Annotated in this window: 47 protein-coding genes (1 of these 47 running past the window's edge); 26 read left to right on the top strand and 21 right to left on the bottom strand. The window is 42.8% G+C overall.

Features of this window, described 5'->3' with window-relative positions:
• Positions 1-389: 389 nt before the first annotated feature.
• The 6 genes from RMY64_RS20795 to RMY64_RS20820 all read right to left on the bottom strand — a co-directional run bounded on the left by RMY64_RS20795 (position 390) and on the right by RMY64_RS20820 (position 8041).
• Positions 390-845: a response regulator gene (locus RMY64_RS20795; protein WP_322683476.1), complete on the bottom strand. Its 456-nt coding sequence runs from the start codon at positions 843-845 to the stop codon at positions 390-392.
• Between the two features lie 640 nt (positions 846-1485).
• Complete coding sequence (locus RMY64_RS20800; protein WP_322675661.1) at positions 1486-2088, bottom strand: hypothetical protein; 603 nt, start codon at positions 2086-2088, stop codon at positions 1486-1488.
• Between the two features lie 45 nt (positions 2089-2133).
• Complete coding sequence (locus RMY64_RS20805) at positions 2134-3159, bottom strand: glucokinase (RefSeq protein WP_322683475.1); 1026 nt, start codon at positions 3157-3159, stop codon at positions 2134-2136.
• Between the two features lie 84 nt (positions 3160-3243).
• Positions 3244-3891 (bottom strand): histidine phosphatase family protein, encoded by a 648-nt coding sequence (locus tag RMY64_RS20810; protein WP_322683474.1) that lies wholly within the window; start codon positions 3889-3891, stop codon positions 3244-3246.
• Between the two features lie 165 nt (positions 3892-4056).
• A complete protein-coding gene (locus tag RMY64_RS20815) occupies positions 4057-4404 on the bottom strand; it encodes a DUF1493 family protein (protein ID WP_322700980.1) in 348 nt (115 codons plus the stop codon).
• A gap of 376 nt (positions 4405-4780) precedes the next feature.
• Positions 4781-8041 carry a WD40 repeat domain-containing protein gene (locus RMY64_RS20820; protein ID WP_322700981.1) on the bottom strand — a complete coding sequence of 1087 codons (3261 nt, stop codon included), beginning with the start codon at positions 8039-8041 and terminating at the stop codon, positions 4781-4783.
• Positions 8042-8459: 418 nt separating this feature from the next.
• Here RMY64_RS20820 and RMY64_RS20825 point away from each other — a divergent pair, with 418 nt between their 5' ends.
• The 3 genes from RMY64_RS20825 (at position 8460) to RMY64_RS20835 (ending at position 11354) form a co-directional block, all read left to right on the top strand.
• A complete protein-coding gene (locus RMY64_RS20825) occupies positions 8460-10331 on the top strand; it encodes an ArsA family ATPase (protein WP_322700982.1) in 1872 nt (623 codons plus the stop codon).
• A gap of 45 nt (positions 10332-10376) precedes the next feature.
• Positions 10377-10661 (top strand): hypothetical protein, encoded by a 285-nt coding sequence (locus RMY64_RS20830; RefSeq protein ID WP_322683470.1) that lies wholly within the window; start codon positions 10377-10379, stop codon positions 10659-10661.
• A gap of 177 nt (positions 10662-10838) precedes the next feature.
• Positions 10839-11354 (top strand): GNAT family N-acetyltransferase, encoded by a 516-nt coding sequence (locus RMY64_RS20835; protein ID WP_322683469.1) that lies wholly within the window; start codon positions 10839-10841, stop codon positions 11352-11354.
• Positions 11355-11580: 226 nt separating this feature from the next.
• On the opposite strand, the gene RMY64_RS20840 is transcribed toward RMY64_RS20835, so the two are convergent.
• From RMY64_RS20840 to RMY64_RS20850, 3 genes are all read right to left on the bottom strand, one after another.
• Positions 11581-11946 (bottom strand): retroviral-like aspartic protease family protein, encoded by a 366-nt coding sequence (locus RMY64_RS20840; RefSeq protein WP_322683468.1) that lies wholly within the window; start codon positions 11944-11946, stop codon positions 11581-11583.
• Positions 11943-12260: a hypothetical protein gene (locus tag RMY64_RS20845; RefSeq protein WP_322700983.1), complete on the bottom strand. Its 318-nt coding sequence runs from the start codon at positions 12258-12260 to the stop codon at positions 11943-11945. The genes RMY64_RS20840 and RMY64_RS20845 overlap by 4 nt, the downstream gene beginning before the upstream one ends.
• A 116-nt stretch (positions 12261-12376) precedes the next feature.
• Positions 12377-12628, bottom strand: coding sequence for a gas vesicle protein GvpG (locus RMY64_RS20850; RefSeq protein ID WP_322700984.1), 252 nt, complete (start codon positions 12626-12628; stop codon positions 12377-12379).
• Positions 12629-12839: 211 nt separating this feature from the next.
• Here RMY64_RS20850 and gvpN point away from each other — a divergent pair, with 211 nt between their 5' ends.
• From gvpN to RMY64_RS20940, 18 genes are all read left to right on the top strand, one after another.
• Positions 12840-14012, top strand: coding sequence for a gas vesicle protein GvpN (gene gvpN / locus RMY64_RS20855; RefSeq protein ID WP_322700985.1), 1173 nt, complete (start codon positions 12840-12842; stop codon positions 14010-14012).
• Positions 14009-14359 (top strand): gas vesicle protein, encoded by a 351-nt coding sequence (locus tag RMY64_RS20860; RefSeq protein WP_322673885.1) that lies wholly within the window; start codon positions 14009-14011, stop codon positions 14357-14359. The genes gvpN and RMY64_RS20860 overlap by 4 nt, the downstream gene beginning before the upstream one ends.
• Positions 14346-14783 (top strand): gas vesicle protein K, encoded by a 438-nt coding sequence (locus tag RMY64_RS20865; protein ID WP_322673884.1) that lies wholly within the window; start codon positions 14346-14348, stop codon positions 14781-14783. The genes RMY64_RS20860 and RMY64_RS20865 overlap by 14 nt, the downstream gene beginning before the upstream one ends.
• A 223-nt stretch (positions 14784-15006) precedes the next feature.
• The gene (locus RMY64_RS20870) at positions 15007-15756 is read left to right on the top strand and encodes a GvpL/GvpF family gas vesicle protein (protein ID WP_322700986.1); all 750 of its coding nucleotides are present in this window, start codon (positions 15007-15009) and stop codon (positions 15754-15756) included.
• 110 nt (positions 15757-15866) lie between these two features.
• Entirely contained in the window at positions 15867-17693 is a 1827-nt protein-coding gene (locus RMY64_RS20875; protein ID WP_322700987.1) for an AAA family ATPase, read from the top strand.
• Positions 17694-17967: 274 nt separating this feature from the next.
• The gene (locus RMY64_RS20880) at positions 17968-18657 is read left to right on the top strand and encodes a GvpL/GvpF family gas vesicle protein (RefSeq protein ID WP_322673881.1); all 690 of its coding nucleotides are present in this window, start codon (positions 17968-17970) and stop codon (positions 18655-18657) included.
• A gap of 239 nt (positions 18658-18896) precedes the next feature.
• Positions 18897-19118 carry a gas vesicle structural protein GvpA gene (gvpA, locus tag RMY64_RS20885; RefSeq protein WP_163931998.1) on the top strand — a complete coding sequence of 74 codons (222 nt, stop codon included), beginning with the start codon at positions 18897-18899 and terminating at the stop codon, positions 19116-19118.
• A 75-nt stretch (positions 19119-19193) separates the two neighbouring features.
• Positions 19194-19889, top strand: coding sequence for a gas vesicle protein GvpC (locus RMY64_RS20890; protein ID WP_322673880.1), 696 nt, complete (start codon positions 19194-19196; stop codon positions 19887-19889).
• 440 nt (positions 19890-20329) lie between these two features.
• The gene (locus RMY64_RS20895) at positions 20330-21739 is read left to right on the top strand and encodes a response regulator (protein WP_322673879.1); all 1410 of its coding nucleotides are present in this window, start codon (positions 20330-20332) and stop codon (positions 21737-21739) included.
• A 119-nt stretch (positions 21740-21858) separates the two neighbouring features.
• Positions 21859-22221, top strand: coding sequence for a response regulator transcription factor (locus tag RMY64_RS20900; RefSeq protein WP_322651336.1), 363 nt, complete (start codon positions 21859-21861; stop codon positions 22219-22221).
• A gap of 14 nt (positions 22222-22235) precedes the next feature.
• Positions 22236-22769 carry a chemotaxis protein CheW gene (locus RMY64_RS20905; protein WP_322673878.1) on the top strand — a complete coding sequence of 178 codons (534 nt, stop codon included), beginning with the start codon at positions 22236-22238 and terminating at the stop codon, positions 22767-22769.
• A gap of 79 nt (positions 22770-22848) precedes the next feature.
• A complete protein-coding gene (locus tag RMY64_RS20910) occupies positions 22849-28086 on the top strand; it encodes a GAF domain-containing protein (RefSeq protein ID WP_322700988.1) in 5238 nt (1745 codons plus the stop codon).
• A 16-nt stretch (positions 28087-28102) separates the two neighbouring features.
• Positions 28103-31264 carry a hybrid sensor histidine kinase/response regulator gene (locus RMY64_RS20915; protein WP_322700989.1) on the top strand — a complete coding sequence of 1054 codons (3162 nt, stop codon included), beginning with the start codon at positions 28103-28105 and terminating at the stop codon, positions 31262-31264.
• A 378-nt stretch (positions 31265-31642) separates the two neighbouring features.
• Positions 31643-32626 carry a chemotaxis protein CheW gene (locus RMY64_RS20920; protein WP_322700990.1) on the top strand — a complete coding sequence of 328 codons (984 nt, stop codon included), beginning with the start codon at positions 31643-31645 and terminating at the stop codon, positions 32624-32626.
• A gap of 29 nt (positions 32627-32655) precedes the next feature.
• The gene (locus RMY64_RS20925; RefSeq protein ID WP_322673874.1) at positions 32656-33885 is read left to right on the top strand and encodes a GAF domain-containing protein; all 1230 of its coding nucleotides are present in this window, start codon (positions 32656-32658) and stop codon (positions 33883-33885) included.
• A 38-nt stretch (positions 33886-33923) separates the two neighbouring features.
• Positions 33924-36152, top strand: a complete 2229-nt coding sequence (locus tag RMY64_RS20930; protein WP_322673873.1) for a chemotaxis protein CheW — start codon at positions 33924-33926, stop codon at positions 36150-36152.
• 197 nt (positions 36153-36349) lie between these two features.
• Positions 36350-37069: a rhomboid family intramembrane serine protease gene (locus RMY64_RS20935; RefSeq protein ID WP_322673872.1), complete on the top strand. Its 720-nt coding sequence runs from the start codon at positions 36350-36352 to the stop codon at positions 37067-37069.
• 126 nt (positions 37070-37195) lie between these two features.
• The gene (locus tag RMY64_RS20940; RefSeq protein ID WP_322690791.1) at positions 37196-37867 is read left to right on the top strand and encodes a rhomboid family intramembrane serine protease; all 672 of its coding nucleotides are present in this window, start codon (positions 37196-37198) and stop codon (positions 37865-37867) included.
• A 138-nt stretch (positions 37868-38005) separates the two neighbouring features.
• On the opposite strand, the gene RMY64_RS20945 is transcribed toward RMY64_RS20940, so the two are convergent.
• The 5 genes from RMY64_RS20945 to RMY64_RS20965 form a co-directional block, all read right to left on the bottom strand.
• Entirely contained in the window at positions 38006-40180 is a 2175-nt protein-coding gene (locus RMY64_RS20945) for a polysaccharide biosynthesis tyrosine autokinase (RefSeq protein ID WP_322700991.1), read from the bottom strand.
• A 219-nt stretch (positions 40181-40399) separates the two neighbouring features.
• Entirely contained in the window at positions 40400-41758 is a 1359-nt protein-coding gene (locus tag RMY64_RS20950) for a polysaccharide biosynthesis/export family protein (RefSeq protein WP_322700992.1), read from the bottom strand.
• A gap of 232 nt (positions 41759-41990) precedes the next feature.
• Positions 41991-42710: a cyanoexosortase B system-associated protein gene (locus RMY64_RS20955; RefSeq protein WP_322700993.1), complete on the bottom strand. Its 720-nt coding sequence runs from the start codon at positions 42708-42710 to the stop codon at positions 41991-41993.
• Between the two features lie 195 nt (positions 42711-42905).
• Positions 42906-43799, bottom strand: a complete 894-nt coding sequence (gene crtB / locus RMY64_RS20960) for a cyanoexosortase B (protein WP_322700994.1) — start codon at positions 43797-43799, stop codon at positions 42906-42908.
• Between the two features lie 127 nt (positions 43800-43926).
• Positions 43927-45120 (bottom strand): DegT/DnrJ/EryC1/StrS aminotransferase family protein, encoded by a 1194-nt coding sequence (locus RMY64_RS20965; protein ID WP_322700995.1) that lies wholly within the window; start codon positions 45118-45120, stop codon positions 43927-43929.
• 717 nt (positions 45121-45837) lie between these two features.
• On the opposite strand from RMY64_RS20965, the gene RMY64_RS20970 reads away from it, so the two are divergent.
• Both RMY64_RS20970 and RMY64_RS20975 read left to right on the top strand, forming a co-directional pair.
• Complete coding sequence (locus tag RMY64_RS20970) at positions 45838-47391, top strand: GAF domain-containing sensor histidine kinase (protein ID WP_322673866.1); 1554 nt, start codon at positions 45838-45840, stop codon at positions 47389-47391.
• A gap of 329 nt (positions 47392-47720) precedes the next feature.
• Positions 47721-49142, top strand: a complete 1422-nt coding sequence (locus RMY64_RS20975; RefSeq protein WP_322673865.1) for an IctB family putative bicarbonate transporter — start codon at positions 47721-47723, stop codon at positions 49140-49142.
• Positions 49143-49197: 55 nt separating this feature from the next.
• Here RMY64_RS20975 and RMY64_RS20980 read toward each other — a convergent pair whose 3' ends face one another.
• The gene (locus RMY64_RS20980) at positions 49198-49488 is read right to left on the bottom strand and encodes a WGxxGxxG family protein (protein ID WP_322673864.1); all 291 of its coding nucleotides are present in this window, start codon (positions 49486-49488) and stop codon (positions 49198-49200) included.
• A 182-nt stretch (positions 49489-49670) separates the two neighbouring features.
• The gene (gene smpB / locus RMY64_RS20985) at positions 49671-50138 is read right to left on the bottom strand and encodes an SsrA-binding protein SmpB (protein WP_094349892.1); all 468 of its coding nucleotides are present in this window, start codon (positions 50136-50138) and stop codon (positions 49671-49673) included.
• A 652-nt stretch (positions 50139-50790) separates the two neighbouring features.
• Here smpB and RMY64_RS20990 point away from each other — a divergent pair.
• Complete coding sequence (locus RMY64_RS20990; protein WP_322673863.1) at positions 50791-51474, top strand: response regulator transcription factor; 684 nt, start codon at positions 50791-50793, stop codon at positions 51472-51474.
• A 61-nt stretch (positions 51475-51535) separates the two neighbouring features.
• On the opposite strand, the gene RMY64_RS20995 is transcribed toward RMY64_RS20990, so the two are convergent.
• The 4 genes from RMY64_RS20995 to murC all read right to left on the bottom strand — a co-directional run bounded on the left by RMY64_RS20995 (position 51536) and on the right by murC (position 55220).
• Positions 51536-52015, bottom strand: a complete 480-nt coding sequence (locus RMY64_RS20995) for a low molecular weight protein-tyrosine-phosphatase (RefSeq protein WP_322683307.1) — start codon at positions 52013-52015, stop codon at positions 51536-51538.
• Between the two features lie 83 nt (positions 52016-52098).
• Complete coding sequence (locus RMY64_RS21000; protein ID WP_322673862.1) at positions 52099-52446, bottom strand: YbaB/EbfC family nucleoid-associated protein; 348 nt, start codon at positions 52444-52446, stop codon at positions 52099-52101.
• 185 nt (positions 52447-52631) lie between these two features.
• Positions 52632-53633 carry a UDP-N-acetylmuramate dehydrogenase gene (gene murB / locus RMY64_RS21005; RefSeq protein WP_322673861.1) on the bottom strand — a complete coding sequence of 334 codons (1002 nt, stop codon included), beginning with the start codon at positions 53631-53633 and terminating at the stop codon, positions 52632-52634.
• Between the two features lie 123 nt (positions 53634-53756).
• Entirely contained in the window at positions 53757-55220 is a 1464-nt protein-coding gene (gene murC, locus RMY64_RS21010) for a UDP-N-acetylmuramate--L-alanine ligase (protein WP_322673860.1), read from the bottom strand.
• A 403-nt stretch (positions 55221-55623) separates the two neighbouring features.
• Here murC and nadD point away from each other — a divergent pair, with 403 nt between their 5' ends.
• A complete protein-coding gene (gene nadD / locus RMY64_RS21015; protein ID WP_322673859.1) occupies positions 55624-56250 on the top strand; it encodes a nicotinate (nicotinamide) nucleotide adenylyltransferase in 627 nt (208 codons plus the stop codon).
• A 117-nt stretch (positions 56251-56367) separates the two neighbouring features.
• A complete protein-coding gene (locus tag RMY64_RS21020; protein WP_322683289.1) occupies positions 56368-57381 on the top strand; it encodes a type I glyceraldehyde-3-phosphate dehydrogenase in 1014 nt (337 codons plus the stop codon).
• Between the two features lie 79 nt (positions 57382-57460).
• Here the strand turns inward: RMY64_RS21020 and thiL are convergent, their stop codons facing one another.
• A protein-coding gene (gene thiL, locus RMY64_RS21025) for a thiamine-phosphate kinase (RefSeq protein WP_322700996.1) crosses the window boundary here: on the bottom strand, positions 57461-57671 show its 3' portion. 812 nt of this gene lie beyond the right edge of the window; only the last 211 of its 1023 coding nucleotides appear in the window; its start codon lies off the right edge, out of view; the stop codon is at positions 57461-57463.

The following is a 57671-nucleotide window of genomic DNA, read 5'->3' on the forward strand; positions in this document are numbered from 1 at the left end:
CTGTTTACGCTGCTTGATTGAATTAAAAATGGATAAAGTCGAGCTTAGAGGATGTTTGAAAAGTTTTCTTCTCGGTAACAAAACGTTCTAGATCCCCCTAAATCCCCCTTAAAAAGGGGGACTTTGATTCCGGTTCCCCCCTTAAAAAGCTACGGTGTACACACAAGTTATCGAATTACTACCAGTTCTCGAATTACCCCACCCTAACCCTCCCCTTGTAAAGGGGAGGGAACCGGATTTTTCTTGTTTCCCCCCTTTACAAGGGGGGACTAAGGGGGGTAATTCGACTTGTGTATACACGGTAGCCTTAAAAAGGGGGGCTAGGGGGGATCGGTTAGTGCCTAAAATCACAGCCAACCACTTTTCAAACAACCTCTTAAACTTACCTACTAGTTTGCAACTAGTAGCTCGGTGCAAAAATTTTCCGTCGCTTTTTCCTGTACTTGATTCACAATCATAGAAACAAACTCGTCAAGGTCGAATGGCTTAAGTAAATATTCTTCAAACTCTACATCTGGAATTTGATCGCAAGTACCTGTGGTAGATGTTGAAGTCACAATGATTGGGATATGCTTACCATTGTCTAGCTCTATAGCATCCAATCTATTTAGCAATGTATAAATACTTTCACCTAAAAACCTAATTTCACTGACAATAATGTTGGGTGTGAACCAACTCAGGGTTTCTAAAGCCTCTTCTATGGAACCAGCGGTAATCACATTTGCGCTGAGGTCTTCGAGTAAAAAAGCATACAAATCCCTACTATCGCGATCGTTGTCTACAACGAGTACTTGTACACCTTTGAGTATCCCAACTGCCAAGCAAAAGTCATTGATTAAATTCATAATAAGACCTGCGATTAGGGCTTTAAGGGCAAAGCTATTTGAAAAAACCGTAGTCTTAAGGGAACGAGACAACCGGATAGGTTAAAGAAAAAGTAGCAGAGAACCATTAAACGGTTAAAATTACTAGGTTCTATTCTTATACTATGAGCAGATATATTTGATTTACTAAATGAATTGATTAACTACGACATAAAACGTAGAAAAACTTTTCAAATAAGGGCACGGTATGTTCCCTCCGAAAATCTGTGGTTCAATTAACTGAAAATAGCCATAAAGGATTAATCAACAAAACTATTCCCATTCGCTATCCTCAACTTCCTTCTAAGTAGGACTTACGCAGAAGAGATCCCCCAACCCCCTTAAAAAGGGGGCTTTTAAGATTCCCTCCTTTTTAAGGGGAGCTAGGGGGGATCAAGCTTTCAAGTTTTCAGTGCGTAAGTCCTGCTAAGGTAATAATAAGGTGGCTTCAATTTCCTGCTTGGTAGCAGCCGTTACTTCACAATTGCTATGCACTCTTTGAGACGCTGCGCGAACGTAGGAGAGGGGCTGAGGGAGAGGTCAAAATAGCACTCGTCGAACTCACGTTATATTAGCCCTGCAATTAATTACAAGGCTAATATAGTAGAAGTTGTTAGTTATTTCACTTTTTTAAAACCACATTGAAAGAATTTAAATAGCCATTAATAGTTTTAGCTAATGTCTTCTGCTGTTTTTTGGTAGTGATTGCCATTACTTGATATAGTCTTCCTTCGGCAACATACATTCTACTTATAGTAATTTTCCCTCCAGAATTGATGTACTGAATTTCTTTGCCGGGATGATTATTGTAACTGCGAATGTTTCGTTGACTAATTAAATTACTTTTCGTAGTCTTTAAAGCCATATCCCGTGCATTATTAAGTACAGCTTGAGGATCGGCCATTTCACCGTAACTATAAGGAAAATCATTGTAAGCAACTATGTATGCTACTTGCTGTTTTGGTGGTTGAGCAATAAATATTTCTAAGGTAATTTCCCCCATGTAAGTTTTTTGGGATTCGGTATTTCTATTGGGGTTTCCCGGCATCAAAATTGTAAAACGTCCATCTGGAGCAGTGTATAACTTCCATTGTGGCTGCACGGGTTGAGAAACCTTTGGTTTGACAACAGCTACCGGAGATTTGGGTTGACGCGCTTCCACAAGAACAGAGCCACCACAAACAATGGTGGCGGCTATTAGTGGCAACAGACTTTTAACTGTCATATTTTTTGCCCTTTGAGATAGCGATCTCACTGATGATGCCAGCTGTTATAACCTAGCAGCACATAAAGCAGCACCAATTAGGCCGACTTGCGAGTTGAGGATAATATACACCGGGATCTCTTCGAGGAGGCGGCGCATCCTGCCTTTTTGGGTGAAATTTAATAAGAAACCGCTGTTTTGAATTAAAGGCAGAATTTTGGGCGCAATTCCACCAGCGATGTATAAGCCACCGTAAGGTAGAAGTTTCAGGGCGAGATTACCGGCTTCTGCACCGTAAGCTTCTACAAATAATTGCAAAGTTTGTTCCGAGAGGCGATCGCGTTTTTCTAGTGCAGCTGTACCAATGACAGCACCAGGATCGACACTTTTCTCTTCTTGTCCGGCTTCTTGTTCCCAAGTTCTAACGATTTGGGCAATATCCGGTGATTCTGTGGCAAATTTGCGATCGCGCAGAAATTGGTAAATTGCCACAATTCCCATTCCAGAAACCACGCGTTCCACAGAAACGCGCTGGATATCATGTTTACCTAGCAGGTATTTCAACAGTTGAAACTCGATCTCGTTCCGAGGAGCAAAGTCAGCGTGTCCACCTTCTGAAGAAAAAACTTGATAGTGGTTCCCCTGCTTAATTAAAAATCCTTGCCCTAAGCCAGTACCAGCACCAATAATTCCAATGGGGGTTTCGGGTTGAGGTTTGCCAACTTGCAATGTCAGCAAGTCTTCTTTTTGTAAACCTGAAATGCCATAGCCAACGGCGGCGAAGTCATTAATCAAAGAAATATGCGGGATACCCAATTCTTCTTGTAGACGTTCGGTATCCAGGAACCAAGCTAAATTGGTCAGTTTAGCAGTATTTTTGACAATGGGGCCGGCGATCGCAAAACAAGCCTTTTCTGGTGTAGGTGTATTAGCTTTGACCAAAAACTCCTGCACTATCGGTACTAAATCAGGAAAATCGGCACTGTGGTAACTTTCCTGATAAATAGTATGTAAAGCTGGTGAGTCTGATTTTTCAACCAATTGCAGAATAGTTTTCGTACCGCCGATGTCTCCTGCTAGTAATAAAGTCATAGAACTTATTCGGGGATTAATTACTTTATTTGTGGGATATACCCAACCTACCAGAAGCTATGAACACAAATATCTATCAGAGGTTTAGGCAAATCGAATCACTTCTTCTATGTGGGTTAAATGGGAAGTATCTCCCTTTAGTTCCAATAACCATTCTGGATCTTCGCGTACCACTTTTACCAACGAACATAAAGAAGCTTTAACTTCTGTTTTGGCAATTTCCCCCACTAGCCCCATTGCTCCCCCCAACACAGATGCCCCATGTGCGACTAGCAAGATATCCTCTGGAAAGAACTCAGTAGCTAAACATCTGGCAGTTTGCCCAGAACGTTCTCGCACTTTTTCGTGAGTTTCAGGATATTTGGCGGCGATGCGCGAAGTATAGCTGGTGTCAATTCTGGGGAATAATTTTGCTAATGCTGGAGTTGAGAGTCTTTCGGGTTCTTCTGTCATCCAAACTGGATTTAGCCATTCACTCAAGCCTGTTTCGAGTTTAATCGGCAAGTCGAGCATTTCTGCAACTGCATTTGCCGTTTGTACGGTTCGCAGAAAAGGAGAAGCGAAAATATGGCCAATATTTTCTTTTTTCAATCGTTTAGCTAACTGCTGTGCCTGCACCATACCATCATTAGACAAGGGTGGATCGTAGCGTCGTTCAGCGGTAAGAAACCAATCGGGGTTTACGAAGTCGAGGCGGTTAGCGTGTCTTGCTATCCAGACTATTTGACTCATGGGTTTAATTATTCCGATGAATAGAATTCGCCGCTAAACAAATATATAGATATCTGCAAGGACGGCTGCAAATATTAATATAGGACAAAAATCGTAATAATATTTAATAATAGTAATGATTAGGAAAACTTATCAGTATCAACTAGTTAAGATTATGTCATGAACTCAAATGTAAATATCAGATTGGGATGGTTCAAACCAAACTCCACATTCAATAACTGATAGTAGATGGCTGACGGTAATTGTATTGAGTGTGCCGTAACGTTTGCGATAGTAACACTCAAAAAGTAAAGAAAATAAATGTGGTTCTTCATGGAAGTATCGGTAAAAAACAAACCCCTGCCAATCTATACCAAACTGTTCAGTGATTTTAGAAAATAGTTCATCAACATCATCACCATCTATTTTGAGGTCTTCCCGAAGCCGTATATTAAGAGTAATATCTTTTGTTTGTACACCTAGTTCATTATAAATAATTGCTGCAAGTTGGTTAAATCTATCTGTAAATAACATAAGCTTTTTAGGTGACAAACTCCAGTAGCAAGAATCCTATCAACAAGGAAATTATTACCAGGTAAATACTGGTCAAGTATCTATGAACTGGTAGCAAGATAGGGTTATTGTAGCCATCCAACTTTTGCAATAATCAGATTTAGTCGCAGATATTTTAACTCGTGAAATTATGCCAGCGCTACTAACTGTTTATTTTCATCCAAGCTTTAGATGACTTAATTCTAGTCCTGCAAATGTTGGGTTTTGTTCCTCAACCCAACCTACTAGTACGGCAAACTTAAATTATTGGATTGAGTAATTCTGTTAATGATTGGACTTTACTTTCCGTAAGTTTTTGAAACCCAATATTTTAAACTTGCGGTGCTAGTAGGACGAGTTATTGGTTCTCTGTGGGTACTGATTGCCAAGCAAGGCGATGTTTCCAATGCGATGTAAAATTAAGTTGAACTGCTTGCTTAAAGTCCTCCAAAGCTGCTGAAAACGCTTTCTCTTTTTGCTCGCCTTGGTTGTTCAACTGTTTAGGGCATTGTGGATTCCATACATATTTTTGACAAGTTTGGTGGGCAATTTCTACATCACTGCCATTTTCAGGATTTTGAAAGACGGGATGATAATGTAACCTGTTGCAGCAAACTTGCAACCACTCTTGCCACCCACAGCGCCACAAGCGCACTGTTCCATCAAGACTACCACTGACAATCAGTTTACCATCAGGGCTAAAAGCTGCGGAATTTACCCAATACTCATGCCCGCGCCAAGGTTGAGCAATAGGATTGCCGTCAATATCCCACAAGCGTACTGTAGAATCATTGCTGGCACTGATAATAAACTTGGCATCTGGGCTAAAGGCAACAGAATTCACTTCTTTTTCATGTCCGCGCCAAGGCTGACCGATAGGATTGCCGTCAATATCCCACAAGCGTACTGTAAAATCATTACTGGCGCTGATAATAAACTTGCCATCAGAGCTAAACGCTACAGAATTCACTTCTTTTTCATGTCCGCGCCAAGGTTGACCGATAGGATTGCCGTTCATATCCCACAAGCGCACTGTAGTATCATTGCTGGCACTGATAATAAACTTGCCATCAGAGCTAAAGGCTACAGAATTCACTTCTTTTTCATGTCCGCGCCAAGGTTGACCGATAGGATTGCCGTTCATATCCCACAAGCGCACTGTAGTATCATTGCTGGCACTGATAATAAACTTGCCATCTGGGCTAAAGGCGACAGAATTGACTTCTTTTTCATGTCCGCGCCAAGGTTTACCAATAGGATTGCCGTTCATATCCCACAAGCGCACTGTAGTATCATTGCTGGCACTGATAATAAACTTGCCATCTGGGCTAAAGGCGACAGAATTCACTTCTTTTTCATGTCCGCGCCAAGGTTCACCAACAGGATTGCCGTCAATATCCCACAACCGCACAGTAGAATCATTGCTGGCGCTGATAATAAACTTGCCATCTGGGCTAAAGGCGACAGAATTGATCCAATTCTCATATTTGCGCTGCGATCGCCCGATAACTCGATCTTGTAATATTTGATCTAGCTCCCACAAACGCACAGTTTTATCGCCACCACTGATAATCAGCTTGCCATCGGGACTAAAGGCTAGGGAATTAACCTGTCCTTCATGTCCGCGCAAAGGTTGAGTCATGGAGTTGCCATTAATATTCCACAAACGTATTGTGCGATCGCAACTACCACTAACAATAAACTTGCCATCAGGGCTAAACGCTACAGAATTTACACTTCCTTCATGTCCGCGCCAAGGTTGACCGATGGGATTACCTTGAATATCCCATAACCGTACTGTAGAATCACTACTGCCACTAATAATAAACTTGCGATCGGGGCTAAAGGCGGCGCAAATAATTTTTGCCTCATGTTTGTGCCAGGGTTGAGTAATGGCGTTACCTTGTAAATCCCACAAACAAACCGTTCCGTCAAAACCAACACCGATCATGCGTACCCCGGAGGGGTTGGCGCAGCCATCGCCATTTGGGTTAAAGGTGACGGAAATAACTCCTTCCTTGTGTCCGCACCAAGGTTGAGTAATGGCATTACCTTGTAAATCCCACAAACACACCGTTCCGTCAAAACCAACACTGACAATAGAATCGCCATTTGGGTTAAAGGTGACGGAAATAACTCCTTCCTCATGTCCCTGCCAGGGTTGAATAATGAGATTACCTTGTAGATCCCATAAACACAAAATTCCGTCAATACTGCCACTAACAATAAATTTGCTATCAGGACTAAAGGCTAGACAATTAACCTCTTGCTCGTGTCCCAACAAAAATTCGGCAGTGGGATTGCTAATGATATTCCATAAGCATACAGTAGAATCACTACTGCCACTGGCAATAAACTTGCCATCAGGACTAAAAGCTACGCAATTCACCTCTTGCTCGTGTCCGCGCAAGTTATTTGCCTCTGTGGGTGTGTTCATTGCTTCCTTTAAGCTTCCCAAAACAGAAGCTAGAAGCTGGTTTGGGTATTTCTCTAGATTCTCACCCATTGTTTGAATTGCCAGCAGCAAACCCTCTAGCGGTTGGACGGGAAGTAAATTCAAAACCCTGGCGGATTGCTCGCGCAGTTTTAATTCAGTCAGTGCAAGGTTTAACTTTTGAATCTCTTCTTCCTTTTCTCTCGAATGGCGATCGTGCCATCCAACATTAGCATTAATAAATCGATTAGCTTGTTGGCTGAAATAACCAAACGTTTGCTCTTTTAATTCTTGATAAGTCTTTATCTTCAGAACCCCGTTTGCAATATCTTCTCTTTCCCACAATACATTCAGGGTGTATGCCAGAAGTGGTAAATAATCATTTTGTTGGTGAAAATCATGAATAATTTGCTCAACTAGTCCTTGTTCAAAGGTAACGCCAATTCTAGCAGCAGGTTCAGCGATCGCTAACTTTAATTCGCGATCGCTCATTCTAGTGAGTATACAACTATAGCGATCGTGAATCTTTGCAAGTTGGGGATACTCACTAAATCTATCCAAAAAATCAGACCGCATTGTTAAAATAATTTTGACAGAGCTATCCTGCTGCTGGAACAATTGAAAGAGACTATCAACAAATTTATCCCGTTCTGGCTTTTGAGTTTTCGTAAAAAGTTCTTCAAATTGGTCAATAAAAATCAGAACGCACTGATAATCTTGTTTGAGTAATGTAACAATTTTAATTAGAGTATTTTCTCTTATTTCTCTAGCAATATCCGCTAGTGGCGATTTTTTTCCATAAGTAAAAGCAAGACACTGATAAAGAGATTTAAAAGGATTCTCATCTGGGTGAAAACTTATATTAATTAATGAATTGTTATTATTTCCTAAATAAGGAATTAAACCTGCCCGAATCAATGATGATTTGCCATTGTCTGATGCTCCTAAAAGCAAGAGAACATTATTTTGGTTTAAGCGATCGCCCAGATTAGCAATCCACTTTTCCCGACCAAAAAATTTATCTTTATCTTTAATTTCAAAAGTTTTTAGTCCTAAGTAGGGAGAGTCTATTTTAAGCGGACGATAATGAATGTCCTCAAAATTACTGTCAGAAAAAAAGTCGTATTCAGAAATACCTTGGACATTACACCCAATATTTATATCGCTTTCAGAACTGTTAACCATTTATATCTCCTTACCTTTGGACACCTCTGGCTAAATCTTTACCTCAGTTATAGTTCCTTTGCTAATCTTTTTAAGTAACTCAACAAAATTAATTACACATTCTCTTGTAAAGCTTTCCCTGTCACCGCCCTATAGAATCAAAAGTCGAATTACCCCCCTTAATCCCCCCTTGTAAAGGGGGGAAAAAAGAAATATAGTTCCCTCCCCAATACATACGGGGAGGGTTAGGGTGGGGTAAAACCCGGATTTGTCAATTATTTCCAACTTGTGTGTACACGGTAGCCTATAGGATAGAAGTTTTGTAAATCCTATCCGTGAAAAATTAAGGTTTTAAATAGATTTATTCAGCAAAATTACTTAAGTAATTTTCAAAAATATGTAGTAACTTTATCCTAAAACGCCGGAAATGACAAACGGGATGGAACTTTTTGATAACCTACACCTTGCTATGTTTAGCGGCAAAGGTGGAGTCGGAAAAACGACAATCTCCTGCACCTTTGCATATCGTTGGGCGCAGAAATTTAGCAATGAGCAAATTCTTTTAATCTCAACCGATCCAGCTCACTCTCTTGGAGATGTCTTACAAGTTAGCGTTGATGACATTCCTCGTCCCATAGCAGAACTACCCAATCTACTAGTAAGGGCGTTGGATGCAAAGCTTCTGCTACAAAAGTTTAAAGAACGTTATGGTCAGGTATTAGAACTGCTAGTGGAACGGGGTAGTTTTGTTGAAGGAGAAGACTTGTCTCCAGTTTGGGATTTAAATTGGCCTGGACTGGACGAATTGATGGGTTTGTTAGAGATCCAACGCCTTTTCAACGAACAGCAGGTAGATCGAGTAGTAGTAGATATGGCTCCTAGCGGTCACACTCTCAACTTGTTTGGATTGATGGATTTTTTAGACACTTTCCTCCACTCTCTGGAACTGTTTCAAGAAAAGCATCGGTATATTAGCAAGACCTTTGCTGGAAGTTACACACCCGATCGCGCTGACGACTTTTTGCACACCCTGAAAGCTGAACTTTCCCAAGGTCGCCGTCTGCTTCAAGATCCTAAGCATACAGCTTGTTTGTTGGTTGCGATCGCCGAACCAATGAGTTGGTTGGAGTCAAAACGATTCCTAGAAGCCTTACAAACCATGCAGGTTCCTTGCGGAGGGTTGTTTGTTAACCAAGTTCTTGCCAGTGCAACTGACCCAGATCGTTACCAAGAACAACAACCCCTAATCGGCCAGTATACGGATCTTGCTAACGGAAAGCCGATTTTTATTGTGCCACAGCAAGATAAAGAGCCTTTAGGGATTCTAGCCCTCAGCCATCTGATCAACCAAATCCATGTTCCTCAGCTTGAACCGCTATCTCCTATCGATCTACTCCCAGTTCAATGGCCGGAAACAATTCCTCCTAGCTTTGGAGATTTTCTCACCAAAGGTCGTCGCCTGTTACTAATTGGCGGTAAGGGTGGAGTAGGCAAAACCACAGTAGCAGCTGCCATTGGTTGGGCTATGGCTCAACAACATCCCGATCGCAAAATCCGCATGGTTTCCATCGATCCTGCTCACTCCTTGGGTGATGCCTTTGGTTTGAGTTTAGGACACGAACCATATCAAATAACTGCCAATCTTCGAGGTCAGGAAGTGGATAGCGATCGCATTCTCGATCGATTCAGAGCCGACTACCTGTGGGAACTGGCCGAAATGATGAGTGGCGAAACCCAAACAAGCGAAACTATTGAAATGGCTTATGCTCCTGTTGCTTGGCGCAAAATTGTCGGTCAAGCTTTACCAGGGATTGATGAAATGCTTTCCCTGTTAACAGTAATGGAATTGCTAGAGCAACAAGAAGAAGACTTGATTATTTTAGACACTGCTCCTACAGGTCATCTTCTGCGTTTTCTAGAAATGCCAAATGCACTAGCAGACTGGCTAGCTTGGATTTTCAAACTCTGGATCAAGTATCAGAATGTCCTTGGTCGTACAGAATTTATGGGGCGTTTACGAACTTTGCGACAGCGCGTAGTCAAAGCCCAAAAAGTGCTAAAAGACCCACAACAAGCAGAGTTCATTGGGATTACACTTAACCAGACTAGTGTACTTGCCGAACAACAACGCCTATTCAAATCTATGCAAGAAATAGGTGTGAGCCAGAATTACCTTGTTCTCAACCGCTTTACTTCTACAGCAACCATTAATTGCGATTTTCCAGGTTTGACAATGGTTCGCTTACCAATGCTTCCTCGCTCAGTTCAACCTTTAGAACGCATCCAAGCAGCAGCCGGCTGTTTATTTTAACAGCTAATTAGACTAAATACTTTCATACCCAAAGAGAAATTTATTATGCACCGCACTCCAAAACGTGGACAAATTCAAGCCAAACTTAGCTCAATGCCACCTCAACGTTCTCAAGCAACAGTTTACTTAAATGCTTACAAAATAATGCTTGAAAAAGAGCGTTTAGAGCAGGAACTAAAGAAACTCGAAGCACGCCAATCTCAGATTCAGCAGCGTCTTGCTATTTTAAATGGTCAAATAATTGCTGAAGAGGACATTACCCATCAGCAAGTAAATACTGATTTGGAGGACAATACACCAAAATTCAACACCCTAACATTGGAATATTAATACAAGAATCACAGAAACTGATCTCTTGCACCTAACACTCACCAAATAAACAGTTGAACTAGGGAAGGCCGTAATATAATTTTCTAAAACTCGTTAGCAGATGTGTTAATGTGGGCATTCTCAAATTATAAGTCAGCGTTAGGCTACTGACTTATTACACACAAATTATCTATTGTTATGAATTACAAAATCCAAGACAACTGTATTATTAGCACAATAAACCAAATCTTTGACAAAGAAGGCCTAGAATACTATTTAAAAGTGTATCATTTTTACGACGAACAGCAGGAATATCAATCAATCCAACTTCACTTAAGCAGATGCAAACGGAAAATTAGAATAGGTCATGCCTACTGCACTTTCAATTCTCAAGAAGATATGGTTTTGTCAGACATCATTATTAGTAATGAATCAAAGTTTTTAAGTTTAAGTGATAAGTTATTCCAGCTAACACATTGGAATGAGCCAACTGACTATCGTAGGAAAGGTTTAGGAACTTATCTATTAAAGTATATTGTTGATTTAGCAAAAAGCAAAAAGGTTAAAAAAATTCATGGTTGTCTAACTTTTAAGGATATTGATGCTAATCCTAATTTAATTCATTGGTATCAAAAACATGGTTTTAAACTAGAATCCCCAATTCCTGAAGAAATTGAACATTATAAATATCAAGTTCGTCTCAATCTGGAATAATTCATCAATGAACAAACCTGGTTGATGTGCATATAGTAAGCCTGATCTACCGTTTGTGGCAACAACCCCTAGTGAGAAAATGGTTTTTCTTTGGGAATATTGATATATTCCTTATTTCCAAATATTAAATGTAAAAATATTTTGGAATGCACCAGAATGTGGAACACTGTCGGTTTTAAATTTTGAAAACTCCCTCAATTTTTGTCTAATTTATTATTGTCTTTAGTTATCCCAACGTTAATTCACCCGAATGTATATCAACGACTAACCGACGATTTGTTAACCATTGACGACCGAGCAAAACTTCTGTTAAATCTTTGCCAACATGTACAGGTATGTCAACCCCTTGGCCATCAAATAATACTTGACCAAGATAGATTTCAAATTTTACATCTCCCCGTGCAGTTCGCATTGTTTGCTCTCGTAAACGCTCCCAACCAAGTGCATCTATATCTTGCTCATTAATCGCTAACCAATACGAAAAACCTGTATCAAACATCGCCTCAACAGGTAATTCTAATCCATCTGATGTTACTAAATTAATTTCAAAAAGTAGTGCATCCTCATCACCAAAAAAACCGGAAATCGTCATATCGTGCCGCAAGCCCCAGACTCATTAATCCGAAAAGCATAGTGTATTTTGCCTGGATGCTGTTTGCGACACCGTAATGAAACTACTTCTAAATCTTTATCAACAAAATATTCTCCACTATCCGGTTCAACTGCAACAAACCAGTTGTAGTGAGTTTCAATTAATTCTGATTTGACTCGCTCAAAAATAGGTTTACAACGTTGGTAAAAAGCCTCGCGTTTGGCTTCATGTAGTGCTTTTTGTTCTTCATTCCACTGAATTTCAGGGAATATTCGTCCCCTGCGTGCGGTACGGGTGGGTTTGGTTTCAGTCATGGCTGATTATATTCGGAATCGCAATACTTATATTTTCTCTCATCCACACATCACAGATTAAATTCGATGAAAAAAGCCTCGCGTTCGGGGGTGTAGTTCCTCCTCTGCCTCCTGTCTTACTCCTGTGTCTCATCGCGTTCCTGCTTTTCTGCTTCCAGAATCGCTAATAAAAGAGCTTCCTCCTGAATTTCAAACTCTTCTTCAGAAAGTTCTCCCATATCAAAAGCAAGTTGCAGTGCAAGAAGCTGCTTGCTGAGATTTTCTTTATCATCAATTTCAGTACTCGCCTGTTCTAAAATTTTTTCCCCAAGCCACGTTACCCCCATTAATGGGCCAGTAATCGGTAATAGTAAGAAGCGCAGAACCATATTAATTTACACTTGTGTAGATTTGTTACAGCTGTCTCACAAGACCGTAATCTTGCTGATGACATTATATAAAACATTACTTAGTCTTATGTTGATGCCAAAATGTGTTGGATTTGAGTTCAGTTAAGGCTTATTGACATCTGTATTTTATATTCCCGATGTGCAAAAAATTACTTTTACATAAAATTATTACTTACGAGGTACTTAGAGCTTGACAACAGTATTAAATGCATCTCCCCAACGATTTGTCAATACCCCTGCTGTTCAACGTATCGCTCAACGTGCTTTGCGCTATCTACAGTCGGGTTTTTCAGTACATTTACGTGGTGCGGCCGGAGTCGGAAAAACTACTCTGGCAATGCATCTAGCTGATTTGCTCAACCAGCCTATCATCCTCTTATTTGGAGATGATGAGTTTAAAACCTCAGACTTGATTGGTAATCAATTAGGTTATACCCGCAAAAAGGTTGTTGATAATTTCATCCACAGCGTTGTGAAAGTTGAGGATGAACTTAGACAACATTGGGTTGATGCACGATTAACCCTAGCTTGTAAAGAAGGATTTACGCTGGTTTACGACGAATTCAATCGATCGCACCCGGAGGTAAATAACGTTTTACTCTCCGTACTTGAAGAGAGGTTGTTGGTATTGCCAACAAATCAACAGCGAGCCGAGTATATCCGGGTTCATCCTCAGTTTCGGGCAATCTTAACATCAAATCCTCAAGAGTATTGTGGAGTTCATGCAACTCAGGATGCTTTGATGGATCGTGTTATTACCATCGATATGCCTCCACCTGATGAACTAACTCAGCAGGAAATTGTAGTTCATAAAACAGGCATAGATTCTGAGAAAGCAGACAAAATCGTGCGCTTAGTGCGGATGTTTTGGAGTCGATCTGGCTCTGGGCTGGGCGGTGGATTACGTTCTTGTCTGATGATTGCTAGAATCTGCCACGAACACGAAATTTCCATCAATTTCGGAGATTCTTACTTCCAAGATATTTGTGCCGATATCCTGCTTTCTCGCACGAATCAACCTCTGATAGAAGCAACTCGGCTACTGGAAGAGGTTTTGAGTGAATTGCATCATAGTACAAATACTCAATCTCAGCCGACTGAGATCATACCAGACAGCCAAAATCAGATTGTATTGGAACAACGAGTACCTTACGAGCATGAAGTCTACAACTACCTGTGCAATTCTCCAGGAAGGCGTTTCTCTGAATTGGCAGTAGAGTTAGGGATCGATCGCAGTCAAATTGTAGCTGCACTCAAGTCTCTCAGAGAGCAGGGAGTATTAGTACAAATGCAGGGCAATGCCGAGCCGCAGAACATCTCACAAACAGTTGCTTTTGATTCTGGCCATTTAATAAACAAATGAGTACTAATACTAATCGGGGAGCTATCACCACATCAACTCAAGGTTCTACCTTGGCAGATATTCTAGAACGGGTTCTAGATAAAGGCATTGTGATAGCAGGAGATATTTCTGTTTCTGTCGGCTCCACAGAACTGCTCAACATCCGAATTCGTTTGTTGATTTCTTCTGTTGATAAAGCCAAAGAGATTGGAATTAACTGGTGGGAGAGCGACCCCTATCTTAATAGTCAAGCTCGTTCCTTATTAACAACTAATCAACAACTTCAAGAGCGTGTTGCCAGCCTAGAAACAGAACTGCGATCGCTCAAAGCACTCAATCCTATTAATCATCAGAATGCAGGCGATTAGCAAATCAAAAGGTTCCGATTCAGGTTTAGCACCGTTGTTACTGACGGTTGTTGAACTGATACGCCAACTCATGGAAGCTCAGGTGATTCGGCGAATGGATGCTGGCAACCTCAGCGATTCTGAACTAGATCGAGCTGCCGAAAGCCTGCAAAAGCTTGAACAGCAAGTTGTTCAGCTTTGCGAGATATTTGATATTGACCCAGCCGATCTAAATATTAACTTGGGTGAAATGGGAAATTTACTTCCCCAATCTGGAGGATACTACCCCGGTGAAACCTCTAGTCAACCCTCTATTCTAGAACTCCTCGATCGCCTATTAAATACGGGTGTTGTGGTTGAGGGTGACTTGGACTTAGGACTGGCTCAATTAAGCTTAGTTCATGCCAAGTTAAGATTAGTACTCACTTCTAAACCCCTTTCATAGGGTGTAGGGGGTAGGGTGTAGGGTGTAGGGAACCCAGGGTTAAAAGCGTGGGATTGAAAACTTGGACACCTTATACCTCGTGCCACTTTCATTCGGTATAATTCTTCTTTTTTGGTAAGCTCTAAACCCACTCATACAAGGATTTTCTAATCCCTGCACCCAACACCCCACACCCTGTTTTTGGTAACTTTTTTATCTATATTCTTCTTGGTAAGACATTCTTATGAGTTATGGCTTTTACATTTACGGAATTTTGACCTTGCCTGCTCCACAAAATTTAAATTTACAGGGCATAGATCGGCAACCTGTACAAATTAAAATTTTGGATGGTTTTGCAGTTATCTACTCCGAAGCACAGCAAGAGCGTTATTTGGCAAGCCGCCGTAACCTGCTAAGTCATGAGAAAGTCCTTGAGGACATCATGGAAGCAGGCGATCGCAATTTATTACCCATGCAATTTGGACTTTTGATTTCAAGCTGGGAAACGGTTTCAGAGCAATTAATTCGTCCTCATCAAGAAGAATTGACGCAATTGCTTGCGAAGTTATCGGGTTGTCGAGAAGTTAGTGTCAAAGTTTTTTGGGATACTGAGGCAGAAATTCAGGGATTGTTAGCAGAAAATCCAAATCTCAAAACTGAAAGGGATAAGCTAGTGGGTCAACCCTTGAGTATGGAGCAAGCGATCCAAATAGGGCAAGCCATCGAACGGGGAATGAGTGATCGCAAGCAAGGCATCATAGATGTATTTCAAGGCACGCTCAACTCCATTGCGATCGATATGGTGGAAAATACTCCCCAAATGGACACAATGATCTACAATGCAGCCTACCTAATTCCTTGGGAAGCAGAATCACAATTTAGCGAACACGTTGAAGCACTCGATCGTCAATTTGAAGACCGTTTGCGAATTCGCTACAACAATTTCACTGCCCCCTTTAACTTTGCTCGTCTTCGATTATTGGTTTCCAACTGAATTAATTTTTTTCACTGTTGAACAGCAATAAAAATTGAAAATCAAAAATTATTGAAAATTTTAATTTTTTTGGGAATTAATTTTTTCTGCCTTTTATTTAAGTAAAATCAATGGACGACATATTTAAAGGATTTGAACAGCTATTAGAAATTGCCAAAGCTTTAGAAGAAAAAGTAGAGAAAGGAGAGTTAAAAACTTCTATTGAAATTCGCTCTCATAATCTCAGCAGTATTCCCCGGCAAGGCAATATTCCGAGAAAAACTAGTTCCAGCCGAGTTCGAGCCAATTCTACTGATGCAGCTGCACCAATGGATAATGCTGATGATGTCACCACCCCATCAGCTAACAAGAACTCAAAAGCTTCTTGGCAAGGTGTCGGCGGCTTGGGTGATGTTCTCAAGGAAATCAGAGAGTTAGTCGAAATTCCCCTTAAACGTCCAGATTTATTGGTTAAATTAGGGTTAGAGCCTCCGCGTGGGGTTTTGCTAGTTGGCCCGCCCGGTACGGGAAAAACTTTAACAGCCCGTGTTTTGGCAGAAGAATTAGAGTTAAACTACATTGCCATCAATGGCCCAGAGGTAATGAGCAAGTATTACGGGGAAGCAGAAGCTCGTTTACGAAATATTTTTGAGAAAGCAACTCGTTCTGCTCCCTGCTTGATATTTATTGACGAAATTGATAGCCTTGCCCCAGATCGCAGCCAAGTGGAAGGCGAAGTTGAAAAAAGATTAGTAGCGCAGTTGCTTGGGTTAATGGATGGGTTTGCCAAAACCGAGGGCGTACTTGTATTAGCGGCAACAAATCGTCCCGATTATCTCGATCCGGCGCTGCGTCGTCCGGGACGCTTCGATCGCGAAGTTCAGTTTCGGGTTCCCGATCGCAATGGACGATTAGAAATACTGACGATTTTGACAAGTGCCATGCCCTTGGAGACTGCGGTTAATTTAGGAGCGATCGCTGATTTGGCCGTTGGTTTTGTCGGTGCCGATATTAAAGCTCTTTGTCAAAAAGCAGCCTATATTGCCCTTCGTCGTCAAGTCCCCTCGCTCAACAGTCCCGTTCCTGAGAACATGGCTGTTATGCAGCAGGATTTTCTAGAAGCAATTAAGGAGATAAAACCCTCAGTTCTCAGGGATGTAGCAGTTGAAGCACCAAGTGTCAGTTGGGATGACATTGGTGGTTTGGATGATGTGAAACAAAAACTTCAAGAATCTGTAGAGGGCGCACTCCTTTATCCCGAACTATACGAGCAAACCAAAGCCAAGCCTCCCCGTGGGATTCTGTTGTGGGGGCCGCCGGGAACGGGAAAAACATTACTGGCAAAAGCGATCGCTTCGCAAGCTAGAGCCAACTTTATTGCTGTGAATGGCCCGGAATTACTCAGCCGATGGGTAGGAGCCGCAGAACAAGCAGTTAGAGAACTCTTTCGCAAAGCTCGACAAGCAGCGCCTTGCGTTGTGTTTGTAGATGAAATTGATACCTTAGCACCAGCACGGGGAAGATTCACTGGTGATTCTGGAGTTAGCGATCGCGTTGTCGGTCAACTACTCACCGAACTGGATGGGTTGCATGAATGCCCTAAAGTATTGTTAGTAGGAGCAACCAATCGTCCAGAAACCCTCGATCCTGCTTTACTCAGAGCAGGAAGATTGGACTTACAAATCAAAATCGATCTCCCAGATAGAGCCAGCCGATTAGCGATTTTACGAGTTCACAATCTAGATCGTCCCTTGCTTGATGTCGATTTAGAAACCTGGGCGACAGTTACCGAGGGTTGGAATGGCGCAGACTTGGCTTTGTTGAGCAATCAAGCTGCTTTAAGCGCAATTCGTCGATACCGCGCCCAAGGATTGACTGACTCCAGCCTGATTCAGATTACAAATGATGATTTCCAAGTTACATACCAAATGCTTGATAATCAGCACCAATCTGAATAGTCTCTGACTTGAAACAACGCAGAAGTTAACAACAGAAGCTACTTAACGCGATGTACAACTTATCCTTAGAACCCCTCTCCAAACCTCTCCGCCACAGGGAGAGAAACTTTGATTCTTGCTCCCCAACGCTAGTAGGGAAGGGGCTGGGGGTTAGGTTTGAGAGAACGTTGCACACAGCGATACTTACTCTTTGGAAACACCTTTGATGTAAAAAGAAGTGTCCCAGAGAACTTCATGTGTACAAACTTAATTACTTAATAAGTATCCCAAGTTTATGTCAGTATACGCCTATGCTCTTCTAGTACCCACCGCATCAGAGCTTGTTCTACCTTTAGGGATGGAAAGGAATACCGAACTCGTTTACTGTTCTGGTTTAGGTGCGATCGTAGAACCGGAAATCTCAGTAGAGGGAATACAAGCCACAGATGAGCGTTTACTTCAAGCTGTATTAATCCACGATCGCGTGATTCGAGAACTCTTTCAACAAACTCCCCTTCTTCCCTTACGCTTTGGCAGCGGTTTTACCTCGCAAGAAAAACTGCTGAATCATCTAGAACAGCACCAAGAGCAATATCTAGAAACCCTTACTCAGCTAGCAGACAAAGTTGAGTACACTTTAAAATTGACACCCAGTTCTTTGCTTGATGAGTCTGACACTATTGATGCTAGAGGAAAAGCCTATTTATTAGCGAAAAAACAACGCTACCAAACACAGCAAGCATTTCAAGCACAACAATCCGAACAGTGGGAACTCTTGAACCAGTCAATTCTCAAAACATATACAGATGTTATCTGTGAAACTCGACAGGCAGATGTGCGGCAAATCCACTTTTTGGCACAGCGGAACGATTCAACGCTCAGTACGCAGCAGCTTTCCCTCTGGCAGGTACAATGCTCGCACTGGCAATTGGCACTAAGTGAACCTCTGCCACCCTATCATTTTCTAAAAAATACTCTCAGATAAATTCATAAAAAATAATAATTATAACTTTCCCAGAAAAAATGAAGATGGGCTAATTATTTCTTTAATTTTTTGCTAAAAAAATATTGTTAACTTTTTAATATTTTTTTATTTTATTATATTTATCTCATATTTTTGGGAACACTAAACTCAGGAAGAATAAAACACATTGTGTAATTTTTACCTACTGCTCAATCAGAGCAAGATGAAACCAATAATCAGAGTTGTGAGAGTAAAAGAAAATGGCTGTTGAAAAAGTTAACTCATCTTCTAGTCTAGCTGAAGTTATTGACCGGATTTTGGACAAAGGAATTGTAGTTGATGCTTGGGTACGTGTTTCTTTAGTTGGTATTGAACTGCTATCAATCGAAGCTCGGATTGTAATTGCTTCAGTTGAAACTTACTTAAGATATGCCGAGGCAGTTGGTTTAACATCTCAGGCTGCTGTTCCATCTGCTGCTTAATAGCACATTATAAAAAGGGAGTCTTCATGGCTCCCATTTAATGTTTCTAGTTAACAAAATAGGAGAATTCAGCTGATGGCTCTCAAAAATTTGTGGGAACAAGAGCGATCGCAGCGATTGCAAATAACTGCTGAACGCCGTCAACAAGTTAACCAGTGGAAACAGCTAACTCAACAAGAATTGCAGTTGGAAGCAGATTTACTTCATCAAGAATTGAGCAGTTCTGTTACTAGTCTTCACCACAACAGAAAGTTACAACAGCAGCAATTTCAGCAAGAGATTGTAGAACGGCAATTAGAAATATTGCAAATAAAAACAGATGTCTGCCAACGCCAGCAAGAATACCGCCAACAGCGGACAGCAAAGGCTCAGACATTATTTCAAGATTTGCAAAATTTCCGAGCAATTTTACATAAAAGTGTTTGGGGCGACCGCACTCATGAACAAGTAGTTGCCCCGCCTTCTGCTAAAACAGAAAAATTAGTGGCAACGGTTCCAAAATGGTCAATCTCTCGTTCTGGAATTAAAGCCACTGGTTTTCGTCCTTCCGTCAATACCATGACTAGAAAAGTGCCTGAATCGAATGCAGATACTAAATCTAAAGTGCAGCAATATATTCAGCAAGCCCAAGGAGCTACTTTAATAGAAATTGAAGAAGTGATTGGCTTAACCAGGGTGCAAACGATAGATATCCTGCGCTCCTTGATCAAGCAAGGAGTACTAGAACAACGCGATCGCCAATACTTTATTCGGCAACAAGCAATTTCTTAACAAATTTGATTCCAGCTCATTTTTTGTAATTGCAGACTAGCGGCTCTTGCGATCGCTTGTGTCTTTTGCCTTCAGGAGGCATAGCACGCAATCGATAAACATTAAAGCTGGTATATGCTTTGTAGTATTCAAAATTTACATCTTTTTTTAAGGTCTGTATTGACAAGCAATTGTCTCAGTATATGTAACGTTGCAAAACTAATATAGATAACTTATTTCTAATTAAAAAAAGAGCTTAAATCTTTGTTCGAGCTTCCAGCTTTGAACTTTCAAAATGTGCGGATTGGAAAGGGATATAACAAGCTGGGGTAGCTCGATCGAGGTTTTGAACTGTGGAACTGTGCTATTGGCGATCGCACGATGAGGTTAGTAAGCTGGATTGTTTGAGGAATTCTAATGTAAATGCAAAATTCAAGATATACAAGGAGGTGCGATCCATTGTGAATCAATTGATCGAGCAACTTCAAACTAAATTATTCACAGGCAGGCTGAATCTTGAAGCCAGGGACGGGCCGACTTGGACGCTATATTTTCGTTTAGGACGATTAATTTGGCAGGCTGGCGGTTCTAATGCCGATGAGCGATGGCGACGGCACTTGTCGCAATACTGTCCTAATCTAGATGTGGCAAAGTTGGAGGGGCTTGTCTCTCCCCAGGAAAGTTATCGCGAGTATTGCATTCTTAGTAAATTGCGAGAACAAAAATTAATCGAACAACAACAACTTGTTAGCCTGATTACAAGCTTAATAGCTGAAGTCCTGTTTGATATAATCCAGTACGTTGAAGCCAAAAGAAATGGCAACAATCCAGCAGGGCAGTTGTCACCTACTACCGTTGTTGGTGCAGTTCCTGGGTTTCTCCTAGCTGTACTACCAACTGAGGAAGTATTAAAACAGGCTACACAAGTCTGGCAAGAATGGCGAGATGCAGGATTGGCAAGTTACTCGCCTAATTTATATCCTGTTATTCAACAACTTGAACTACTCCAAGGACAAGCATCCTCTAAACAGATTATTTCTCTAGTTGATGGCACAAAAACTTTACGAGGTTTAGGGCAAAAAAGCGGTCGGGATGCCTTAGTTTTGTCTCGGTTCTTGATGCCATTGGTAAAAACAGGGGCGATCGCTTTTTCACCCACCCCAAGCCCCAGGAAGGTTGGGATTAGTCAAGAAACTGGCAAGCCCTCCAGTGCAGTTAATAATCCTAATTCTTCATTGAAGACAGAAGAGAACACTGTTATACAAGTTGCTCCCCCAGCGACTAGCAAACAAATTGTCACGCCGTCGAGTGCAGTTAATAATCCCAATTCTTCACTGAAGACAGAAGAGAACACTGTTATACAAGTTGCACCCCCCGCGACTAGCAAACAAATTGTCACTCCATCGAGTGCAGTTAATCATTCCAATTCTTCACTGAAGACAGAAGAGAATACTGTTATACAAGTTGCTCCCCCAGCAGCTAGCAAAGCAATTATTGATGTCTCCAGACCTTTAGTAGCCTGTGTGGATGATAGTCCGACAATCTGTCGCAGTTTGGAGGAAATTCTTACCCATCAAAATTATCGCTTTATTGGCATTCAAGACTCCTTGACAGCAGTTTTAAAGCTAATTAAAAGCAAGCCCGACTTCATTTTTTTGGATCTTTTGATGCCAAAAGTGAATGGTTATGAAATTTGTTCTCAAATCCGTAAAACTCCAAGTCTTAAAGATGTGCCGGTTGTCATCTTAACGGGGAAAGATGGAATAGTAGATCGGATGCGAGCAAAATTAGTAGGGGCAACTGACTTTTTGGGTAAACCCGTAGAAGCAGACAAAGTACTCAATGTGCTTCACAAGTATTTAAACGTTTAGATTGAAGCGACAATCATGCCAGTAGCTCCTCTACACCCATTTTCAAAACAGATTTTGGATGTTAATTCATTTGTCGCAATCATTTTTCAAAATCTGAATTAAATAGCTAGGAAATAAAAATGAAAAAAGTTCTTTTAGTTGAAGATAGCCTCACAGAATCCGAAAAGATGACACGTTACCTGGAGCAAGGAGGATATTCAGTTTATGAAGTTCGCAGTGGTGAAGAGGCTCAACTGCGCTTGAAACAACAAAAACCTGACTTGATTCTACTGGATTTGATTTTGCCAGGCCAAAGTGGATTTGAGTTCTGCCGCAAGTTGAAAGCCGATCCGACAACAAAAGCAATCCCGGTAGTGATTTGCTCAACTAAAAACACAGATGTTGATAGAACTTGGGGCAATATGAGTGGTGCTGATGGCTATTTAGTCAAACCTGTAGATGAAAATACCTTGCTCCAGACTGTTAATAAATTTATTCGCTAAAGGAAACTGGGGCAATGGTACAGGGCAATGATAGCTTTAGAGCGCTACCTATTAATAGCCAATTTCGACTTGAAAACTCTCCCCAAGGAAACAACCAGAGGTTTTTAAGATTTCCGTTGAATGGAAAGGTGAATGGTTTACTCCCACTAGCTGATTTGCGGGGAGTAATTCAGGTTGCACTCACCGAGATTTTGCCAGTACCCCAGGTAGCAGAATTCTTGTTAGGCATCATGAATTGGCGGGGAGAAGCTATCTGGATTCTTGATTTAGCAAGTTTGTTGGGAGCAACACACTGGTGTCGGCGAGAAAGTGTGCGTAGCTCTGGCATGGCGATGCTCGTTCAAGTCCAGAATCAAACCGTCGGGCTGTTGGTGGAGCAAGTCAATAGCATTGAAGTTTATGACCCCCAAGAGCGGTTAGCGGTTTCGGCATCGATGTTACCTGCCCGACTAGGCTCGTTCTTGCAGGGTTACTTTGTGGATTCTCAAGGTAGCCCTTTGATGTTAATTGACACCCATGTTGTGATTCAAGCCCTTCAGTCTCTTTAAAGTTCAGAGCTTCCTGCCTTCTGTCTCCTACCCTCTGCCTGATTAACTTACTTTAACAACCTTCATAGCAAGAAAGATTATGGTAATGCATACACCTAGCCAACCACACTCAAATTCCGGCAACGGTTATAAGGACACCGATAACGGGCATACCGTCGATCTAAGAGCAAAACAGCAAATCTCTTCTACTCTAGAAGAATTGCGAACTGAACTGGATCAAGCTGATTGGGTGGAAACAGGGCCATTGCGAGACAGAATCCGCAAATTAAAAGAATTGGTAAGTGTTTTGCCATATCAAGACGGAGGAGATGGATTCGAGGTAGAGCAATTACAGGCGATCGCCAGCAGAATCCGTCAATTTTCCGATCTAGATACCTTGCTTGCTACTGCTGTCATGGAGGTACAAAGCGCACTGCAAGCCGATCGCGTGGTGGTGTATGAGTTTACGAATCCGACGCTGGGGATAGTTGCTGCGGAGGCGATGAGGGATGGCTTTACCCCAATGCTGAAGGAAAAACTGCCCGCCGTCACTTTTGGGTTAGGTTCTGGCAAGGTTTATCAACAAGAAAAATTAGTCGCGATCGCCGATACCTACACTGCAAGCTTGTCCCCTTACCAAAAGCAGCTTATGGAGCGGTTTCAGGTCAGAGCTTGTTTGAGCTTGCCAATCTTAACAAAAGATGGGGTTTGGGGCTTGTTGGTAGTGCAGCAATGCACTGCTCCTCGCCAGTGGCAGAATGCTGAAATTAGGTCGCTAAAATTGCTCGCGCAGGAATTAGAAGCGCAACTGCAAGTTGCCGTGATTCAGGCTACGTTGCAACAAGAAGTGGAAAAAGACCAAATCCTGACTGGTGTAGCGAATAAAATTCTCCAGTCAAAAGATGTGGATACCATCTTTCGCGTTGCCACCCAAGAAGTACGACAGTCACTAAAATGCGATCGCGTAGCAATATATCGTTTCAATCCTGACTGGACTGGGGAATTTATTGCTGAATCTGTGGGATCTGAGTGGGTTTCTCTGTTAGAAGAACAGCGAAATAATCCAGCAATTGCCAAGAACGTTAACTATTGTAGTGTTAGGAACCTTGCAGAGGAAGGGGGATTAGCTGGGACAACAGGGCGATCGCACAGTGCAGATAGCTACATTCAGCACACCCAAGGCAAAAATTTCCATCGCGGACAGATATATCGAGTCACTAATGATATCTACAGCGGTGGTTTTTCTGACTGCTATATCAAAATTTTAGAAACCTATCAAGCCAAAGCATACATTATTGTTGCTATCTTCCAGGGAGAAAAGTTGTGGGGCTTACTGGCTGCCTATCAAAATTCTCAGCCTCGTCAGTGGAAAGATAGTGAAGTTCGACTAATGGTGCAGGTTGCATCTCTATCTAGTATTGCGATTCAACAGGTGCAATATCAGCAACAACTTTATCACCGCTCTGAGGAGTCAGCCAAACTTGTTGAACGAGAACGTACTGTTTTCGGCATCATTGAAAAGATTGGACAAGCAACGGATCTTCGCACCCTTTTCCGCACTACAACCCAAGAGTTGCGGCGATTTTTAAAATGCGATCGCGTTGTCGTTTATCAATTTCATCCAGACTGGAGTGGAGAAGTTATCGCTGAATCTGTGGCTGCTGGTTGGTCGTCCCTGTTGGATATTCAGGAACAAGAAAGCATTTTAAAAACAGGTATGGTATCTTCAGAGCGTTGCCATGTTAAGGATTATGGCTCCCCTGTTAAACCTGATGCCGATACCTATCTTAAGGAAACGCAGGGTGGAACTTACGCCAAAGAAAAGCGCTTCCGCAAAGTCAACGATATTTATGCTGCTGGTTTTTCACCTTGCTACTTAGAAGCATTAGAGAAGTTCCAAGCCAAAGCGTATATCATTGTTCCCATTTTCCGCGCTGGTAATCTCTGGGGTTTGTTAGCAGCCTATCAAAATTCTGATGTCCGCAAATGGACTGATGAAGAGACCGGTGCTTTGTTGCAGATCGGCGAATCGTTGAGCATTGCTCTCCAGCAAGCTGAATATATCGAACAGCTACGGTTAAAAAATCTAGAAATGACCCAAGTAGCTGAAGTAGAAAATGCGATCGCCCGAATGACGGATAGAATGCTTCATTCCCACCACCCAGAAACAATTTACCGCACTACCTTGGCAGAATTGCGGCAGTTGTTCAAATGCGATCGCCTAGCAATATATCGCTTCAACTCTGACTGGAGTGGTGAATTTATTGCTGAATCTGTAGGAACTGACTGGGTGCCTCTGGTTGGCCCCGATATCAAAACCGTATGTGAAGACGAACACCTACAGCAAACCCAAGGCGGGCGCTATCGCAACAATGAAACTTTTGCCGTCAATGACATCTATACTGTTGGTCATGCCCAGTGCCACATCGATCTGTTAGAGCAGTTCCAGGCTAAAGCCTACACCATTGCCCCCATTTTTGCTGGAAACAAACTTTGGGGTTTGTTAGGAGCATATCAAAATAGCGGCCCGCGCCAGTGGAATTCCGAAGAGGTGCGATTGCTGACCAAATTGGGCATTCAGTTGGGGTTAAGCGTGCAGCAAGCCGAGTACATCGGAGAACTGAAAACGAAGAATGCAGAGTTGGCACGGGCAGCAGAAGAGGAACAGGTGCTGACAGGGATGGTGGAAAAAATTCGCCAAGCTCAAGAAGCAGATACAATTTTCCTGAATGTGCTACCAAGTTTACGCAAACAACTACAGTGCGATCGCCTAGCAGTATTCCGCTTTCATCCCGACTGGAGTGTGGAATTTATTGCCGAATCCGTAAAAGATCAATGGCTGTCTTTGGCTAGTTCCGACATCAAAACGATGTGGATGGACGAGCACTTACAAGAAACTCAGGGCGGACGCTATCGCAATCATGAAACCTTTGTTGTCAATGATATCTACGCTGTCGGTCACGTTCAGTGCTACCTAGAGATATTAGAAAAAATCCAGGCTAAGGCTTACACAATCGCTCCGATCTTTATTGAAAACAAACTCTGGGGCTTTTTAGGAGCATACCAAAATACTGGCCCTCGGCAGTGGAAATCCAAGGATGTGCAACTGTTGCGAAAAGTAGCTGTGCAAATGGGTATAGGCTTGCAACAGGTTAAGTATATCGAACAGCTCAAGAAGAAGAATGCAGAGTTAGCCAGAACCGCAGAAGGGGAACGAGCGCTAACACGGCTGTCAGAAAAAATCCGCCAAGTTCAAGAGCTAGATACGATTTTCCGCAACGCCTTACCAGAATTGCGATCGCATTTGGAATGCGATCGTCTTGCAGTGTATCGCTTCAATCCAGATTGGGGTGGAGAATTTATTGCCGAATCTGTAAGTCGGGAATGGGTGGCTTTGGTTGGCCCCGATATCAGGACTGTCTGGGAAGACGAACACCTCCAACAAACCCAAGGTGGACGCTATCGCCACAACGAGACCTTTGTTATCAATGACATTTACACTTCTGGCCATGCCCAGTGCCACATAAAAATTCTCGAGCAATTCCAGATGAGAGCTTATATCATCACCCCGATTATTGCCGGCAACAAGCTCTGGGGTTTGTTAGGAGCATATCAGAATGACGGGCCGCGGCAATGGCAAGATAATGAAATCAACTTGGTAGCGAAAATCGGCACGCAGTTTGGGGTAGCCGTCCAGCAATCGCAATACTTACAGCAAACCTTAAACAAGAACGAGGAACTGATCAAACTGGCAGAACGGGAAGTAGCAAACGCCCGATTTTCCTATCGCTTGCCTAGTCGGTTAACAGAGATGGCTCAAAGTCATAGTGATGTTCTGGAATTTGTCCAGTTTGCCACCCACGAACTTCGTCAGCTACTAAAAGTAGATCGAGTTGGAGTTTACCGTTTTGAGCCTGATTGGTCTGGAGAATTTGTAGTTGAGTCTGTGACTGGGGATTGGCCTAAGTTGGTGGGAACTAGCCTTGCCAGAGTTAGAGATACCTATCTCCAGTACAACAAAGGCGGGCGTTATGCCCGTAAAGAAAGTTTGCGGGTTGACAATATATATACTGTCGGTCATGACGAATGCCACATCCAATTATTAGAAATGTGGGGAACTAAAGCCTACATGATTGCTCCGATTTTTCAAGAAGATCGGCTATGGGGGCTGATGGGAGTTTATCAAAATAGCGCCCCGCGCCAGTGGGAGCAATCAGAGGAGGATGTTCTCAACCAAGCCAGCGTCCAGATTGGTATTGCCCTCAATCTTGCAGAGTACCTCAAACAGGTGCGTACTCAAGAGCAGCAACTAGCAGAAGCAGCAGAGCGCGATCGCACCGCACGGGAAAAACTGCAACAAGGAGCAATACGCGTTCTCATGGCTTTGGAACCATCCTTCAGAGGCGATCTCACCGTTCGCGCTCCCCTATCTGAAGATGAAATTGGAACGATCGCCGATGGTTACAACACGACGATCCAAAGTTTGCGAGATTTAGTCCGACAAGTGCAGATTGCTGCTGGCAGAGTGAGTGAAACTTCCAGCAATAACACTATCTCAGTAGTTAAACTATCTGACCAAGCTCAACAGCAAGCAGAACGCCTCGAAAATGCTCTAGAACAATTACAAATGATGGTAACTTCCACCCAGGTAGTTGCTACTGATGCCCAAAGAGTAGGACAGGCTGTTCAAAGAGCTAATAACACCGTCCAAGCTGGCGATTCCCTGATGGAAAGAACCGTAGATGGCATTTTGGAGATTCGGGAAACCGTCTCCGAAACAGCGAAGAAGATTAAACGCCTTGGTGAAGCTTCTCAGAAAATCTCGAAAGTAGTGAGTTTGATTGAAAATTTTGCCACTCAAACTAATTTGCTGGCACTCAATGCGGCGATCGAGGCTACCCGTGCCGGAGAGTATGGGAAAGGCTTTGCGGTGGTTGCAGATGAAGTTCGTTCCCTGGCTTATCAGTCAGCTAGTGCCACCACAGAAATTGAGCGACTCGTCCAAGAAATTCAAAGTGGAACCAACGAAGTCACCCAAGCAATGGAAGTAGGGATTACCCAAGTTGTCCAAGGCTCGAAATTGATCGATGAGACTCGTCATTCCCTGAGTGCGATCGTCGCAGCTACCAACGAAATTGGTGGACTAGTACAAGGAATTAACCAAGCAGTTTCCACTCAAAGTCAGCAATCTCAGATATTGACAGAAGCGATGATGGATGTTTCGGCGATCGCCCGCAAGACTTCACAAAGTGCAATGCACATTTCTGAGTCTTTTGAGGAACTACGGATGACTTCACAACAACTGGAAACCAGCGTTAGCCAGTTCAAAGTTGATTAATCTCGCAAAATGTGTTATGAACCCCGATCCCAGTAATCAAGAGCAGGCTTTTCTTGCGGAAGCGGCAGAGTTATTGCAAACCATTGAGCAGAATCTGATCGGTCTACTTGATGAAAAAACAATAGAAAAAGTTCATGCCTTGATGCGAAGCGCCCATACTATCAAAGGGAGTGCTGCCAGTGTTGGGCAAGAAACTATTCAGACAATTGCCCATCATTTGGAAGATGTATTCCAAGCGTTATATGCTCCAGAACTGGAAATCGATCCAGAATTGGGTGCTTTGCTTCTAGATGCTTATGAGTGCCTGCGAACTCCATTAAGTGCAGCCTTGATGGGCTTATCCTGCAATGAGACAGAAATACTCGATCGAACTGCTTCCATCTTCGCCCAACTCCAACATAAACTAGGCGACTTTTTTGGTCGTGAGGCTCCGCTTCCCAGTTCGGAAGAACTTGGCTTTGATGTGGTAGAGTCAATCTTTTCCGGGAGCGTACTCCAGGATTTGCAACAGCTGGAAACTGACATCCAAAGCCAAGATCCGCAACAAATTCAAACAACACTCAACTCCCAAGCAGAATTTTTTGTCGAATTAGCAGCATCTTATGGCTTATCTGGATTGGAAGAAATTGCCCAGGCGACCCTAAACGCGCTCAAAGCGTATCCAGACAAAGTACTGCAAATTGCTCAGGTGGCTTTAGAAAATTTTAAAGCAGCTCAAGCAGCAGTACTCGCAGGCGATCGCACTCAAGGGGGAGAAATATCTCCACAATTGCGAGAATGGGCAGGGTTAACTATTCCTGTCCCAGAACCGCAAGGGCAGCCAGTTTTCATCGCTGCTCAACCAACACAAACGACTACAACTGAGAATCAGCCATCTCCTCTCCTCAGTGCGAACGAAGCGGAATCAATTTGGTCGTTTTTCCCGAAGCGGACTGATAACTCCGTACCGAAAGCGCCAGAGGTACTAGAACCAATTTCTCAGGATTCGGTAGTAGTCCCCTCTGCCATAGATCGGATTTTACAGTCAATCTGGATCGGAGATCCACAGACATCCTGCCGATATTCAGACTCAGATCGGCCAGCCTCTCCACCACCAGCACCAAGCCTCCAAGCTCAGTCATCGGCATCACTTCCCAGTATCCGAGTCGCAATAGAACAGCTCGATCGCCTCAGCCACACGATTGGGGAATTACTAATCAACGAAAACCAACAAAACCTACAATCTAACCACATCCACAAAGCAGCTCAAGATACTCTAGTACAGTTTTTGTACTGCCAACAACAACTTAGTAAAGTTTCTACTTGGTCGGATCGACATCTGCTGCTTCCCGAACGCAAGCAGCGACATATACATGCATCTCTAGGCTCAGTTCTCCCTGCTTCTCCAACTGCCGAAGCACAATCTAAATTTGATACCTTAGAAATGGATACCTATAGCGAGTTGCACATTCTCCTGCAAAATCTGACAGAAGATATGGTGCAATTAGGAGAACGGATTGAGGCTTTTAATACCTTAGTTCAGCAATCTCGCTTCAGTCTTGGAAAGCGCAAGCAACTGCTTTCAGGAGCGCAGGAAGATTTGCTGCAAGCCAGAATGGTTCCACTGGGAACAGTGTTGAATCGATTACCCCGCCTCCTGCAACAGATGGTAGCAACTTATCATAAGCCTGTTGAACTCAAGCTTGGCGGTACGAAGGTACTGGTGGATAAAGCCATTTCTGAGCAGTTGTACGATCCTTTGCTGCACATGATTCGTAATGCCTTCGATCACGGCATTGAACCGATAGAAACCCGCCGTCAGCAGGGTAAACCAGAAACCGGAACAATTACAATTCAAGCTTATCATCAAGGCAACCGCACTACTATTGAGGTACGGGATGATGGTCGAGGCTTAAACTGGGAATCCATTCGTCAGCGAGGTATAGAAAAACACCTGCTGACTCCCGAACAAGCCGCCTACGCCTCCGAAGACCAACTAGCAGAGTTATTATTTGAACCAGGCTTTTCTACCGCTAACCAGATTGGTGAGTTATCTGGGCGTGGTATCGGCTTAGATGTCGTTCGCACTCAATTGCAAGCTTTACAAGGTTCGATTGTAGTGCGATCGCTTTCAGGGCAGGGAACCACCTTTATCCTGCAATTGCCTCTGAGCTTGACAACGGCACGCTTGCTCGTGTGTCAATCTCAAGGTATTACTTATGCCTTGCTGTCTGAAGGAATTAGCCAGGTTTTATTACCGCAGCCAGACCAGATTCAAGTGCAGCAATCTTTACACGGGCAAGGCAGCCAAAAATTCTGGCAGTGGGGAGAAGGGCAAAATCAGCAACTAGTTCCCATCCGCCCGCTTGCCAATTTGCTGGATTACAAATATCCTTTATCCACCCAAGACCACAATTTAACCCTCAGTCCTTTTCCAGTCAAACAACGCAACACCGTAGAACCTCTGCTACTGTTGCAAACAGAGCAGCAATATCTGTGTTTGCAAGTCGATCAGATTTTAGTCGAGCAGGAATTAGTAATTAAATCCCTCGGCAGAGTCCTGACTTTACCTAGTTACATCCAAGGCTACAGCGTGTTGGGAAATGGTAGCCTCACCTTAACCGTTGACCCGTTGGAGTTAGTTCGTCAAACCTGGGAGACAGATATAATGCCGACTTCCCCGACATCAATTGCAACTAAACTATTACCCGCGCCTGAACCTGTTCTGGCTCTAGAGGGTCAACAATCCCAGCTAACGATAACGCAACCGCAGCAACAGCCTATTGAAGTCAATACAGCCGTTGCTCAACCTAACCAACTGACGGTGTTAGTAGTGGAAGATTCAGTTGTACAAAGGCAAAGTTTGGTGCAGACGCTCCAGAAAGCCGATTATCAAGTGTTGCAAGCAGGTGATGGTCGAGAGGCGATCGCGCAAGTGCTGCAACACGGTGATGTCGATCTAGTGATTTGTGACATTGAAATGCCGCGGATGAATGGATTTGAGTTTTTAGAACACCATCGCCAAGACGAGCGTTTATCAGGGATTCCTGTAGTGATGCTGACTACCCGTAGCGGACAAAAGCACCGCCAATTAGCTTTAGCTCTAGGGGCGAAAGCTTACTTGACCAAACCCTATTCCGAACAGAACTTCTTGGCCGCGATCGCCGAACTGGTTCATATCCGAATGGCACGCTTGTAAAGCTGAAAGCTCGTCTGGGCAGGGTGTTGGGGGTAGGGTGTTGGGTGTAGGGAAAAATCAAGAAAAGTAAATATGAGTGGGGATACAAATAAATTTCTGACTTACTACACCCACTCAGCCACACCCCACACCCAAAAGCCTTATATATAATGGGTTTGCCGTTATCAAGCGTGCCATTCGGTTCATATCCCTTAGCAAGAAAGGCAGAAGACAGAGAGCAGTATTCCTCCTACCCCCTGCCCCCTGCCTCCTTCACCCCCTGCAAGCAGCTATCGCCATCTACCGAGTTAACCCCTGCCCCCTGCCCCCTGCCTCCTTCACCCCCAACCACTTGCTATGCTTAACACTCCCTTTCCGTTTAAGCGATTATCAGGCGCTGTGACCGAAAACGACTCATTACGAGTCGTTGTTTTTACGATCGCAGACTATTTATTTGCCCTGCCAGTTGGTGCAGTTCTCAAGGTGATTGCTTGTCCTCCTATTAGCAGTACGGTTGAAAGTGGGATCGGGATGGTCGATTTGGGAGCGCAAACTATTACGATTGTGGACTTGCGCCAGAAGTTAATTCCGCAAGTACAAGACCAACAGGCGCATCAAGTTCTCTCTGCGGTTGACACTTCAGGGCGCTTTTTACTTCTGACTCAAACGCGGACTGGGGAAATTTGTGGCATTCCTGTGGACAAGCCCCCTGCCTTAATCGATATTCCTTTGGAAGTTGTGCGTCCTGTGCCTTGGTCTTATCGGCAAGTGGCAGAGTTAAGCTGTGTGAGCCACATGGCTGTTTTATCTGTAACACCAAACGAGGAACCACTTAAAGTACTTCTTCTAGGCATGAACCAGATATTGGCTGATAAGTTGGGGTTGCCGGGAACAACCCAGCTATTGGCTCCTGGGCTGACATCAGGCGAACAACGGCAAAGATTTCTGCGTTTTTCCTTGGGAAATCAAGGCAGTGGATTGCTACCATTCCACTCATTACAGGACATTATTCATCTCGCTAGCCAAGAAATTTCCCCAGCTCCGGCCTTACCAAGTTGGATTTTAGGTTTCTATAATTGGCAAGGACAGATGCTGCGGCTGGTTGACTTGGAACATTTGCTTGGTTATGCGCCGCTTTTAAAGCGGCACTCACGACCAGAAAAGCCAATGGTTCTGGTTATCGAGCTGCAAAATCAGGTAATCGGATTTTTGGTGGCTCATGTCTACGATGTAGAGTGGCAGGATTTACAGCAAGCACAATCAGCACCAACCGACTTTTCCCCAAACAAACTACTAAATTTTGTTCGAGGTATTCTACCAGGCGATCGCTGGATTTTAGACACCAGAGCGATCGCCCAGACATTGCAATGGCAAACCCACTGATTTAACTTGATGCTGCCAAGGAGTTTTTCGTGACGATCGCAACCTTAGACCCTAATTTTGAAACCCAGCCTGTTGAAAATCAAATCCCGATAGAAGAAATTTTGGCTAATGTGGCTCTAATCAAAGCAGTCTTTCAATCTGCTAAGGGGCCAAAGGTCGCTCAATTGCAGCAGAAGGTAAGTCAAATCGAAGCTTTTATCCAAGCTTTGGCTAAGGATTCGCCCAGTGACAATGATGACAATGTGCAAAGGGCTTTTCAACTCCAGCGAGAACAACTTGTGATCATCGAGCGGCAAATGCAGCAGGCAAAAGGCCAAACTGCACTTTTGGAGGTTACAGTCAGGGCCCTTCAAGATGTTCTCAACGCCGATCGCGTCTTGATTTATCGTTTTGAAGAAGATAATCGCTCTCGAGCGATCGCTGAAGCTACACAAGCGGGTTGGACATCCCTGCTCAACCAATCCCTACCGATAAATTTGTTTGTTACTAAACCCGATGTTAGTGACGCAACTGAATTATTAGAACTAACTGGGCGCCAACAGCAATTTTGGCAACGCTTTCAGGTGCAAGCTAGCCTGTGCTTGCCCTTGATTGTCAAACAACAGCCTTGGGGTTTTTTAGTTATTCATCATTGCCTTGCACCCCGACAATGGCAGGAATCAGAGCGCAGTTTGCTGCAACAAGTAGGAATGATGTTGACAATTAACTTGCACTCGGCTGAAATAGTAGCTCCACCTGCTCAACAGCTTGAATCCCTCGATCTGTCTGAGTTACTAGTGCCATTCCAGCAGGTGAGCCAAACCGTACAAGAAGGAGCAAGAATTGCCGAACTGACCAGTGAGCATTTAATGTCTATTCAAGATACTGTTGCTTTTACAAATAAACAGCTGCAATACCTCGGTGAATTCTGTCAGCAAACTTCTGGCTTTGTTCGCCTTGTGGAAAGCTTAAGTACCAAGATTCAGATTTTGTCTTTGAATACAGCCATCGAAGCAACAAAAGCTAGCGAGCAAGAACGAGGTTTGCTAACTGCTGCCGAACAGGTGGAAATTCTCGCCCATCAAGCCCGCGAAAGCACCCTAAATGTAGAGGAATGGTTCCAGGAACTACAGGTGACAGCAGTAGATGTTGCTTCTGCTATTGAACCGTGCAATGGACAAATCAGTGCGGGGCTGGAATCAATCGCGCAAATCCAGGAGCAATTTAGAGCGATCGCTGACATCGCTGCTTGTACCCTCAAATCAATGCCGAAACCATAGAATTGTCACAAACCCCATAGAAACTGAGAGTTACGTTCATGAGTACCGATTTTGTCCCCCAACCGCAGAACGACGATCGCTTTCTAGAAGAAGCGATCGATTTGTTACTGTTCTTGGAGCAGGAGTTGCCTAACTATACAAAAGACAGTAACCCCGGTACAGCTTTGGCTCTCATGGAAGCTGCTGGCTCTCTGCATTCGATTGCTATAGCAGCCGAACTAGATACCATTGCGATAGTTGCGGCTGCACTAGAAGAGATTTTTCAGCTTTTGCATCAGTATCGGGCAACTATTGACGCTCCAATCGCCTCCCTGTTATCGGAAGGATTAGATTGCCTACAGATGCTGCTGATGGCATTTTTAACAGCCTCAAAAATTGAGGAAGTAGAAATTCTGGAGCGGATGTCTGCCATTGTTGCGCGTCTGCAAGCAGAATTTGGCGATTCCCAGGATACACACCTTGAGACATCGCTAGAGCAACCGCAGGAACATCAACCAGTTATTCAGTTTAACGATTCCTTGCCCGAGCTAGAAGCTTCTATATCTCTACCAGAGCAAGTTATAGTTAAAGACAAGGAAAGTCTTGACAGGAAACTAGTAAGTGAAACTAACCTCCAGGTTAGTAGCTTTAGTCACCTAGATGCTGAACGGCTTTCTGCCAATGTAGAGGAACTAGTAAACCTGGAGGAAGGAGATTTTCATGCTTGGTTGGGGGATTTTTCCCTGCCTACTGAAACTTCTGTTGCATCCCTAGTTAAATCTTTGAGCGATCGCCATCCACTCTCTTTACAAGAATCGATTTCTACCATTCTTGCAACAAGTATTCCAGCCGCTATACCCATCAATATTAAGCATCTCGAACAACTAAACGCGCTAGTTGCAACATTATTAACTACATATAATCAGCAAGCCTGTCAAGAAGAACAACAGCAACATACGATCGGGCGGTTGCTCCGACAAGTTAAACGATTACAACACCTGCTCGATAACCTACAGGAATGGTCAGGACGTTTAGCAGCAATTTCAGATACCCTTTCTCCCCTAGCTGCTTCTCGCTCTCAGCAATTATACAGTACTCTTCAATCTGTCTTGGCCCAAGCGTCTCAGGTGGCATCAACTGTTGATTCGCTCAATAACAATCATCATCAACTCAAACAAGAACTCATACAACAGGAAAAGTTACTTAAGCATTCTTCCAATTTAGTCAAAACAGTTACAACTATTCCTTTAAAAGTAGCCTTAGAACCGTTGCATCGGCTTTGGTCTCAGTTACAAGCTTTACAAGATAAGTCTGCTAGACTACATTTACAAATTAGCGATATCCAAGTCGATCGCGCGTTTAGCGATCGCCTCCGTGTCCTTCTGTTGCATATAAGTTGCTATTTACTAGAGCAAAGCATTGAGTCTGGTCAAACGCGCCAACACCTTGGTAAAAATAGCAACGGTATCATCGAAATTCAAGTTTATCAGCAAGGAAATCAACTGATTATTGATGGGTGTGATGATGGCGCAGGACTTAACTTATCTCAAATTTATCAACCGGCTTTAGCCCAGGGGTTCGCCCTGACAAAACCAGGGGATATGTTACAAGTGACTGAACTGGTACTTGAGCCAGAGGTTTCATCTGTTTTGTGCGATCGTGCTGCCTTAGAGTTAGGAGTAGAATTAACTGAAGTTTGCAAGCAATTAACAGCTATTCAGGGAAGAATAGTATTGAAGTCTAAAGCTGGACATGGTACAGCCTTCTCGCTCCAAATTCCCCTCGATCGCAAAATTGCTCAACTTATCGTCTGTCAAGCTAACTCCAGAGTCTATGCATTTATTGCCGATTCTGTAGAGCAGATTTGTCTATCCCAGTCCGAACAAATTATCCAAACTCAAGCGGGACGGATGTTATTATTGCAGTCTTCTGGCACCAGTGGCTTGCTTGGTTGCGATCGTGAGGATCTAACAACAGAAATGCTCGTCCCTATCTACTTATTGACTGATGTGCTGACTTGTCCTAACCACCTTCCCACCTCAGTTACTACTTACAGTACAGATACACTAAATGCTTTCAAACAGGATAAGCCGTTATTAGTATTTCGTTACTTAGACAAACGATGTGCTTTAGAAGTAGATTGCATCATCGGCAAGCAATCCTCTGCAATCCATCCTCTGGGGGAAGCAACCCCGGTTGCTGCTTATATCCAAGGAACTAGCATTCTTGCCAATGGGCAACTTAGCCTGGTTTTGGATGGTCAGCTTCTCACAAAATCTCTAGCTTGAACTCAATACCTGCCGGAAAAACTAAGTTACGACGATACTATTCTCAAATACTTTTGCAGTCTGGAAGACCCTAGAATTGAGGTAAGTCCTACAGTAAATCTCAAATATTAAACTGATATCTATCCACGAGGCAGAAGAAACTACTTACAAAATTCCGTATTGTAGAATTGCTGTCTTAAAATCAGGAAAAAACGCTCGTGGTTCCCATTAGAGATAATAATCCGACAAAAATCACCCCTTATGTAACTTATGGGTTGATTGCTGTCAATGTCCTCGCTTTTCTTTATGAAGCAAATCTTCCCCCACAAGCATTAAATGGATTTTTACGCCTTGCGGCTGTAGTTCCACGAGAACTGACTTTAAGTTTTGCGGGTATCTCTGTACATCAACCAGTACCAGAGTGGGCAACTTTAATTACCTCACAATTTTTGCACGGTGGTTTCTTACACTTAGCTGGCAATATGTTGTTTCTCTGGATTTTTGGCAACAACGTTGAAGATAAGTTAGGTCATGCCAAATATTTACTGTTTTATTTATCTTGCGGTGTTTTGGCATCTTTGACCCAGTGGTTCTTCGCTCAAGATTCTAGCATTCCTTCTTTGGGTGCAAGTGGTGCGATCGCAGGTGTCATGGGTGCATACATTCTCCGCTTTCCCAACGCCGAAGTCCTTGGGGTTGTACCTTTAGGGTTTTTCTTCCCAACTTTCCGTGTCCCCGCATATTTCTTTTTAGGATTCTGGTTTCTCGAACAAGCCTTTTACGGACTTACTAGCCTTGAAGCACGTACTAACATCGGTATGGAAAGTGGCGGTATTGCCTACTGGGCCCATGCAGGCGGGTTTATCTTCGGGGCAATTCTTGGCCCACTGTTGGGTTTATTTAGTGATAAATCCCAGGAAGAATCTTGGTACAAGTAATTTTTAATAGTATCGTTTTTACCCTCAATTATGCTGATTGATTGAATAGGTGAAATTGTTTAACCTTCGCAACTGCTAGCCTTACAAGCTATATTGCAGTTAGTCAATAATTTAGGAAAAACACCTGTGTTTCCCCTTTACGATGAAAATCCGACACGAATTACCCCGTATTTCACCTATGGGTTAATTGGCATGAATGTTTTAGTTTTTATTCACGAGGTGAGCCTGTCACATGGACAATTGAGTCGGTTTTTAAGTGAGTATGCAGTAGTACCTCAAGAGTTAACCACCAATTTGAATGGAGAGTGGATAACGTTATTTACGTCGCAATTTTTACATGGTGGTTGGTGGCACTTAATCTCAAATATGGTGTTTCTCTGGGTTTTTGGCAACAATATTGAAGATCGATTGGGTCATGCCAAATATCTGATTTTTTATTTGGCGTGTGGTGCTTTAGCTGCCTTGTGCCAATGGTTTATTGGGATGAATTCTGAGATTCCTTCTTTGGGGGCAAGTGGTGCAATTTCTGGGATTCTAGGTGCGTACATTATCCGCTTTCCCCACGCTCAAGTCATGACTTTAATATTTTTGGGGTTTTTCATCACCACAATCAGAGTCCCAGCACTAGTAATAATTGGACTTTTTATTGTGCAAAATGTAATTTCCGGTCTTGCTACCCTGCAAACAGCCGCTAACATGAGCGTGGAAACTGGTGGAGTTGCCTATTGGGCGCACATCGGTGGTTTTGTATTTGGGGTAATTCTTGCTCCCTTATTTGGCTTGTTTCGACGCGACTAAATACAGCATTTGCTGAAACTCGTAGCACAAAAATTGTTACCTTTCAATTCTCTGCGAGACGATTCTCTTTCAGAGACGCTAAAGCGAACGCCAACGCCAATGCGATAGTCTGCGTTAAAATTTACACATTTGAAACTATTAGTTTTTGTTGGCACTCGCGGAAACTTCTTCTGACTGTTCTACCTCAGATGTAAATGTTGGTGATTTTGCAACTTCTTCAGGTACAGAAACGATGATATCAGCACCATTGATAATTGCTCCCAATAACCCTAGTTCAGATTCAACCAATTGATCGATAGCTTCACCGAGCATATTCTCTTGCGTATAGTTTGGTCGCGCCACCAGTACGATCCCATCGCTGTAGGGTTGAATTAACAATGGGTCATTGGATATGCTGAGGGGACTAGTATCTAAAATGACTAAATCAAACCGTTCGCGGACATCTTCTATCAGCCGCCGCATTTCGCTGGATTCAAGAATAGCAGCGGATTGCCGTACTGGGCCTGGGCTGGGAAGAATGTATAAATTTTCTACATCAGGAACTAAACGAATACATTCACTCAAATTAGCGTAATAACGTAGAGGTTCAATAGTGGCTTCAGGGTCAGGGATTACTTTTAAAGATGTACAACGGGAAGGCGATCGCAAATCTGTTTCGATAATTAAGGTTCTTTTACCAGCACGGGCGGAAGCAACACCCAAATTATAAGCACTTGCCGTTTTCCCCTCTAGGCTACTGGTGCTAGTAATCAATACTACCTTTAAGTTTTTACCACCAATCCGGCGCATATTACTACGGAATTTCTCATAAAATTCTAAATAAGGAGAATCTTGGGAAAATACTACCGGTACTGCATCTGGCTCCAAATCATCAACTGGCATTAAAGGCAATTCTCCCAACAGTGCCACTTCTCGTTGCTTGAGGCTCTCGCGAATATCCTCCCTGGTTTTGAAAGTCCCTTCCAGCGCTCCCAACAAAAATATCACTCCGCCACCAATCAATACACCTAAGAAACCACCCACAGCCAGGGTAATAGGCACACTCTTCGGAGGTTTGGGATCGACAGTGACTGCGGGGCGTCTGGCAATACTGAGGCTGCTAGTAGTTTCTGCCTCTGCGGTTTTCGCATCGGTTAGCTTCACCTGCATTTGGTCATAGATGGCTTTTTTGAGTCCAACCTCCTGTTCTAAACGCGATCGCTCTAATTGCTTATTGGGTATCAGAGCATACTCTCGCCGGAGTCGCGCTTCTAGTTGGATTTCTTGAGCTAGTTGTTGTTGCAGTGTCTCCCTTTGGGTTTGTAAAGCCACCATTTGGTTTGCCAATTGCTGGCGTGTTGGATCTAAGCTGCTTTGAGTGCGAATACCTGCAACGCTACCCTGAAGCGGAGCCGCCGTTCCACCACCACCTAAAACTTCAGCAGCACGTTGTTGGAGTAATTCCTCAGCAGCTTGTTTCTGACGAATTAACTGCACCATTGTTGGATGTTCCGGCCGCAAATCTTTTCTGAGTACAGCGATTTGCGATTCACTTTGATAAATTTGCGCTCGTAAGTTCCCAATAATTGGATCGGCACTCAAAGCTGAAGAAACATAAGCTTGTCCGACTGTTAAGCCTAACTTATTTTGTAAACTGCGAACTTGACCATCAACCCCAGAAATAGTTAATTGAATTTGCCGTTGGAGATTTTGGCTGGCAGTAATGGCGCTTAACAAGCTGCCATTCTCTGCGGCTAAGATTGCTGTTCGCTCGACGCGATCGTACTGTTCCAGCTTCTTTTCAGCAATTTGCAATTCCCGTTTAGCTTGTGGTGTGCGATCGTTAATCTTTTGAATAATTGCTTGTAAGCGCCCAGTATTGATGTCACTGCTCAACTTGATCATTGCTTGCATCAATTCTGTCAATACTTGTATGCCTCGTTTGGCGTCACTATCTACATATTTAAGTTCAAAGGTAGAAGATTCTAATTCTCCACTCTTAGCATTTTTTTTAGGTAGAGCAAGAGCAAGACTTGCACCGAGTTGTTTCGGTTTGACACCGACTTTCTCAGCCACACCTGCAATTATCTGGTTTGATAGTAAAACTTCCTCATTTAGTTCCTTCCCTTGCTGTTGGATTTCATTACCAGTTGCAGAGAAAGAAACTGGTGGCCCACTATAAGTAAGTGCCCCAGATGCTATATAGCTAGTAGGTGGCTCTGGTTGCATAGCTACCACAGTTGAGCCAGCAACAACTAAACCAAAACTAGCTAGTCCAATCCATTTATATTTATCAAAAGCAATCAGATAGCGTTTAACAATTGGTGGGGTCATGGTCGCTTCGCTCCAATTCAAAATTTAAAATACAAAATTCAAAATTTAGGAAGCACCAAACAAAGATAGTGGCTTTGATACAAGTATGCTATCAACTTCCTACTGTATATATCGGTTGATATCTTTAAGACTTTTCCATTAATAAATTCAAATATTCAGTTAGAGATGTAATTTTTTACACTCCAAACTATTTCTAGGTTGTATCCTTCTTTAATGTTACTAATTCGATCCACCACCGATGTTGTCAAAAAACCGGAGAAAAGATTGAACATTGAAGAAAGGTTGGGTAATGGTGGTCAAGAAATTAGTAATTCTACCAATGAGGTTCCGACCAACAACAATAACATCGTTATCTTGAAGTGCTACATTTTGCGACGCATCACCGCCTAGAGCTTTTTTAGCATCAAGTTTTTGGGTAACAGCTTTGCCTCGTTCCGAATCAAAGCGAACCAGAGCGATATCTCTCAGATTAGCAGTGTCTAGATTTACACCTCCCAAAGCATCTACAAATGTACTGCCGTTAGGCAGTGCTTGAATGGAAAGACCACCCGCAGCGTAATTTAAAACTCGGACTCTAATCTGTGGTGTAGCCAAGGATGAACGTGCTACTAAATTGCGGTCATAACCATCCTCACTACCAACTTCACGACGGGGCACGAGTATCGCATCTCCGTCTTGTAAGCGTAGATTTGGGATTGAACCGCCATTTTGCAGTGCTGCGTATAAGTCAATAGTTTGTGAAATTACAGAACCATCGATTAACTTTCGGCGTACTTGCACCTGTCGCAGGTCTGCATTCAAAGTTGAACCACCAGATGTTAGCAAAGCATCAGCAACGCGGGGTGTTGGTGAATTAATTGGATAAATTCCTGGTCGAAATATTTCCCCGCTAATGGTAACTTGAACTGGTCGCGTTCCTGCCAAGGATACTACCACGATTGGATCTGGGAAAAAGCGACTCAAGCCCAGGCGAATTTTTTCTTGAGCTTCTTCCAAGGTCAAACCTTTTAATGACACCGTTCCCACTTGCGGCACGATGATGTTGCCTTCTGGACTAATTACAGCTTGAAAACTGAGGTCTGGACGCTGCGCTGCTAATGCTAAAACTATTATTGGATCGACTACATAACGATTTAAACCCAAGCGAATTTTTTCTTGAGCTTCTTCCAAAGTTAAACCTTGTAAAGAAACTGTTCCCAATAACGGCACCGCAATATTACCTTCTGGGTTGATTAAAGCTTGAAAGCTCAAATCTGGAAAGCGCTGAACCGAAACGCTAATTCCGTCTCCGATGCCTAAACGGTATGGGCCAGGAGGACGCTGAAGCACAACACCAATTGCATCTCCTGGTCCCAAGAGGTAGCGGCTGAGTTGCGGAGAAATTTCTTCATTTACACCACTAGGTGCAACTTCATTAACTGGCACAGGTGAGGGGAATTGCCCTGGTGATTGTCCTTGAGATGGAAAAGGCTGGGCAACAACAAGTTGGATAGGTGTTGTTAAGAAAACTCCTACTTGAAGACTGACAAAACACAGGGCGCTGAATCCACGCATATAATAACTGGGATCTATGAACATCGGTGTAGAAAATATTGATATAGAAATTAGTCGCGCCGAGTGGTTATTTTACTCTAAAAATGCCTTCAATGTCTCTTTTATCTAGAAGTATTTACCAAGAGAAAGAGACTAATTTTGCTAAATTTAATTTCTAACTTCATGTTGTTAACATCATTTTAAGTGAGTTTCAGCCTGAACACAATTTATAGACATACTCTGATAAATCTCTGCACAAGGGCATCTATAACAGACTCTACAAAGGGCCCGCCATTAATGCAGCTTGTACTGTTTCCCCAATAGACTCGGCTAAAGGCCAAGATGTTTCTACCTGCCCCAAAGGTTCCATTGGAATCAGAATGCTCACGCCAACCCAAGGAGTGCGTTGCTTGCGCCACTGTGCCAGTTGATCCGCCAAGAACCAGTGAAAAGGTGATGGATTTCCGCCGTCTGGCATCGCATACCATTGCAAAACTGCGAAGGTTTGCTGTGGTGTGGAGGCGCGAAAAAACCTAGCTTCTACTTTATCGACATTAGAAGCCAACTTTGCAGATGGTTTGACATTAAATTCCGCAGAACGAGATTGAGCTATATCCCACTTTCCCCAGCGTGACCTTCCCCAGCCGTTAACGTCTGTCCACTCTACCTCTGGTTGATCCATAGGCCCATTTTGCGGCAACAAAAGCAGGATTGCTTGGGATTCGGAACCTTCTTTTTTAATTACCTGCAAAGACCAATTATGTTCGCCAATTTGCTGTTCTGCTTGTTCAATGGTTTGCCAACCAGGAAGGGTTAACCCAGTCTTGCGAATCTGTTTTAATTCGTGGAGGGTAGGAACAGCAGGCGGCTGTTTCCATTGCCAGTGTCCTGTCAGATATCCGGGAACCCCCGCCATTGCTAGCAGCAGTAGCAATAATAAAAGTGCTGCTACCTGAGTCAATTGGTTTTCCTTGAAAAATTTAGAGAAGGAAATCATCAGTAAAATTTGCAATACTTAGGCAAAATCTTACTTTATAAAATCACATTGTGAGTTCAGTAATATTTATGACTTACGTAGAAGTGATGAAAAATTAAAGGAGTTGGGAGGGGAGAGTGAAGAACAGGGAAAAAGTTGCAGAAAATTTTCCCCTCTGCTCCTCTGCCAATGCCCAATGCTCAATGCCCAATAGTTCTAAGTTTCTGCCTCTTGCTCAGTTTCTAGAGATGCTGAAAAATAGGTATTAATCCAATTCAGTAAGGGTACTAGTGATACTAGCATACAAGCAGAGTAGAGATCGCCACCCCAACCCTCATGCAGCCATTTAAAAGCCGCTTCTTGACCCGTGCCGTGAAAGAAAGTCAGTAAAGTATTACGAATGATGTTGGCAGTAATACTAACGATCGCAGCAAGAGATAAAAACGATATAGTTGTCCGCCGTGAAGACAAAGCATCTGTCCAATAAAGCAGCATCAAGCCTACGTAGAGAGTCGTAAACAACATTTTCAGCCCTGCACAATAGGGAGCAACTTCTACAATCCGTCCTCCCACGTAAAGATTGATCTCATCTACGGTTACTTCCATCCCAAATTGATTTAGTATGAAGCCTGCTGTGCCAGCGATGAAGCTTTGGAGAGGCATGGTATAGGGAGCAATGAGATAAGGTAATGCTGTTGGGGTTGCTAAAAATACTAGTAGTAGAGGGAATCCTTGTAATCGCAAACCTGCTATTCCCTTAAACCACAGGCATAATCCGATTAATATCACGGGCAAAGAAAGGTTAACCCACTCTGTAACACCGCTAAGATAAAAAATTGCCCCTAATAACAATAAAACAGCGCCCAAAGGATTGATCGTATCTGGCAAACGTTTCCACTTTTTCCGGTTCATCCAGCCCAGATAAGCCGCAAATGGTAGACCAATAATTCCGTGGCTGAAATATTCGTGTTCTGTACTGATATTTTTGTGCAGCCAACCATCCAACCAGTGTAGCAATATTGGAGCATAAAGCAGCAGCAAAACGCCTAAAATAGCTATATTTAACAAGCCTGATGCGTTTATATTTTTAACCTGTTGCTGGAGTGCCATGATTTTCAGTATTAGTCATTGGTCATTGGTCATTAGTCATTGGTCATTAGTCATTGGTCATTTGCAAAGGATAAATGAGAAAAGACAAATGACAAAGGACAAAGGACAAATTAAGTATGAATTAACTTCAGGCTACCACGCTGCCCAGGTCAGCAGTAGATAGATTATCTCCCTGATAACTTGTTGAGACTGCATTGGCGATCGCTGCTACAACTTCTTTGACTTGGCTACTACTTAAACCAGGATACATCGGTAATGATAATATTTGCTTTGACAACTTTTCTGCTTGGGGAAAATCTCCCAGTTGATAGCCTAAGTTGGTGAATGCTGGCTGAAGATGACAAGGAATTGGGTAGTGAATACCAGTTTGAATCCCCGCTGCTGTGAGTTTTTCCTGGAGTTGCTGGCGTTCTATTGGGCAAGAATCATCTACTTTAATCACATAAAGATGATAAACGTGTCCTGTATCACTTTGATTTTCTATAGGAATAATTCCAGCAGTTGCCAAGGGTGCTAGTTCATTATCATACTGCTGGGCAATAGTCAGGCGATCGCGATTCCACTGCGGCAAATATGGGAGTTTTTTGTGCAAAATTGCTGCTTGCAAAGTATCCAAGCGGCTATTTGTACCTGGTTCAGTATGAAAATACTTTTGCGATGCACCATAATTTCGCAAGCGCACCATCTTCTGGGCTACATCTGCATCTCGTGTCAGCAGCATTCCCCCATCCCCAAATGCTCCCAAATTTTTGCTGGGATAGAAACTAAAAGCTGCTGCTATTCCTACTGAACCAGCGTAATATCCGTCTCTTTGGGCGAGATGTGCTTGGGCGGCATCTTCAAAAATTAGGAGTTTGTAAGTATCGGCAAAGTTCACTAAATCGCGTGGTGATACCATCTGACCATAGAGATGCACGGGGATAATTGCTTTAGTCTGAGGCGTAATTGCCTTTGCTGCTTCTCTTAAATCAATCAAAGCAGTTTGGCGATCGCAATCTACCAAAATTGGTTTAGCTCCAGCACGTAGCACCCCAATTAAGGTGGCGATAAAAGTATTTGCGGGTAAAATTACTTCATCGCCAGCACCAATATTACACGCTTGTAATCCCAGAGCGATCGCATCTGTTCCTGATGCTACACCAACTCCATAAGCCGTACCAGATACTGCCGCAAATGCTGCTTCAAAATCTGAAAGTGCTTGTCCTAAAATAAAATCTCCCCGTTCCAATACAGATTGGATTGCATCTTGCAATTGCGTTTGAATTGGTTCATGTTGTAACTTTAGGTCTACAAAAGGAACTCTAATAGTCATTTTATTCATTATCAGTCGTCCTCAAAAAATGTTTCCTCACATGGAAAAAATAGAAAACCTTGTACAATTTTCGGCATGAAATTGTCGTAGATTTAATCTATTTGGATAAAGGCTTAGATCGATTATTTAGTCGGTTATGGTTTTCAAAATCACGCCCTCTTAATTTGAGTGCCCGAAGTTGCCATCGGACTTCTCTCAAAATTCAAAAAGTTCAGAAACTGGGCTTTTCAATAATTTGGTAGTTTGCTAATCCGTAGGGATATGGTTAGCCTATTTAGGTCATCTTGCACTAGGATTATCATCTCTGGGTGCTAGTTGTTATCAGTAAAATGTCTATATTTTATTACATCAACATCTATTTTTTTAAGTAAATTTACCTTGAATGTTCCAGTCAAAATTTTCCCTTATATAGATAAAGAATCATAGCTCCTTTGTATTGTATCCTTAGCATTAGCTTACCCTGGCTGAATTCAAATCTAACGCAGTCTGATTGGAAAATCTCAAGCGATAAAGACTACATCAGTGCTAAATAAAGAACATTCAGCACCAGTAACTAGTAACTAGCAGACACCACATCTTGGCTTAATGCAAGGGAGAAAAAATTTTTGCCCTAAATTTGTTTGTCAGAGGCAAAATTAGGGAATGCTTAAAAATAGCAATTGATAACCTAGAAATAGGACTTGGATCAATTAACACGATAGAGAAATTATTAAGGTAGCAGTGGCAATGATAGAGCCTGAAAACAAATTATTTGCCCTAAAGGATGGTTGGGATTCTCATGAATCAAGAGAACAGCAACGCCTCAAAGCTTTGTCCGATTTAGGTTTGCGGCAACCAGAAACGATTCCGGTTTTTGAAGAAGCCACACAGACTGCTGCCCACTTTTTGGAAGCACCAATTTCGATATTGGGATTTGTGGATCAAGAACGCCATTGGTTCAAATCGGCGATAGGCTTATCTAGACTAGGACTAATGAATCATTTGGCACAAAGCCGCCAACTACTACGCCGGGAATCATTTTGCACTCAGGTAGTAGACAGCTTTCAAGTATTTGTAATTAATGATACGCATAAACTTACCGATCCAGTACTTGCTGGCAGCAAGTTAGTGCAAGATTATGGTATTCGTGCTTACTTAGGAGCGCCATTAATTGATGCTGAGGGACATTGTTTAGGTGCATTAGCGGTGATGGATTTAGTCCCGCGCAATTTTACAACCCGAGATATTGAGTTTTTACAAATCATTGCTCGTTGGAGTATGAGTGAATTTGAACGTAATAGACTCCTGCAAGGGAAACTCGAATCAAGCGCTGCCAAGAACGTTCCGATATTTTCACTGAATGAGGAACGTAACACTGATATTAAAATCACTGCATCCGCTCAAGATAACGACTCTGTTTCTACTAAGCAACTGAAGCTAGAACTTTTGAGTCAGCTAACTCAGGAATTACGCACGCCCCTAACGTCTGTACTCGGTATGGCTAGTGTTTTAGGACGTGAGATTTATGGGCCTTTGACGACTAAGCAGAGAGAATATTTGGAAATTATCCAACACAGTGGTCGGTACTTACTTTCCCTAGTAAACGAAATTACCGAACTAGGAGCGATGGACGAAAACTCAACTGTACTAAATTTAGCTCCCGTGGATATTGAAATGCTATGCCAACAAGCTATCAATACCCTAGAAGAAGTAGCTAATCGCCGCGAGCAAGATATTCGCCTGTCTATAGAACCAGGCCGCAATCGCATTTGGCCTTTAGATAAAGACAAGGTGCGGCAAATGCTTTATCATCTGGTTTTCAGTGTGATTCAACTTTCGGCTACAGGTAGCATTGTTCGCATTCATGTTTCTTATAAAGAAGATACGCTCAACATTACTATTTGGGTTTCTCATCCCTGGTTAGGGGATGGCATAACAGAGGTCGATCCTTACTTCCGTCTCAATTCTTTGTCGCTGCTGGAGCTTACAGGTGAGATTGCAACTTACAATACTCATACAGAAAGACAAGAACAACTAGATACTTCATCAGTAGCAGTGGAAAATTCCAAAAACTTGAGTGATTCCCACTCAAATTTCTTTGCTAATAGTTCAGGTATAAATTTAGCTAAATCACATGGAAGTCTTTCTCGTGAAAGTTTAGGCCTATTACTAAGTTGTCAACTGGCAGAATTGCACGGTGGACATATTTTGATTCAAGGTTCACCAGAATCAGGATATCGTTATGTGCTTTCTTTGCCACTGCAACTAGCGACTTCCTCACAAGCAATTAGCGATGTCTAATTGTGGGGATTGAAGAAGGTGGGGCCCCCTCTGGGGATAAGGGGTAATGGAGATTGGGAAAGACGTATTTTCTATTTAGATTTGATTAATTCTCTGTGTGCTTCTGCGCTTACCTATGCCTTTAAATTTCAACCCTCAATTCGCCACTATTTTACATCAAGCTGTACTCAGTATATGAAGAACTATTCTTAACTTTCTATTGGCTGATGGCTAGGAATAAGAGCGCCATCGCGTGATGTGCAATTTCTGTTATTACCTTTTTATAGCTATAGGCATTATGATCGATTCCAAGTTCTGCGTCGGCAGGCTAATCGATCGCAATGTTTTTTATGAATTTAGTCTGGCAACGATTTACTCTATCAACTTTACCGCTCAAAGAATATCTTGCTACCAGTTATGTACACCGCTCTCTGGTGGGATTGCTAAGTTCTTGGCGGCAAACTAGCGTCTTGCTTCAATGGGGAGATGCGATCGCAGCGGTTTTACTCAGCTTAATATATGCTCTAGCACCTTTTGCTTCGAGTACATTGGTGGGTTTTTTGCTGGTGGCTTGTGTCGGATTTTGGCTATTGTTGACTATATCTGATGAAGTAACACCAGCAAATGTCTCGTCGTCAGTCACTCCCATTCACTTACTGGTATTGCTCTACTGGGGAGTTGCCGCAGTTGCAACAGCATTATCACCAGTGAAAAAGGCGGCACTTAACGATTTGGGAACCTTGACCTTGTATTTGCTACTATTTACCCTTTGTGCCAGGGTATTAAGGTCGCCTCGCCTCCGTTCTTGGATTATCATCCTTTATCTGCACGTATCGTTAATTGTTAGTGTATACGGGTTGCGGCAATGGTTTTTTGGAGCCACAGCATTGGCAACTTGGGTCGATCCAGAATCTCCTATGTCTAAGACTACAAGAGTCTACAGTTATTTAGGCAATCCCAACTTATTGGCTGGATATCTATTACCAGCAGTAATTTTTAGCTTAGTGGCAATTTTTGCATGGCAAAGCTGGCCTAAAAAAGCCCTCGCATTAACGATGCTAATTGTCAATAGTTCTTGCCTAATTCTGACTTTTAGTCGTGGTGGTTGGATTGGACTAGTGGTAGCAGTTTTAGCTGTGATGGCATTGCTAGTTTATTGGAAAAGCGTGGAAATGCCTCGTTTTTGGCGTACTTGGTCAATACCGATTGTTTTAGGAGGTTTGATCGGCGTATTGGTGCTAGCAGTGATATTTGTAGAGCCAGTGCGGCTGCGAGTATTCAGTATTTTTGCCGACCGTAAGGATAGCAGTAATAATTTTCGCCGAAATGTGTGGGATGCTGTATTTGAAATGATTCGCGATCGCCCGATTTTCGGCATTGGGCCTGGTCACAACTCTTTTAATAAAGTTTATCCCCTCTACCAACGCCCTCGTTACACTGCTTTGAGCGCCTATTCGATATTGTTTGAAGTGACTGTAGAAACTGGCTTTGTTGGTTTAGCCTGCTTTCTCTGGCTATTGATTGTCACATTTAATACAGCAATTTTGCAAGTGCGGCGATTGCGACAAATCAGAAGTGTAGAGGGATTTTGGTTAATTGGGGCGATCGCTATTTTGTTGGGTATGCTAGCTCACGGCACCGTAGATACTGTCTGGTATCGTCCTGAAGTAAATACCCTCTGGTGGCTGATCGTTGCCTTAATTGCCAGCTACTGGACACCTTTAGCTCAAAACCAGACAAATACAACTAACTCAGATCCAGCAATAAATTAACATAAATAAATTGTCAGTTGTTTTCTTACCGGACAACTGACAACTTTTGAATTGTTTAATCTCTGTAAGTAGTAGCACTTGGAGCATTAGGGTCGCGATAAGCTACAGATTCGCGATCGTTCTTTTTGCCAGCCAACCCGCCTAGACCGAGTAAACCAAGCAATCCTAGCCAACCCCAATCAAAATCGTTGCGATTGTCAGTAGTCGTTGTTGGAGCAGTAGTAGTAGTAGTACTAGCTCCAGTGTCATTAGTTGTCTGAGCTTGTGCAGATAAAGTTAAAGGTAAAATTCCCATACTCAAGGTGAGAACGCCAGCGCCAACAGCGGTAATGAAATTACTTTTCATAGTTGTGAAAGTTCCTGATGCTATTTAAAGTCACTCACCACTGTATCGAGTCTTAACTTTAACAAAATCAATCTGCGGCTATAAACTCGGCATTTTCATAACTCACGCTGTAGACATACAGCATGGTTTTCACAGCAGTCTGTTTCTCATTCTTGCTGTGGTAGTTTAGCAACATTGAATCCTCAATAACTTTTCATGGCCCGTTGAATGTCACGCTGGTCTTGGCGTCGTTTCAGGTCTTCTCGTTTATCGTGGAGCTTTTTACCTTTGCCAAGAGCTATACTGACTTTTAGCCAGCCTCGTTTGAGATACATTTTCAAAGGGATTAAAGTTAAACCCTGCTGTTCAACTTTGCCAATTAGCTTACGGAGTTCTTGACGATGCAATAGAAGCTTGCGTGTACGCCGTGGTTCATGATTAAAATATTGTCCACTAGCGTTGTAAGGCGAGATATGCACATTGATCAACCATGCTTCACCATTGCGAAGCAAAGCATAGCCATCTTGGAGATTGACTTTACCCGCACGAATCGACTTTACCTCTGTTCCTGTCAACTCAATTCCAGCTTCGTAAGTTTCTAGAATTTCATACAAATAACGGGCTTGACGGTTGTCGCAAATAACTTTGTAACCTTCGTTCTTGTCGCTCATTGATAATTTTGTGTGCTTTAAATGTACCTAAAAAATTATTTGGATTGGCTTGTGAATTATACGGTGTATCTTAGAACCGCTATAAATGGTGAACTGTATATCACTAATTTAGCTTTTCTAAGTTCACAATTAAGGTTTTCTGGCAATTTTAAGTTAGCTGATACCGATTACCTCTAAGATTTCATAGAACAAGTTGCTTGAGCAACTTGTCTCACTAAGCCTGATTTTGTGCAGTTTCACAAATAGGACTTACACATCAAGTAAAGGCAATACCTTGTGGTAAGCCGATTCTCTAAGAAAAACTCCGTGTAACTTGCTTCTTGGCGTTTACATGAATTGTCTCTACAGAAAATCAAGATTTTCACTTCTCTTTTGCATAAGTCCTGACAAAGAATTGGTATGACGCTAATGATGAGTTGTTACAAATTACAAAGCTCTCTATGCCTCCTAAGCACAGGGAGTCTAAGGTGGTTACATTTCGTTAACCTTCCTAATGATTTAAGATTTCCTTTATAAATAAACCCTGAGAGCAGTCATTAGCTGGTAATCCTGTCATAGTATGAAACATAAGAACACTATTATTGTCTGTGTTCATTAACGGAGTACATAAAAGCAAATTTCTGAGTAAAAAAATGCTAGGGGTGTATTATCCATGCCCTTGACGATCCTTGTAGTGGATGATGATTTGGGCACTCGTCTGTCTGTTAGCGACTATCTTGAACTGTCTGGCTACTCAGTGATCGTGGCTAATGACGGTCAAGAGGCTTTGTTTATGGTGGATGAGTATCATCCTGATTTGATTGTCACGGATATTGTTATGCCACGGATGAATGGCTATGAACTGGTGCGCCGGGTGCGTCAACAACCAGTGTTTCGTTTATTGCCTGTAATTTTATTAACGGCACGCATTAAGACCCAAGAAAGAATTCTCGGCTACCAGTCAGGGTGCGATTTATATTTACCCAAACCTTTTGAACTGGAAGAGTTAGCAGCAGCAATCCGCAATCTTTTGGAGCGATCGCAAATTATCCAATCAGAGTATCGTTTTTCTCATAAAGATAGTTTGGGCATTTCCGGCTCGATAAAAGCGACGGATGCCCATAATTCTCTGTCCACTCAAATTCAGAAATCCCATCTGCACTCATCCCTAACTCACAGAGAACAGGAAGTCTTAGAGTTATTAACTCATGGTCTTTCTAATGCCGATATGGGTCTTCAGTTACACCTGAGTCCTCGAACTGTGGAAAAGTACGTTAGCAGTTTATTGAGAAAAACCTCAACCAGCAACCGCGCGGAATTAGTCCGTTATGCGATGAAGCATGGTTTGGTGGAATAAAAAAGTTAGGAGTTAAAAGTGAGGAGTGAGGAATTAAAACTCCTAACTCCTAACTCCTAACTCATAACTCTTCACTTTTAACTTTTGTCAGCAGACCTTCACAAGCATCGATCAGTAAATCAATAACCTGATTAAATCCCTCTTGACCGCCGTAATAGGGATCTGGAACTTCCTTTAGAGTATGCCGAGAGCAAAACTCGCACATCAAACGTACTTTATGCTGATATTGCTTAGTTCGATCGAGAGTGAGGATGTTGTCATAATTTTCTCGATCCATAGCCAAAATCAAATCAAAGTCTTGAAAGTCTGACTTTTCAAACTGGCGTGCTCGACCACGCAGTTTAATTCCCAACTTAGTAGCAGCCGCAGCACTCATACGTCTGTCAGGTGGACTACCAACGTGATAGCTAGATGTACCAGCAGAGTCACAGAGGATATGTTCGCTCAAGCCAGCCTGCTCAATTAGATGATTCATGATATTTTCTGCCGATGGCGATCGGCAGATATTACCTAAGCAGACAAACAGCAACTTGTAAGGCATAGATATACTTTGTCCTTTGTCAATAGTCATTTGTCCTTTGTCCAATGACTAATGACTAATGACTAATGACCAATGACCAATGATTAAAATCCAGGTAACTCCAACCCACTGGTTAATTCTTCCATGCGTTCCCGCATTGTTGCTGTGGACTTGTTGTAGGCTTCTTTCATTGCCACTGTTACAAGATCGGAAAGTACTTCTGCACCTTCTGCTAAAGCATCTGGAGAAATTTCTACCCGCTTGGGTTCTTGGTTTCCACTGACAATCACCCTTACAAGACCACCGCCAGATTCTCCTTGAATCTCCATTTGCTCCAATTCTTCTTGGAGTCGCTTTGCGCCTTCTTGAACTTGCTGCGCTTTCTTAAAAGCTTCGGCTAATTCTTTCATTTTTCCTAAACCAAAGCCGAATCCCTGTCCTTTTCCTGTCATAATTATTTGTACGCGTATGCGTTGAATAACAAATCAAATTCAATTATAGATGCGGTAAGTAATTTGACTCTTTTTTTACCAATAATTAATGCGTCATAGAGTGGGGAGTATGGAATAGAGAGTAGGGAGTAGGACATTGGTTATTAATTCTTCTCCCTCATCTCCCAATTCCCCATTCCCCATTTTTATCCACAAGCACCTTGAAACTCTCCGAGCATTTTGACTTCTGGCTCTAAATTAATAGACCAACGTTCTTGTACTTGATGTTGGATGTGGCGAATGAGACAGAAGATATCACTAGCTTTTGCTCCACCACGATTAACGATAAAATTAGCATGTAGTAATGCTACTTGTGCTCCACCAATTTGGTAGCCTTTGAGACCAGTTTGTTCAATTAACCAGCCAGCACTGTAAGGTTTGGGATTGCGAAACACACTACCACAACTGGGAAAGTTGTATGGTTGAGTGCTTAACCGATGCTTTTTGTGTTCTTTGGTAATTGCCACAACTTTTGCTGGGTCTGCACCTGGCGCGAGTTGTAAGGTGGCTTGGGTGACTATGCGATCGCCACCTTGCAATAATGAAGTCCGGTAGCTATAACCTAACTGTTCTGGGGTTAGAGTTTCCAGCGTACCATCGGGTGAAAGTACCTCGGCACTAACTAACATATCTGCGATACAGCTATTATGTGCCCCTGCATTCATTACCACTGCACCTCCGGCTGTTCCAGGGATACCAACAGCCCACTCCAATCCTTGCCACCCTAACTCTGCTGCCGCCCATGCCAAGCTAGGAATTGATTCTCCGGCAGCAACGGTTAATTGACCGGTTTTAAGGTCAAAGTTGCTGAAGCGGAGATGACGAGTAGCAATGACTAAGCCTGATATACCACCATCACTCACCAGCAAGTTAGAACCTGCTCCCAGTGTTGTCACCTTTAGCTCGCGTTCTTTGGCGTATTTAAGACTTGCTTGCAGTGCTTCTAAGTTTCGGGGGGCAACGTATAAATCAGCGGCTCCCCCAACTCTATAGGAAGTAAACGCTGACAAACAAGCCTGGGACTTGAGCGCACAATCAGTATTGGGTAAGTAGATTACTTCACTCTCCACCGAATTAGTTATTTGGGGTTTCTTTGTATTCAAAGCAGAAACTGTGCAGACGTTTCCAGCTGCCTGGGAAATGGTCATCTTTACTTTTTTGGTAAAATTTTTACATTTATTTACCGCAAATATACGGTAATAGAGTTCACAGATGAAACCGTTGCGAGAGGAGCGCTTTACTCAGAAATAAAACTTCGCAAAGGTCTTCACTTAGGATGTGGCTTTAGCCGGCTCACAAAGTGTCGTAATTACTTCCGGAATGACCTGGTTCAAGTTTCCAGCCCCCAAAAACAGCGCCAAGTCTCCTGGGCGTAGTGTTTGTAGCAAGTACTCATACACTGCGGGTAAAGTTGGTTGATAAACGACCTGCGAATGCTGTTTAGCAATTTCTGCCGTTAGACGTTCACCACTAATTTGCCCTAAATTCGGTTCGCCTGCACTGTAAATATCAGTTAGCACTACCAAATCAGCATGAGTAAATGACTCGGCAAATTCATCTAAAAAGGTCAGTGTACGGCTATAGCGATGGGGTTGGAAGATGGCAACCACTCTTTGCCCTGGTCTTGCCTGTAAACGTGCTGCGGCGAGAGTAACGCGAATCTCGCTCGGGTGATGAGCATAGTCATCAATGAAGGTAATGCCATTGACTTCGCCTCGGAACTCAAAGCGTCGTCTTGCTCCTTCAAAGGTGGCGATACCTTTGGCAATTGCTCCAAATTCTAAGCCCAAAGCGCGACCAACAGCCACTGCGGCTAAAGCGTTGCTGAGATTGTGCCGACTGAGTAACCGCAACGTCAACACGCCCAAAGCTTTGCCTTTTTCCCAAACCAAAGCCGTGGTACCATCAGCACGATAATCAATATTAGTGACGGTGTAATCAGCGTCGGTATCTGAGTGTAAGCTGTAGGTAATTGTGGGTTGCAAGCGATCGCGCACTGTCGCACAGTCAATGCTACCTATTAAAGTTTTACAACCCTTAGCAAATGTCTGGAAGGTGTCAATGACTTCTTCTAATGTATCGTAGTGGTCAGGATGATCGAGTTCAATATTGGTGATGATGCCAATTTCGGGAGCGTGTTTTACTAAAGAACCATCTGATTCATCTGCTTCGGCTACCAAATATTGGCTTTGTCCCAATCGAGCATTACCGGACCATGCATTGACTTCGCCACCGACTAAAATCGTTGGGTCTAGGCCTGCTTCTAGAAGCATATAGCCAATCATACTACTGGTTGTAGTTTTGCCGTGGGTTCCTGCCACTGCAATACTGTAGTAATCGGCAATTAAAGCTGCTAGGACATCTGAACGATGTAAAACTGGACAACCTAATTCCAGCGCTGCTTTGTATTCTAAATTATTAGTGTTAATTGCTGTTGAACAAATAACTTGAGGCAGTTTTGACTTAGTATCAGTAGGTAATTCTTCTGGTGAATTTAATACTACTGGATTAGCTAATACCTGAGGTTGAAAGAATTCGAGATTGCTTGCCTCTTGTTTACCAAAAATATGAGCACCGATAGATTCCAATTTGTGCGTAATGTGGTTAGGACGAAGATCCGAACCTGATACTGGAAATTGACGCTTTGCAAGAACGTATGCCAGAGCAGACATACCTATGCCACCGATGCCAATGAAATGAAATGGTCTACCACTAAAATCTACAGAATTAGTCATTTATTACTCCTTTTACACCACACCACACCATAATCACAAATGACACGCGTATCATAACAGGATTTTGATTTTTACCGTAACTACTTCTGTATCATGTTCATGTTTGATGCCCAAATGATGTTTCTGCTCTGGCTTTCCTGGTTGAGAATGATTTTACCTTGGTTGGAGGTTTTTGCTATTTCGGAACTGTTCTTAAGATTATTCTGAAAATTTTGGCTGCATCGGGAAAGAAATTCTTGTAATGTCAAATACATATTTTTGGCTACCTTACTGGAATTGGCTACATAATACATTGTTTAGTGAAACTAATTTGAAATTGCATCAAGTTTAGGCGTGAATTGAGTACAATAGTACATTGGTAATGAAACTATTTTTCAATTGCATATAACCCAGGCTTATCTGGATGCAGCAACTAGCAATTTTTGGTGGCACATTCGATCCAATTCATTGGGGACACCTGCTCGTAGCCGAGACAGCTTTGCATCAAGTATCCCTGGAAAAGGTAATTTGGGTGCCATCCCTAAACCCTCCTCACAAAGAAGCAGCTTTGTTTGAGCATCGCGTGCAAATGCTGCAATTAGCCATCAAAGATAACCCAGCATTTACTGTCTCACTAGTGGAGACTAATCGCTTTGGGACTTCTTATGCCATTAACACCCTGATTGACTTATCTACTTGTTACCCAAATACTCATTGGTACTGGATTGTGGGCTTGGATACTTTCCAAACCTTACCCGGTTGGTACCGGGGACACGAATTAGCACAAATGTGTGATTGGTTAATCGCACCCCGACAGCTAGGTGGTGAGACTATAACTCAAAGCAAATTAATCTGCAAGCAAGTCGAGCAACAACTCAGGGAGCAGTCTTTGATCATTCACTGGCAACTCTTGAATATACCTTTAGTAGGAGTTTCGTCAAGTCTAATTCGCAAATTTTGCTGCGAACGCCAGTCAATTCGTTATTTAGTCTCAGAATCGGTCAGATCATATATCACTAACAACAATCTCTACTCTTACAAATCTGAATAAATTATGTGTTTTTTTATTGATCTAACACTTTATGGTTAAAAGTGCCCCCCCCCTTTGCGATATGATTGGGGTCAACGATATCAACATAATAAGCATAAATACAGAGGGCAAGACACTGTGATTAGAGTTGCAATCAACGGTTTCGGGCGGATTGGACGTAACTTTGCGCGTTGCTGGGTGGGTAGAGAGAATAGTAAAATCGATCTTGTCGCTATTAATGACACTTCAGACCCTAGAACTAATGCTCACCTGCTGAAGTATGACTCCATGCTAGGGAAGATCAAGGGTGCTGAGATTAGTGCCGATGATAACTCTATCATCGTTAACGGTAAGACCATTAAGTGCGTGTCCGATCGCAATCCCGAAAACTTGCCCTGGAAAGATTGGGGAATTGACCTAATTATCGAAGCAACCGGGGTATTTACTAGCAAAGAAGGAGCACTCAAGCACGTAAATGCTGGAGCCAAGAAAGTTCTGATTACCGCTCCTGGTAAAAACGAGGATGGTACTTTTGTGGTTGGTGTAAATCATCATGATTATGACCACAACAAACACCACATTATCAGCAACGCTAGCTGTACTACCAACTGCTTGGCACCGATTGCCAAGGTGTTGAACGATAAGTTCGGCATCATCAAAGGTACGATGACCACCACCCACAGCTATACAGGCGATCAGCGCTTGCTAGACGCTTCTCACCGGGATTTGCGACGGGCGAGGGCCGCAGCGATAAACATTGTACCCACTTCCACTGGTGCAGCAAAAGCAGTGGCGCTGGTTATCCCAGACCTCAAAGGCAAGCTAAATGGCGTTGCCTTGCGCGTACCAACCCCGAACGTCTCAATGGTAGATTTCGTAGTTCAGGTTGAGAAGCGTACTATTACTGAAGAAGTTAACCAAGCTCTCAAAGATGCTGCCGAAGGCCCACTTAAAGGTATTTTGGACTACAGCCAACTAGAACTAGTATCTTCCGATTATCAAGGTAGTGATGCTTCTTCGATTGTTGATGCTAGCTTGACTTTGGTTATGGGCAATGACTTAGTAAAAGTTATGGCGTGGTATGACAACGAGTGGGGTTACAGCCAACGAGTTTTGGATTTGGCAGAGTTGGTAGCCCAGAAGTGGCAATAATTAATTTGTCATTAGTCATTAGTCATTGGTCATTGGTCATTGGTCATTAGAAAAAGGACAAAGGACAAAGGACAAAGCACTATTGACTAAAATGTTGAAATCCCTGGCTAAGATTCAGAACTTGGTCAGGGAATTTTTTTTGCTCGTCGTGCAATATTACTGTCGATCCGGCTGTAATCCTGCCTGCGATCGCAGCACCTTCTCCAAGATGTTGCACTAAGGCTGATGCTAATTCTTGTGGTAAGCACAGTACTAATTCAAAGTCTTCGCCACCATATAGAGCATATCTT

The sequence above is a fragment of the Nostoc sp. DedQUE08 genome, assembly GCF_034530895.1.
Taxonomy (GTDB): Bacteria; Cyanobacteriota; Cyanobacteriia; order Cyanobacteriales; family Nostocaceae; genus Nostoc.

Bases quoted from the DNA above. Each gene is read 5' to 3' on its own strand.
- RMY64_RS20845 (WP_322700983.1), bottom strand. From the start codon at position 12,260: ATGACTGAAACCAAACCCACCCGTACCGCACGCAGGGGACGAATATTC.
- RMY64_RS20815 (WP_322700980.1), bottom strand. From the start codon at position 4,404: ATGTTATTTACAGATAGATTTAACCAACTTGCAGCAATTATTTATAAT.
- RMY64_RS20835 (WP_322683469.1), top strand. From the start codon at position 10,839: ATGAATTACAAAATCCAAGACAACTGTATTATTAGCACAATAAACCAA.
- RMY64_RS20830 (WP_322683470.1), top strand. From the start codon at position 10,377: ATGCACCGCACTCCAAAACGTGGACAAATTCAAGCCAAACTTAGCTCA.
- gvpA (WP_163931998.1), top strand. From the start codon at position 18,897: ATGGCTGTTGAAAAAGTTAACTCATCTTCTAGTCTAGCTGAAGTTATT.
- RMY64_RS20975 (WP_322673865.1), top strand. From the start codon at position 47,721: ATGAATTTAGTCTGGCAACGATTTACTCTATCAACTTTACCGCTCAAA.
- RMY64_RS20950 (WP_322700992.1), bottom strand. From the start codon at position 41,758: ATGTTCATAGATCCCAGTTATTATATGCGTGGATTCAGCGCCCTGTGT.
- RMY64_RS20880 (WP_322673881.1), top strand. From the start codon at position 17,968: ATGTCAGTATACGCCTATGCTCTTCTAGTACCCACCGCATCAGAGCTT.
- RMY64_RS20800 (WP_322675661.1), bottom strand. From the start codon at position 2,088: ATGACAGTTAAAAGTCTGTTGCCACTAATAGCCGCCACCATTGTTTGT.
- RMY64_RS20795 (WP_322683476.1), bottom strand. From the start codon at position 845: ATGAATTTAATCAATGACTTTTGCTTGGCAGTTGGGATACTCAAAGGT.
- RMY64_RS20825 (WP_322700982.1), top strand. From the start codon at position 8,460: ATGGAACTTTTTGATAACCTACACCTTGCTATGTTTAGCGGCAAAGGT.
- RMY64_RS20850 (WP_322700984.1), bottom strand. From the start codon at position 12,628: ATGGTTCTGCGCTTCTTACTATTACCGATTACTGGCCCATTAATGGGG.
- RMY64_RS20915 (WP_322700989.1), top strand. From the start codon at position 28,103: ATGAACCCCGATCCCAGTAATCAAGAGCAGGCTTTTCTTGCGGAAGCG.
- RMY64_RS20810 (WP_322683474.1), bottom strand. From the start codon at position 3,891: ATGAGTCAAATAGTCTGGATAGCAAGACACGCTAACCGCCTCGACTTC.
- RMY64_RS20860 (WP_322673885.1), top strand. From the start codon at position 14,009: ATGAGTACTAATACTAATCGGGGAGCTATCACCACATCAACTCAAGGT.
- RMY64_RS20980 (WP_322673864.1), bottom strand. From the start codon at position 49,488: ATGAAAAGTAATTTCATTACCGCTGTTGGCGCTGGCGTTCTCACCTTG.
- RMY64_RS20945 (WP_322700991.1), bottom strand. From the start codon at position 40,180: ATGACCCCACCAATTGTTAAACGCTATCTGATTGCTTTTGATAAATAT.
- smpB (WP_094349892.1), bottom strand. From the start codon at position 50,138: ATGAGCGACAAGAACGAAGGTTACAAAGTTATTTGCGACAACCGTCAA.
- RMY64_RS20865 (WP_322673884.1), top strand. From the start codon at position 14,346: ATGCAGGCGATTAGCAAATCAAAAGGTTCCGATTCAGGTTTAGCACCG.
- murC (WP_322673860.1), bottom strand. From the start codon at position 55,220: ATGACTAATTCTGTAGATTTTAGTGGTAGACCATTTCATTTCATTGGC.
- RMY64_RS20890 (WP_322673880.1), top strand. From the start codon at position 19,194: ATGGCTCTCAAAAATTTGTGGGAACAAGAGCGATCGCAGCGATTGCAA.
- RMY64_RS20995 (WP_322683307.1), bottom strand. From the start codon at position 52,015: ATGCCTTACAAGTTGCTGTTTGTCTGCTTAGGTAATATCTGCCGATCG.
- RMY64_RS20875 (WP_322700987.1), top strand. From the start codon at position 15,867: ATGGACGACATATTTAAAGGATTTGAACAGCTATTAGAAATTGCCAAA.
- RMY64_RS20870 (WP_322700986.1), top strand. From the start codon at position 15,007: ATGAGTTATGGCTTTTACATTTACGGAATTTTGACCTTGCCTGCTCCA.
- nadD (WP_322673859.1), top strand. From the start codon at position 55,624: ATGCAGCAACTAGCAATTTTTGGTGGCACATTCGATCCAATTCATTGG.
- RMY64_RS20970 (WP_322673866.1), top strand. From the start codon at position 45,838: ATGATAGAGCCTGAAAACAAATTATTTGCCCTAAAGGATGGTTGGGAT.
- crtB (WP_322700994.1), bottom strand. From the start codon at position 43,799: ATGGCACTCCAGCAACAGGTTAAAAATATAAACGCATCAGGCTTGTTA.
- RMY64_RS20990 (WP_322673863.1), top strand. From the start codon at position 50,791: ATGCCCTTGACGATCCTTGTAGTGGATGATGATTTGGGCACTCGTCTG.
- murB (WP_322673861.1), bottom strand. From the start codon at position 53,633: ATGACCATTTCCCAGGCAGCTGGAAACGTCTGCACAGTTTCTGCTTTG.
- RMY64_RS21000 (WP_322673862.1), bottom strand. From the start codon at position 52,446: ATGACAGGAAAAGGACAGGGATTCGGCTTTGGTTTAGGAAAAATGAAA.
- RMY64_RS20965 (WP_322700995.1), bottom strand. From the start codon at position 45,120: ATGAATAAAATGACTATTAGAGTTCCTTTTGTAGACCTAAAGTTACAA.
- RMY64_RS20930 (WP_322673873.1), top strand. From the start codon at position 33,924: ATGAGTACCGATTTTGTCCCCCAACCGCAGAACGACGATCGCTTTCTA.
- RMY64_RS20910 (WP_322700988.1), top strand. From the start codon at position 22,849: ATGGTAATGCATACACCTAGCCAACCACACTCAAATTCCGGCAACGGT.
- RMY64_RS20905 (WP_322673878.1), top strand. From the start codon at position 22,236: ATGGTACAGGGCAATGATAGCTTTAGAGCGCTACCTATTAATAGCCAA.
- RMY64_RS20840 (WP_322683468.1), bottom strand. From the start codon at position 11,946: ATGACGATTTCCGGTTTTTTTGGTGATGAGGATGCACTACTTTTTGAA.
- RMY64_RS20955 (WP_322700993.1), bottom strand. From the start codon at position 42,710: ATGATTTCCTTCTCTAAATTTTTCAAGGAAAACCAATTGACTCAGGTA.
- RMY64_RS20820 (WP_322700981.1), bottom strand. From the start codon at position 8,041: ATGGTTAACAGTTCTGAAAGCGATATAAATATTGGGTGTAATGTCCAA.
- RMY64_RS20900 (WP_322651336.1), top strand. From the start codon at position 21,859: ATGAAAAAAGTTCTTTTAGTTGAAGATAGCCTCACAGAATCCGAAAAG.
- RMY64_RS20805 (WP_322683475.1), bottom strand. From the start codon at position 3,159: ATGACTTTATTACTAGCAGGAGACATCGGCGGTACGAAAACTATTCTG.